The organism is Streptomyces sp. NPDC005483, assembly GCF_040606035.1.
GTDB lineage: Bacteria > Actinomycetota > Actinomycetes > Streptomycetales > Streptomycetaceae > Streptomyces.
Window position 1 is genome coordinate 1 of sequence record NZ_JBEXEA010000027.1, and the last position, 56,428, is coordinate 56,428.

Annotated in this window: 51 protein-coding genes and 1 riboswitch (1 of these 52 cut by a window edge); of the genes, 27 read left to right on the top strand and 24 right to left on the bottom strand. The window is 71.5% G+C overall.

The genetic code is table 11. The features are described 5' to 3' along the window. Positions 1–90: 90 nt before the first annotated feature. The 3 genes from ABZT06_RS37030 to ABZT06_RS37040 form a co-directional block, all read right to left on the bottom strand. Entirely contained in the window at positions 91–897 is an 807-nt protein-coding gene (locus ABZT06_RS37030; protein WP_355751651.1) for an enoyl-CoA hydratase/isomerase family protein, read from the bottom strand. A 130-nt stretch (positions 898–1,027) separates the two neighbouring features. Continuing rightward, complete coding sequence (locus ABZT06_RS37035) at positions 1,028–1,249, bottom strand: helix-turn-helix domain-containing protein (RefSeq protein ID WP_004002281.1); 222 nt, start codon at positions 1,247–1,249, stop codon at positions 1,028–1,030. Positions 1,250–1,601: 352 nt separating this feature from the next. Continuing rightward, positions 1,602–3,200 (bottom strand): ABC-F family ATP-binding cassette domain-containing protein, encoded by a 1,599-nt coding sequence (locus ABZT06_RS37040; protein ID WP_355751469.1) that lies wholly within the window; start codon positions 3,198–3,200, stop codon positions 1,602–1,604. Positions 3,201–3,396: 196 nt separating this feature from the next. Between ABZT06_RS37040 and ABZT06_RS37045 the strand changes: the two genes are divergently transcribed. Both ABZT06_RS37045 and ABZT06_RS37050 read left to right on the top strand, forming a co-directional pair. Further along, entirely contained in the window at positions 3,397–4,287 is an 891-nt protein-coding gene (locus ABZT06_RS37045) for a neutral zinc metallopeptidase (protein ID WP_355751471.1), read from the top strand. A gap of 96 nt (positions 4,288–4,383) precedes the next feature. Continuing rightward, a complete protein-coding gene (locus ABZT06_RS37050; protein WP_355751473.1) occupies positions 4,384–4,797 on the top strand; it encodes a VOC family protein in 414 nt (137 codons plus the stop codon). A 1-nt stretch (position 4,798) separates the two neighbouring features. Here the strand turns inward: ABZT06_RS37050 and ABZT06_RS37055 are convergent, their stop codons facing one another. The 3 genes from ABZT06_RS37055 to ABZT06_RS37065 form a co-directional block, all read right to left on the bottom strand. Beyond that, the gene (locus tag ABZT06_RS37055) at positions 4,799–6,196 is read right to left on the bottom strand and encodes a hypothetical protein (RefSeq protein WP_355751475.1); all 1,398 of its coding nucleotides are present in this window, start codon (positions 6,194–6,196) and stop codon (positions 4,799–4,801) included. Positions 6,197–6,353: 157 nt separating this feature from the next. Further along, positions 6,354–7,529: an alpha/beta fold hydrolase gene (locus tag ABZT06_RS37060; RefSeq protein WP_355751477.1), complete on the bottom strand. Its 1,176-nt coding sequence runs from the start codon at positions 7,527–7,529 to the stop codon at positions 6,354–6,356. Positions 7,530–7,798: 269 nt separating this feature from the next. Continuing rightward, positions 7,799–8,512: a class II aldolase/adducin family protein gene (locus ABZT06_RS37065; protein ID WP_355751479.1), complete on the bottom strand. Its 714-nt coding sequence runs from the start codon at positions 8,510–8,512 to the stop codon at positions 7,799–7,801. A 194-nt stretch (positions 8,513–8,706) separates the two neighbouring features. On the opposite strand from ABZT06_RS37065, the gene ABZT06_RS37070 reads away from it, so the two are divergent. The 10 genes from ABZT06_RS37070 to cobI all read left to right on the top strand — a co-directional run bounded on the left by ABZT06_RS37070 (position 8,707) and on the right by cobI (position 22,488). Then, positions 8,707–9,456: a lysozyme gene (locus tag ABZT06_RS37070; RefSeq protein WP_355751481.1), complete on the top strand. Its 750-nt coding sequence runs from the start codon at positions 8,707–8,709 to the stop codon at positions 9,454–9,456. A 153-nt stretch (positions 9,457–9,609) separates the two neighbouring features. Beyond that, positions 9,610–10,848: an inorganic phosphate transporter gene (locus ABZT06_RS37075; RefSeq protein ID WP_355751483.1), complete on the top strand. Its 1,239-nt coding sequence runs from the start codon at positions 9,610–9,612 to the stop codon at positions 10,846–10,848. Between the two features lie 26 nt (positions 10,849–10,874). Beyond that, positions 10,875–11,096, top strand: coding sequence for a hypothetical protein (locus tag ABZT06_RS37080; RefSeq protein ID WP_355751484.1), 222 nt, complete (start codon positions 10,875–10,877; stop codon positions 11,094–11,096). A gap of 129 nt (positions 11,097–11,225) precedes the next feature. Continuing rightward, a riboswitch (cobalamin riboswitch) is annotated at positions 11,226–11,369 on the top strand. 97 nt (positions 11,370–11,466) lie between these two features. After that, positions 11,467–12,408 (top strand): cobalamin biosynthesis protein, encoded by a 942-nt coding sequence (locus tag ABZT06_RS37085; RefSeq protein WP_355751486.1) that lies wholly within the window; start codon positions 11,467–11,469, stop codon positions 12,406–12,408. Beyond that, positions 12,405–13,898, top strand: a complete 1,494-nt coding sequence (locus ABZT06_RS37090; RefSeq protein ID WP_355751488.1) for a cobyric acid synthase — start codon at positions 12,405–12,407, stop codon at positions 13,896–13,898. Before ABZT06_RS37085 ends, ABZT06_RS37090 begins: the two co-directional genes overlap by 4 nt. Then, complete coding sequence (gene cobN / locus ABZT06_RS37095) at positions 13,895–17,551, top strand: cobaltochelatase subunit CobN (RefSeq protein ID WP_355751490.1); 3,657 nt, start codon at positions 13,895–13,897, stop codon at positions 17,549–17,551. Before ABZT06_RS37090 ends, cobN begins: the two co-directional genes overlap by 4 nt. Continuing rightward, complete coding sequence (locus ABZT06_RS37100) at positions 17,548–19,575, top strand: putative cobaltochelatase (RefSeq protein WP_355751492.1); 2,028 nt, start codon at positions 17,548–17,550, stop codon at positions 19,573–19,575. The genes cobN and ABZT06_RS37100 overlap by 4 nt, the downstream gene beginning before the upstream one ends. Then, a complete protein-coding gene (cobO, locus tag ABZT06_RS37105) occupies positions 19,575–20,174 on the top strand; it encodes a cob(I)yrinic acid a,c-diamide adenosyltransferase (RefSeq protein WP_031044008.1) in 600 nt (199 codons plus the stop codon). The genes ABZT06_RS37100 and cobO overlap by 1 nt, the downstream gene beginning before the upstream one ends. After that, complete coding sequence (locus ABZT06_RS37110; RefSeq protein ID WP_355751494.1) at positions 20,174–21,739, top strand: cobyrinate a,c-diamide synthase; 1,566 nt, start codon at positions 20,174–20,176, stop codon at positions 21,737–21,739. Before cobO ends, ABZT06_RS37110 begins: the two co-directional genes overlap by 1 nt. Then, complete coding sequence (gene cobI, locus ABZT06_RS37115) at positions 21,736–22,488, top strand: precorrin-2 C(20)-methyltransferase (RefSeq protein WP_355751496.1); 753 nt, start codon at positions 21,736–21,738, stop codon at positions 22,486–22,488. The genes ABZT06_RS37110 and cobI overlap by 4 nt, the downstream gene beginning before the upstream one ends. A gap of 20 nt (positions 22,489–22,508) precedes the next feature. Here the strand turns inward: cobI and ABZT06_RS37120 are convergent, their stop codons facing one another. Beyond that, positions 22,509–23,237, bottom strand: a complete 729-nt coding sequence (locus ABZT06_RS37120) for a ZIP family metal transporter (protein ID WP_355751498.1) — start codon at positions 23,235–23,237, stop codon at positions 22,509–22,511. Positions 23,238–23,332: 95 nt separating this feature from the next. Here ABZT06_RS37120 and cobM point away from each other — a divergent pair, with 95 nt between their 5' ends. From cobM to ABZT06_RS37155, 7 genes are read left to right on the top strand one after another with little or no spacing between them, the layout of a single operon-like run. Beyond that, on the top strand, positions 23,333–24,151 hold the full coding sequence (gene cobM / locus ABZT06_RS37125) for a precorrin-4 C(11)-methyltransferase (RefSeq protein WP_355751500.1): 819 nt from the start codon (positions 23,333–23,335) through the stop codon (positions 24,149–24,151). Further along, complete coding sequence (gene cbiE / locus ABZT06_RS37130) at positions 24,148–25,449, top strand: precorrin-6y C5,15-methyltransferase (decarboxylating) subunit CbiE (protein WP_355751502.1); 1,302 nt, start codon at positions 24,148–24,150, stop codon at positions 25,447–25,449. The genes cobM and cbiE overlap by 4 nt, the downstream gene beginning before the upstream one ends. Beyond that, the gene (gene cobJ / locus ABZT06_RS37135) at positions 25,446–27,137 is read left to right on the top strand and encodes a precorrin-3B C(17)-methyltransferase (RefSeq protein WP_355751504.1); all 1,692 of its coding nucleotides are present in this window, start codon (positions 25,446–25,448) and stop codon (positions 27,135–27,137) included. Before cbiE ends, cobJ begins: the two co-directional genes overlap by 4 nt. Further along, positions 27,134–27,727 carry a precorrin-8X methylmutase gene (locus tag ABZT06_RS37140; protein ID WP_355751506.1) on the top strand — a complete coding sequence of 198 codons (594 nt, stop codon included), beginning with the start codon at positions 27,134–27,136 and terminating at the stop codon, positions 27,725–27,727. Before cobJ ends, ABZT06_RS37140 begins: the two co-directional genes overlap by 4 nt. Further along, the gene (locus tag ABZT06_RS37145; RefSeq protein WP_355751508.1) at positions 27,724–28,653 is read left to right on the top strand and encodes a sirohydrochlorin chelatase; all 930 of its coding nucleotides are present in this window, start codon (positions 27,724–27,726) and stop codon (positions 28,651–28,653) included. Before ABZT06_RS37140 ends, ABZT06_RS37145 begins: the two co-directional genes overlap by 4 nt. After that, positions 28,643–29,722: an Rv2231c family pyridoxal phosphate-dependent protein CobC gene (gene cobC / locus ABZT06_RS37150; RefSeq protein WP_355751510.1), complete on the top strand. Its 1,080-nt coding sequence runs from the start codon at positions 28,643–28,645 to the stop codon at positions 29,720–29,722. Before ABZT06_RS37145 ends, cobC begins: the two co-directional genes overlap by 11 nt. 6 nt (positions 29,723–29,728) lie before the next feature. Continuing rightward, the gene (locus ABZT06_RS37155; RefSeq protein WP_355751512.1) at positions 29,729–30,073 is read left to right on the top strand and encodes a hypothetical protein; all 345 of its coding nucleotides are present in this window, start codon (positions 29,729–29,731) and stop codon (positions 30,071–30,073) included. Between the two features lie 3 nt (positions 30,074–30,076). On the opposite strand, the gene ABZT06_RS37160 is transcribed toward ABZT06_RS37155, so the two are convergent. From ABZT06_RS37160 to ABZT06_RS37205, 10 genes are all read right to left on the bottom strand, one after another. Next, positions 30,077–31,951, bottom strand: a complete 1,875-nt coding sequence (locus ABZT06_RS37160) for a DUF2264 domain-containing protein (protein ID WP_355751514.1) — start codon at positions 31,949–31,951, stop codon at positions 30,077–30,079. Between the two features lie 120 nt (positions 31,952–32,071). Further along, a complete protein-coding gene (locus ABZT06_RS37165) occupies positions 32,072–33,142 on the bottom strand; it encodes a LacI family DNA-binding transcriptional regulator (RefSeq protein WP_355751516.1) in 1,071 nt (356 codons plus the stop codon). Positions 33,143–33,185: 43 nt separating this feature from the next. After that, entirely contained in the window at positions 33,186–34,823 is a 1,638-nt protein-coding gene (locus tag ABZT06_RS37170) for a sugar ABC transporter substrate-binding protein (protein ID WP_355751518.1), read from the bottom strand. Between the two features lie 37 nt (positions 34,824–34,860). Further along, entirely contained in the window at positions 34,861–35,748 is an 888-nt protein-coding gene (locus ABZT06_RS37175; protein ID WP_355751520.1) for a carbohydrate ABC transporter permease, read from the bottom strand. Next, positions 35,745–36,599 (bottom strand): ABC transporter permease subunit, encoded by an 855-nt coding sequence (locus tag ABZT06_RS37180; RefSeq protein ID WP_355751653.1) that lies wholly within the window; start codon positions 36,597–36,599, stop codon positions 35,745–35,747. The genes ABZT06_RS37175 and ABZT06_RS37180 overlap by 4 nt, the downstream gene beginning before the upstream one ends. A gap of 327 nt (positions 36,600–36,926) precedes the next feature. Further along, positions 36,927–37,160, bottom strand: a complete 234-nt coding sequence (locus ABZT06_RS37185; RefSeq protein ID WP_355751521.1) for a hypothetical protein — start codon at positions 37,158–37,160, stop codon at positions 36,927–36,929. 113 nt (positions 37,161–37,273) lie between these two features. Next, entirely contained in the window at positions 37,274–38,365 is a 1,092-nt protein-coding gene (locus ABZT06_RS37190; RefSeq protein ID WP_355751523.1) for an amidohydrolase family protein, read from the bottom strand. A 376-nt stretch (positions 38,366–38,741) separates the two neighbouring features. Continuing rightward, the gene (locus tag ABZT06_RS37195; protein ID WP_355751525.1) at positions 38,742–39,560 is read right to left on the bottom strand and encodes an amino acid ABC transporter ATP-binding protein; all 819 of its coding nucleotides are present in this window, start codon (positions 39,558–39,560) and stop codon (positions 38,742–38,744) included. Beyond that, entirely contained in the window at positions 39,557–40,390 is an 834-nt protein-coding gene (locus ABZT06_RS37200; protein ID WP_355751527.1) for an amino acid ABC transporter permease, read from the bottom strand. The genes ABZT06_RS37195 and ABZT06_RS37200 overlap by 4 nt, the downstream gene beginning before the upstream one ends. Beyond that, positions 40,387–41,238 (bottom strand): transporter substrate-binding domain-containing protein, encoded by an 852-nt coding sequence (locus ABZT06_RS37205; RefSeq protein ID WP_355751529.1) that lies wholly within the window; start codon positions 41,236–41,238, stop codon positions 40,387–40,389. Before ABZT06_RS37205 ends, ABZT06_RS37200 begins: the two co-directional genes overlap by 4 nt. A gap of 175 nt (positions 41,239–41,413) precedes the next feature. On the opposite strand from ABZT06_RS37205, the gene ABZT06_RS37210 reads away from it, so the two are divergent. The 5 genes from ABZT06_RS37210 (at position 41,414) to thpD (ending at position 46,151) form a co-directional block, all read left to right on the top strand. Further along, positions 41,414–42,514, top strand: coding sequence for an aminotransferase class V-fold PLP-dependent enzyme (locus ABZT06_RS37210; RefSeq protein ID WP_355751531.1), 1,101 nt, complete (start codon positions 41,414–41,416; stop codon positions 42,512–42,514). Between the two features lie 448 nt (positions 42,515–42,962). After that, positions 42,963–43,490: a diaminobutyrate acetyltransferase gene (gene ectA, locus ABZT06_RS37215; RefSeq protein WP_355751533.1), complete on the top strand. Its 528-nt coding sequence runs from the start codon at positions 42,963–42,965 to the stop codon at positions 43,488–43,490. A gap of 30 nt (positions 43,491–43,520) precedes the next feature. Beyond that, positions 43,521–44,792: a diaminobutyrate--2-oxoglutarate transaminase gene (ectB, locus tag ABZT06_RS37220; protein WP_355751535.1), complete on the top strand. Its 1,272-nt coding sequence runs from the start codon at positions 43,521–43,523 to the stop codon at positions 44,790–44,792. Between the two features lie 49 nt (positions 44,793–44,841). After that, positions 44,842–45,252, top strand: a complete 411-nt coding sequence (locus ABZT06_RS37225; RefSeq protein WP_307032434.1) for an ectoine synthase — start codon at positions 44,842–44,844, stop codon at positions 45,250–45,252. A gap of 8 nt (positions 45,253–45,260) precedes the next feature. Continuing rightward, complete coding sequence (gene thpD, locus ABZT06_RS37230; RefSeq protein ID WP_355751538.1) at positions 45,261–46,151, top strand: ectoine hydroxylase; 891 nt, start codon at positions 45,261–45,263, stop codon at positions 46,149–46,151. Positions 46,152–46,262: 111 nt separating this feature from the next. On the opposite strand, the gene ABZT06_RS37235 is transcribed toward thpD, so the two are convergent. The 6 genes from ABZT06_RS37235 to ABZT06_RS37260 form a co-directional block, all read right to left on the bottom strand. After that, positions 46,263–47,261 carry a maleylpyruvate isomerase family mycothiol-dependent enzyme gene (locus ABZT06_RS37235; RefSeq protein WP_355751540.1) on the bottom strand — a complete coding sequence of 333 codons (999 nt, stop codon included), beginning with the start codon at positions 47,259–47,261 and terminating at the stop codon, positions 46,263–46,265. Between the two features lie 34 nt (positions 47,262–47,295). Further along, positions 47,296–47,877, bottom strand: a complete 582-nt coding sequence (locus ABZT06_RS37240; RefSeq protein ID WP_355751542.1) for a sigma-70 family RNA polymerase sigma factor — start codon at positions 47,875–47,877, stop codon at positions 47,296–47,298. An 84-nt stretch (positions 47,878–47,961) separates the two neighbouring features. Further along, positions 47,962–49,014, bottom strand: a complete 1,053-nt coding sequence (locus tag ABZT06_RS37245; protein WP_355751544.1) for an aminotransferase class V-fold PLP-dependent enzyme — start codon at positions 49,012–49,014, stop codon at positions 47,962–47,964. Positions 49,015–49,111: 97 nt separating this feature from the next. Beyond that, positions 49,112–49,837, bottom strand: coding sequence for a DsbA family oxidoreductase (locus ABZT06_RS37250; RefSeq protein WP_355751545.1), 726 nt, complete (start codon positions 49,835–49,837; stop codon positions 49,112–49,114). Positions 49,838–49,935: 98 nt separating this feature from the next. Further along, a complete protein-coding gene (locus tag ABZT06_RS37255) occupies positions 49,936–50,544 on the bottom strand; it encodes a DUF1349 domain-containing protein (RefSeq protein ID WP_355751547.1) in 609 nt (202 codons plus the stop codon). 45 nt (positions 50,545–50,589) lie between these two features. Then, positions 50,590–52,119, bottom strand: a complete 1,530-nt coding sequence (locus tag ABZT06_RS37260) for an aldehyde dehydrogenase (NADP(+)) (protein ID WP_355751548.1) — start codon at positions 52,117–52,119, stop codon at positions 50,590–50,592. Positions 52,120–52,248: 129 nt separating this feature from the next. Here ABZT06_RS37260 and ABZT06_RS37265 point away from each other — a divergent pair, with 129 nt between their 5' ends. From ABZT06_RS37265 to ABZT06_RS37275, 3 genes are all read left to right on the top strand, one after another. Beyond that, positions 52,249–53,022: an IclR family transcriptional regulator gene (locus ABZT06_RS37265; protein WP_007381154.1), complete on the top strand. Its 774-nt coding sequence runs from the start codon at positions 52,249–52,251 to the stop codon at positions 53,020–53,022. A 3-nt stretch (positions 53,023–53,025) separates the two neighbouring features. Next, entirely contained in the window at positions 53,026–53,496 is a 471-nt protein-coding gene (locus ABZT06_RS37270) for a GNAT family N-acetyltransferase (RefSeq protein WP_355751549.1), read from the top strand. Positions 53,497–53,588: 92 nt separating this feature from the next. Beyond that, on the top strand, positions 53,589–55,040 hold the full coding sequence (locus ABZT06_RS37275; protein ID WP_355751551.1) for a penicillin-binding transpeptidase domain-containing protein: 1,452 nt from the start codon (positions 53,589–53,591) through the stop codon (positions 55,038–55,040). Positions 55,041–55,053: 13 nt separating this feature from the next. Here ABZT06_RS37275 and ABZT06_RS37280 read toward each other — a convergent pair whose 3' ends face one another. After that, positions 55,054–56,428: the 3' portion of an NCS2 family permease gene (locus ABZT06_RS37280; protein WP_355751553.1), read on the bottom strand. Its footprint extends 29 nt past the window's final position; only the last 1,375 of its 1,404 coding nucleotides appear in the window; its start codon lies off the right edge, out of view; it ends in the stop codon at positions 55,054–55,056.

The window sequence follows — 56,428 nt, forward strand, 5'->3', positions numbered from 1 at the left end:
GGAGTCGACGCGGAGCGTCGGCGAGTGACGACAACGCGGCAGACGGGCGTGCCCAGCCCCGCGACGCCGGCATGATCCGCCGGACAGGCCCTAGTCGCCGACTCCGGCGAGGTCCCGCAGCCGTCGGGTCTGGGCCGCGCGCTCGGCGCCGCGCTGCTCGTCGTAGGTGCGGTCCTGGGCGCCGCGCAGCAGCGCCTTGGTCTCGATGACCGCGTCGCGGGGGGCGGACAGAAGGGCGGCCGTCAGGTCCCGCACGGCGCCGTCGAGCTGGTCCAGGGGTACGGCGACGTTGGCGAGGCCGGTGCTCACGGCCTCCTCGGCCGTGACAAAGCGCCCGGTGGCGCAGATCTCCAGCGCCCGGGCGTATCCGACGAGGCCCACCAGGGGGTGGGTGCCGGTGAGGTCGGGGACCAGGCCGAGGCTGGTCTCGCGCATGGCGAACTGCACGTCGTCGGCGACGACGCGCAGGTCACAGGCGAGGGCCAGCTGGAAGCCCGCCCCGATGGCGTGCCCCTGCACGGCGGCGATGGACACGACGTCACTGCGCCGCCACCAGGTGAAGCCCTCCTGGAACCCGGCGATGGCGGCGTCGACTTCGGCGTCACCACTGCGGGCGAGCTCGATGAACGACGGCTCGCCCTCGATCCCCTCGGGCGTGAACATCTGCCGGTCGAGCCCGGCGGAGAAGGACTTGCCCTCGCCGCGCAGCACGACCACACGAACGGAGCCCGGCAGCAGCCGGCCCGCCTCGGCGAGCGCCCGCCACAGAGCGGGGCTCTGGGCGTTGCGTTTGGCCGGGTTGGTCAGCGTCACCGTGGCGAGGGTGTCCTCGACGGTGAGCCGTACGCCGTCCCTGTCGAGCAGGGGAACTGATTCCTGGCCGTCCTGGCTGGACATAGCCATGGGGCGCCTCCGATGCGTGCGGTCAGCAGAGCGATGCTGCGATGCTAAGTGACTGCACAGTAACCACCCGGCCGGTCGTCCGACCGACCGGGTGGCCACCATCGAAGCCGATGGGCCGCCCGGCTCAGGACGACGCGGCCTTCTTGCCCCGCGTCGCCCCGCCACGCCCACGAAGCGTGACGCCCGATTCGCTGAGCATCCGGTGTACGAAGCCATACGAGCGGCCGGTTTCCTCGGCCAGTGCCCGAATGCTCGCACCGGAGTCGTACTTCTTCTTCAGGTCTGCCGCGAGCTTGTCGCGCGCGGCGCCGGTTACCCGGCTGCCCTTCTTCAGAGTCTCGGCCACCCGGTCCTCCTCATGGGAAGTGCGCTCTGGTTCTCTCATGATCACCCCTCCGGGCGTTCATGGCCACCCATTCGGCAAGGTCCGTAAGACATGGTTTTGACGACAGGAGCGGTCCCCCACATGCGGAATCTGTGATTCCACCCGGGCGCGTTCGTACCGCCGAACGGGTTCCTTTGTGAAAGGCCAGGTCAGAGACGCACGACGGCCGAGCCCTTGTCGATAAAGGACTCGGCCGTGAAATCGATGTAGGACACACCTCGGTACGAGGAGATCTCACACAGATGATGGATCACCGGTGGGCCGAATGATCCATACGCCGTTGATCACGCATTCGATCAAGCGGCACCGACGGTCAGGCGAGGGCCACGAGATCCGCGTAGTCCGCGCCCCACAGGTCCTCGACGCCGTCCGGCAGCAGGATGATCCGCTCCGGCTGGAGCGCCTCGACGGCGCCCTCGTCGTGGGTGACCAGGACGACCGCGCCCTTGTAGGTGCGCAGGGCGCCGAGGATCTCCTCGCGGCTGGCCGGGTCGAGGTTGTTGGTGGGCTCGTCGAGGAGCAGGACGTTCGCCGAGGAGACGACCAGGGTGGCGAGCGCGAGACGGGTCTTCTCACCGCCGGAGAGGACTCCGGCCGGCTTGTCGACGTCGTCGCCGGAGAAGAGGAACGAGCCGAGCGTCTTGCGCACCTCTACGAGGTCGAGGTCGGGCGCCGCCGAGCGCATGTTCTCCAGGACGGTGCGCTCGGGGTCGAGGGTCTCGTGCTCCTGGGCGTAGTAGCCGAGCTTGAGGCCGTGGCCGGGCACGACCGCGCCCGTGTCCGGCTGCTCGGTGCCGGCGAGCAGGCGCAGCAGGGTGGTCTTGCCCGCGCCGTTGAGGCCCAGGATGACCACGCGGGAGCCCTTGTCGATGGCCAGGTCGACGTCGGTGAAGATCTCCAGCGAGCCGTACGACTTCGACAGGCCCTCCGCCATCAGCGGGGTCTTGCCGCAGGGCGCGGGCTCGGGGAAGCGCAGCTTGGCGACCTTGTCCTGCTGACGCACGGCTTCGAGGCCGGAGAGGAGCTTGTCGGCGCGCTTGGCCATGTTCTGCGCGGCGACCGTCTTGGTGGCCTTGGCGCGCATCTTGTCGGCCTGCGAGTGCAGGGCGGCGGCCTTCTTCTCGGCGTTCTGCCGCTCGCGCTTCCTGCGCTTCTCGTCGGCCTCGCGCTGCTGCTGGTAGAGCTTCCAGCCCATGTTGTAGACGTCGATCTGGGCGCGGTTGGCGTCCAGGTAGAACACCTTGTTGACGACCGTCTCGACCAGGTCGACGTCGTGGGAGATCACGATGAAGCCGCCGCGGTAGGTCTTGAGGTAGTCCCGCAGCCAGATGATCGAGTCGGCGTCGAGGTGGTTGGTGGGCTCGTCGAGGAGCAGGGTGTCGGCGTCGGAGAACAGGATCCGGGCCAGTTCGATACGGCGGCGCTGACCACCGGAGAGGGTGTGCAGGGGCTGGCCCAGCACCCGGTCGGGGAGGTTCAGCGCGGCGGCGATGGTGGCGGCCTCGGCCTCGGCGGAGTACCCGCCCTTGGTCAGGAACTCCGTCTCCTGGCGCTCGTACTGCCGCAGGGCCTTCTCGCGGGTGGCGCCGGAGCCGTTGGCGATGCGCTGTTCGTTGTCACGCATCTTCTTCAGCAGGATGTCGAGGCCGCGCGCGGAGAGGATGCGGTCGCGGGCGAGCACGTCGAGGTCGCCGGTGCGCGGGTCCTGGGGGAGGTAGCCGACCTCGCCGGAGCGGGTGATCTGGCCCGCGGCGGGGATGCCCTCACCGGCCAGGCACTTGGTGAGGGTGGTCTTCCCCGCGCCGTTGCGGCCGACCAGGCCGATGCGGTCGCCCTTGGCGACTCGGAAGGTGGCGGACTCGATGAGGACTCGGGCGCCGGCGCGCAGCTCGATACCGGAGGCGGAGATCACGGACAGACTCCAGGGCGGATTCGGGATTGACGGGTGGGCGGCTGAGGCGTTCCCGCCGTCTAATGCGCGAGGAGAATGGCCATGGGCCAAGTCTAACGGGGGCATGCAAGCACTTTTTCTGGGTTCGGGTGTTCGGTTGGTCTCCCTCCGGGTAGCCGATCGGTCCCGTCGCCGTCCCCCGCCCGGAGGTGTCCGCATGCAGTTCGACGACGACGCCAGGCTGGACACCTCCGAGGTGCAGGACGTGCGCGGCAGCCGCATCCCGGGCGGGAAGGCGACCATCGGTGGTGGCATCGGCGGGCTGATCGTCCTGCTCCTCGGGCTCTTCCTCGGCGTCGGCCCGGACCAGCTCGGGCTCACCGACGGCGGCGGACAGCCCGCGGCCACGGCCTCCGGCCTCGCCGAGGTCGAGCGGAGCTGCAGGACCGGGCAGGACGCGAACACGCGCGACGACTGCCGGACGGTGGCGGTGGTCAACAGCGTGCAGGACTACTGGGACCAGGAGTTCCAGCGGCGCGGTGCCACCTACACCCGCTCCTCCACGATCCTGTTCGGTGAGCGGATCGGCACGGCGTGCGGGTCGGCGACCTCGGCGGTCGGGCCGTTCTACTGTCCGGGCGACCGGAAGGTCTATCTCGACCTCGGCTTCTTCGACGAGCTGCGGTCGAAGTTCGGGGCCAGTGGCGGGCCGTTCGCGCAGGCGTACGTGGTGGCGCACGAGTACGGGCATCACGTGCAGGACCTCATGGGCACGCTGAGCCGGTCGCAGGACGGGCGCACGGGCGCGGACAGCAACGCGGTGAAGGTGGAGCTCCAGGCCGACTGCTACGCCGGGGTGTGGGCACGCCACGCGACCACGACGAAGGACGAGTCGACGGGCCGCCCGCTGATCACGAGTCTCACGGACGCGGACATCACCGACGGCCTGGACGCGGCGGCGGCCGTGGGCGACGACCGGATCCAGGAGCGGTTCCAGGGGCGGGTGACGCCGGAGTCGTGGACGCACGGGTCGGCCGCGCAGCGCCAGCAGTGGTTCCGGGAGGGGTACCGGAGCGGCGAGATGGAGCGCTGCGACACGTTCCGGTGAGGGCCCGGACCTCGTGCGAGGGCCGTTGTCAGTGGTCGCTGCGAGACTGGTCCACGGATCGATGTCCGGCTTTTTGGTCACAAGGGAGTGATCGGCATGACGGGTACCGGTGGTGGACGTCCGAGCATCTACCCCGCACTGCTGTACGCGGACGCGAAGGCGGCGATCAGACAGCTGACGGAGGCCTTCGGCTTCACCGAACTCGCGGTGTACGAGGGCGAGGACGGCCTGGTGGCCCACGCCGAGCTGGTGCAGGGCAACGGCGCGGTGATGCTCGGTTCGAAGGGCACCGGCAGCGCCTACGACAAGCTGATGAAGGACGCGGGCCCGACCGGAGTGTACGTGGTCGTGGACGACGTCGACGCGCACCACCGCCACGCCGTGGAGCACGGCGCGGAGATCCTGATGCCCCCGACGGACCAGGACTACGGCTCCCGGGACTACATGGCCCGGGACGTCGAGGGCAATGTGTGGAGCTTCGGGACGTACGCGCCGGAGACCCGCCCCTGACTCACCCGCCGGTGTGCACCTGGAAGGCGGCGCGGCGGACGGCCTTGGCGAGGGCCGGGTCGGGGTGGGCGGCGGCGAGGGCGACCAGGACCTGCACGGTGCGCGGGTGGCCCACGGCCCGTACCTCGTCGAGCAGTTGGGGGACGGTCGGCTGGAGGGCGGACTCCAGGTGCCGCACCAGCATCGGGGCCTCACCGTGGTCGGCGACGGCGGCCGCGGTGTCGACCCACAGCCAGGTGGCCTCCTGACGGGTGAGCACCTCGTGGGCGTCCTCCGGGTCGATCCCGTCGTGCTCGGCCAGCCACAGCAGGGCGTACGGCCGCAGGGTGGGCTCGTCGGCCACGGAGCGCACGTCGGGCTCGGCCGGGGCGCCGACCACCCGCAGGGCCTCGAAGGCGAGACCGCGCAGCAGGGCGTCGTCGCCGCGGGCGGCGCCGAGCAGGTCGGTGACGGCACTGCCGACGGGACGGGCGGCGAGCCAGGCGCGGTACTCGGCGCGGGCCGCGTTGGGGCGCAGCTGGGCGCAGCCGCGCAGCATCTCCTCGGCGGCGACCTCGATGTTGCCGGCCGGGCTCTGTGCGGCGACGCAGATCTGCTCCAGCTTGACCCACACCGCCCAGTTGCCGAGCGGGGTGAGGGTGGCCTGGCCGTCGCCGTAGGTCAGGGCGCCGACGGAGGCGAGGGCGCGCAGGGCCCAGTCGAGGAGGGGGGCGAGGGGGGCGTCGGCCGTCTCCGGCTCCGCCACGGGTTCCGGCTGGGGGCCGTAGGGGATCTCGCAGCGTTCGGTGCGCAGTTCGGTGACGCGCTGCTCCAGGAGGTCCAGGAGCTGCTCGACGGGGACGGGGCCCGCGGACAGCTGCAGGAAGGAGAGCACCTGGGGCATGGCCGAGACGACCTCGGCGACGGCGGCGGGCTCGCGCTCGGTGGGTTCCGGGAACGCGAGCGACCAGGCGTCGAAGAGGGCGACCCAGCCGCGCAGTACGGCACTGTCGTCCCGGTCCCAGGCGCGCAGCCGCCAGCCGGGGCGGGCGCTGTCGCCGTGCACCTCGACGAGGCCGGCGAGGCGGGCGGTGTCCCAGTCGGCGCGGACCTGAGCCGGGGGCAGGCCGAGGTCCTGGGCCGCGCGGGCTGCTGTCTCGTCGGAGAGGGTGCCGTTGCCGTCGGAGCCGGTGCCGTCCCTGCCGGGGCCCAGGGCGCCGTCGGCCCAGTGCGCGACGCGGGCCGCGTCGGCAAGACCTCTGCGCGCCATTCTGGCCAGTTCCGCGGGGGCCGGTGTGCCCTCCGGGGGGCGGGGCGCGGGGCGGCGTGGGCGCCGTTGGTTCACAGCTGAGGGGGCGGCGGCCAGGGGTCGCGGGCGGACGAGTCGAAGCCTGGAGTCGCGCGGGATACGGGACGTCACGGGTGCAGTCTTCCGGTTGACGGTCCGAAAACCCAAACGGAATGTCACCGCGGGCGCCGGGCAGGGCCGGCGCCGGGGCCGCGCGGAGGGGCATACGCCGAGATCAGGCCAGTAGTACGGGCTTAAACGGAACCTGTGGGACCGGGGCGCGCGGAGGTCACATCAGGGGAGTGAGGAAACGGCGCAGTGCCTCCTCGTAGGCGCGCGGGTCGGCGTTCCACATCGCCGCGTGCGGGGCCTGACGGACCGTGTGCAGGGCGATCCGGTCCGGGTGGGCGTCGGCGAGACGGCGGGAGAGGTGCCAGGGGGCGATTGTGTCGTCCGGGCCGTGGAGCATCAGGGTCGGCGGCGGGGGCCGGTCGGGGCCCATGTCGTCGGTCCGGCCCCCGTGGTCGTCGTAGGGGACGCTGCGGTCGGCGTACAGGCCGGAGTGGTCGCTGGGCAGACCGGTGCGTCCCTGTGCGGCGCGCACCGCGAGCGGGAGCAGGACGCCGGGGGTGTGGCGGGCCGCGGCGAGGGCGCGCAGGGTCAGCTCCCAGCTGAGCACCGGGGAGTCCAGGACGAGTCCCTTGACGCGGTCGCGCAGGCCCGAGCGGGCGGCGGCACGCAGGGCCATGGTGGCGCCGGTGGACCAGCCGTGCAGCACGAGTTGGCGGGCGCCGTTGCTGACGGCGTAGCGCATCGCCGCGTCCAGGTCGCGCCACTCGGTCTGGCCGAAGTGGTTCAGGCCGTCCGGCGGGCGGGGGGCGCCGATGTCGCCGCGGTGGGTGGGGGCGAGGACCGGGAAGCGGTGGCGGTGCAGGAACTCCATGATGTTCAGGGCGTGTTCGCGGGTCGTGCCGAGACCGTGGACCGCGATGACCCAGGTGTCCCGCACGCCGGGGACGAACCACGCGGGCAGGGCACCGAGTTCGCCCGGGATGTCGACGTCGGTGTGGTCGAGGCCGAGAGCCGACTTCGGGTCGCCGACGTAGACGTTCGGGGTGAGCCAGACCTTGTCGCCGGGCGCGAGGGTGCCGTGGGTGACGCGTTCCAGGCGGCGGACGACGGTGTCGGCGGAATGCGGTTCCGCGGTGAGGACGTCACCGACGACGGCGTGGGAGGCGTCACCTGCGAGGCCGTAGGTGCCGGGCCGGAGGGCGGCGAGGTCACGGGTGAGGGCAATGCGGCCGGCGGCGGTGGAGTGGACGGTGAGCCGGGGTTCGCCGGGCAGCGGGCGGCCCGGGGGTGCCTTCAGTCCGGCGTCGCTGGCGATCCTCCCGGCGACGATTCCGGCCGCGCCGGCGGCGAGGGCTGCGGTGACGGCGGCGGCCGTCGTTTTAACAGTGCGCACGTCTTTCAGTGTGCTGGCGGACTCGGTCTGGGGCCAGTGGGCCGGGGCCGCCTCAGCTCGTCGGGCGACCGCGGGCCCGGTGGGGGCGGGCGTCTTATGCGCAGTTCCCCGCGCCCCTGATGCCTGCGGCGGCCTGTGCGGGTTCGGTGGGTGGGACGGGGTGGCACGGGGTGGCCGCACCCCCCAGGGGCGCGGGGAACTGCGCGACCGGCCCCCGCCGGCCCGCGGTCGCCGGACGGCCGAACCCGGCACCCCCACACGCGCCCCGCTCAAGCCCGGCGCGACTGCCCATACCCCCGCAACCGCTCCCCCGCCTCGGCCACCTGCTCCTCCGTCAGGAGATGGGGGGTCAGGCCCGGTACCGCGCGGGCCGTGAGCCAGAGGTGGCACATCCATTCCAGTTGGGCCGTCCGGTCGTAGGCCTGGGCGAGGGTGCCGCCGTAGGCGATCGTGCCGTGGTTCTGGAGGAGGCAGGCGGAGCGGCCGGTGAGGGCCTGGAGCATGTTCGCGGCCAACTCGTCGGTGCCGTAGGTGGCGTAGGGGGCGACCCGGACGGCACCGCCGAGGGCGCCGCTCATGTAGTGGATCGCCGGGAGTTCGGGCACGAGCGTGGAGACGGCCGTGGCGTGCACCGCGTGGGTGTGGACTATCGCACCCGCGCCCGTGTCGCGGTATACGGCGAGGTGCATGGGGAGTTCGCTCGTCGGTACGAGGGTGCCGAGGACCTGACGGCCCTCCAGGTCGACGCCCGTCACGTCGTCCGGGGTGAGCCGGTCGTAGGGCACACCCGACGGGGTGACCAGGACCGTGTCGCCCACACGCACCGAGACGTTCCCGGAGGTGCCGACGACCAGTCCCTCGGTGACCGTCCGGCGGGCGATGCCGACCAACTCGCCCCAGGCGTCCGCCTCCTCGGCACGCACCTCCCGCGTGCCGCCCCCGGTACCCCTTGCGTCCCTCGGATCCCGCCGTTCCTCAGCCATGCGGCGATCCTGCCAGCCGGGGTGCCGGGCCGTCGCGGAGGCGGGGCGTTTCGGGGCGCGACCCGGCGCTTCGAAAGGGCGCATTTATGTATATGCGCCCCTCTCGTGCGTCTTGGCCGGAGACCGACCGTAATCCGATGATCTTCCAGTAATCTCTGGGCTTTGTCGTGCACGACGCCATTCCGGGGGGACACATGGCCCGTGATCGCAAGGCTGCCCGTCACCGAACCCGCGCCCTGGCCATGACCGTGGCCGCGCTCGTCGTGGGGGGCACGGCACTCGCCGGGACACCCGCCTCGGCGGCGGGCCTGCCGAAGGGCCACGACGTCTCTTCGCACCAGAAGGACGTCGACTGGCCGAAGGCCAGGGCCAAGGGCGCCACGTTCGTCTACGTCAAGGCGACCGAGTCCACGAACTACCGCAATCCACACTTCGACCAGCAGTACGACGGCGCGCGCGACGCGGGCATCACCCGCGGGGCGTACCACTTCGCCCTGCCGGACAAGTCGTCGGGCAAGGCGCAGGCCGCGTACTTCGTGCGCAACGGCGGCGCCTGGTCCGCGGACGGCTGGACCCTGCCGCCCGCGCTCGACATCGAGTACAACCCGTACGACAAGAAGCACAGGTGTTACAGCAGGAGCAAAGCGCAGCTGGTCGACTGGATCAGGTCGTTCAGCGACGAGGTGAAGCGGCTCACCGGTCGGCGTCCGGTGATCTACACGACTGCCCACTGGTGGAACGCCTGCACGGGCGGCAGCGGCGCCTTCGCCTCCGACCACGCGCTGTGGGTGGCCCGCTACAACTCGGCGGACGCGGGAGCGCTGCCCGGCGGATGGTCGTACTGGACGCTCTGGCAGTACGACAACAGCGGCAGCCTGCCGGGTGACCAAAATCTCTTCAACGGGTCGGCGCGTCAGTTGAAGAGGTTCGCCGCCGGGTCATAGCCGTGGGACGCACGGGGCGCACGGGAGCCTTGAGGTCCGGCAGAGCAATAGCCGTAGTTTCCGGTCACCGTGCGGCCTGCCCCAGTTCACCTTCCGTTCATCCAGGTTACTTACGTTCAACGTGCCAATGACCTCGAACGATTGCCTGGGTAAATGGAAAACTTCTCGCTGATCCTCGCGATTGTGGTCGTCACCGCACTCGCGTTCGATTTCACGAACGGTTTTCACGACACCGCCAACGCGATGGCCACCACCATCTCGACCGGTGCGCTCAAGCCCAAGGTCGCGGTGGCCATGTCCGCCGTGCTGAACCTTGTGGGCGCCTTCCTCTCGGTGGAGGTCGCCAACACGATCTCCAAGGGTCTCGTCGACGAGACCGGCATCCGTCCCGAGGTCATCTTCGCCGCCCTGGTCGGCGCGATCCTCTGGAACCTGCTGACCTGGCTGGTGGGCCTGCCCTCCAGTTCCTCGCACGCCCTCATGGGCGGCCTGATCGGCGCCACCATCGCCTCGGCGGGCACGGGCGCGGTGCACGGCGACGCGCTCGTCACCAAGGTCCTCATCCCGGCGGTCGCGGCGCCCATCGTCGCGGGCGTCGCCGCCATGCTGGCCACCCGCCTCTCGTACACCCTGGGCAAGAAGGCCGACGGCAAGGCGGCCGCGAAGGGCTACCGCACCGGTCAGATCGCCTCGGCCGGCCTGGTCTCGCTGGCCCACGGCACCAACGACGCGCAGAAGACGATGGGCATCATCACCCTCGCCCTGGTCGCCGGCGGCGCCGTCGCCCCCGACTCCGACCCGCCCACCTGGGTCATCCTCTCCGCGGGTCTCGCCATCGCGCTCGGCACCTACCTCGGCGGCTGGCGCATCATCCGCACCATGGGCAAGGGCCTGACCGACCTCCAGCCGCAGCAGGGCTTCGCCGCCCAGACCAGCGCGGCCACGGTCATCCTGGCCTCGTCCCACCTCGGCTTCTCCCTGTCCACCACGCACGCCGTCTCCGGTTCGGTGATGGGCGCGGGTCTCGGCCGCAAGGGCGGGGTGGTCCGCTGGTCGACGGCGACCCGCATGCTCGTCGCCTGGGGTCTCACCCTGCCGGCAGCGGCCCTGGTGGGCGCACTGGCCGAGACCGTCACGGACCTCGGCGACTGGGGTACGGCGGTCGTGGCGGTCTTCCTCGTCGCCTCCAGCGCGGCGATCTGGAAGCTCTCGCGGCGCGAGGTCGTGGACGCGTCGAACGTCAACCACACCGACGAGCCGGCCGGCGTGGTGACCACGGCCATCGCCGCCGTGATCCCGCCGCCCGCGGGCCCCGTGGCCGAGGACCTCATCGCCACGATCCCGGCCCCGCCCGCCACGACGGAACCGGCCGCCCCGCCGGCCGCCGTCTGAACCCGCAGTACTAAGGAAGCCTCACCATGAAGATCGACTGGGAAGCACTCGGCTCCGTCTTCGGCGTCAGCCTCGTCGTCACCGTGGGCCTCGTGGCCCTGTTCACCCTCGGCATCATGGGCCTGTCCCGCCAGGAACGGGCCACCGCCCAGGGCGACTCGGCCGGCCTCGCCGTCACCGGCGCCTACGCCTGCTTCGCGGCGTGCGCGGCGGCGGTGGCGTACGGGATCTATCTGATCGTGGCCTGACGGCACCCCGTCACTCGACGGCCGGGCGGGCACGGAACTTCGGGTTCCGTGCCCGCCCGGCCGTCTTCCATGACCGGCGGTGTGGGGTTCTGCACACTCCCCCGCCGCAGGTCAACAGCAAGTTGACGGGTCTCGAAGGCCCGTGGTGGACTGCCGGAGCCATATACGGCGGCAGAAGAGGAAGCCGGTGCGAATCCGGCGCGGTCCCGCCACTGTCACCGGGGTAGGTAGCCCCGGGAGCCAGGAACTCTCGCCGCCGGACTCGTCGAACCAGGGCGTGGACACCCTGAGTGAGGACATGACGCGATGCTCGCCTGCCGATCGACCAGCAGTACCCGGCACTTGAACGACCCCGCGATCGGCTGACCCGATGCGTGCCGATCGCGTTTTCGCGTACGGCGCCGCCGCCGGCCTTCTCGGTGACCTGCTGCTCGGTGACCCACGTCGCGGGCACCCGGTCGCCGCGTTCGGGCGGGCCGCCGGGGCCGTGGAGCGGGTGCTGTGGCGGGACCACCGGGGGTGGGGCGCGCTGCACACCGCCGTGTGCGTGGGGAGTGCGGTGGCGCTGGGCGCCGTCGCCGAGAAGGTCGTACGTCCCTCCCGTGCCGCCTCCGTCGTGCTCGCCGGCGCCGCCACCTGGGCCGTCGTGGGCGGGACTTCACTCGTGCGGGAGGCCCGGGTCATCGGGCGGGCGCTGGAGACCGGGGACATCGAGGCGGCCCGCGCCCGGCTGCCTCATCTGTGCGGGCGGGATCCTCAGGCTCTCGATGCCGACGGGATCGCCCGGGCCGTCGTGGAGTCCGTCGCCGAGAACACCTCCGACGCCGTCGTGGGAGCGCTCGTGTGGGGGGCCGTCGGCGGGGTGCCGGGGCTGCTCGGGTTCCGGGCCGTGAACACCCTGGACGCCATGGTGGGGCACAAGTCGCCCCGCTATCGGCGTTTCGGGTGGGCCTCGGCGCGGCTCGACGACCTCGCCGGATGGCCGGGGGCGCGGCTGACCGCCCTGCTCGCCGCCGTCGCCGGTGACAGTCCCCGCGGTGCCGTGCGGGCCTGGGGGGAGGACGCGCGCAAGCATCCGAGTCCCAACGCCGGGCCTGTCGAGGCCGCGTTCGCGGGGGCGCTGGGCGTCCGGCTCGGGGGGACCCTCTCGTACGCGGGGCGGGTGGAGAACCGGCCGACGCTGAATCAACGGGGGCGTGCCGTCGCCACGTACGACATCGAGCGCGCCGCACGGCTCTCGCGGCGCGTCGGGCTGCTCGCGCTCGGCGCCGGTGTCGCCGCGCGGACCTTCGTGAAGGGGCGTCGGGCATGAGAGGCGGGGGTCTTCTCGTCGCCGGTACCACCTCCGACGCCGGCAAGAGTGTCGTCACCGCGGGGATCTGCCGGTGGCTGGTGCGGCAGGGGGTGAGGGTCGCGCCGTTCAAGGCGCAGAACATGTCCCTCAACTCGTTCGTCACGCGCGAGGGCGCCGAGATCGGGCGGGCCCAGGCCATGCAGGCGCAGGCCTGCCGCATCGAGCCGACCGCGCTGATGAATCCCGTGCTGCTCAAGCCCGGTGGCGAACAGAGCAGCCAGGTCGTGCTGCTCGGGAAGCCGGTCGGTGAGCTGAGCGCCCGGGGGTATCACGGGGGGCGGCAGCAGCAGCTTCTCGGGACCGTGCTCGACTGTCTCGCCGAGTTGCGGGGCACGTATGACGCGGTGATCTGTGAGGGGGCCGGGAGCCCGGCCGAGATCAACCTGCGGCGTACCGACATCGTCAACATGGGGATCGCCCGCAACGCCGAGCTGCCCGTGCTGGTCGTGGGCGACATCGATCGCGGGGGCGTCTTCGCCTCCTTCTTCGGGACCGTGGCGCTGCTCAGCCCCGAGGATCAGGCGCTCGTCGCCGGATTCCTCGTCAACAAGTTCCGGGGGGACGTCTCGCTGCTGGAGCCGGGGCTGGACATGCTCCACGGTCTCACCGGGCGGCACACCTACGGCGTTCTGCCCTTCCGGCACGGGCTCGGGATCGACGAGGAGGACGGGATGGGGGTCCGGAACTCCCGGGCCTCCGCCCCGGTGGGCGAGGACGTGCTGCGGGTGGCCGTGTGCGCGGTTCCGCTCATGTCGAACTTCACCGATGTCGACGCGCTCGCCGCCGAACCCGGTGTCGTGGTGCGGTTCGTGGACCGGCCGGAGGAACTGGCCGACGCCGACCTCGTCGTCGTTCCGGGGACCCGGGGGACCGTCCGCGCGCTGGACTGGTTGCACGAGCGCGGGCTCGCCCACGACCTCGTCCGAAGGGCCGCGGAAGGGCGTCCGGTGCTCGGCATCTGCGGCGGCTTCCAGATCCTCGGCGAGCACATCGAGGACGAGATCGAGAGTCGGCAGGGACACGTCGACGGCCTCGGCATCCTTCCCGTCCGCGTGCGGTTCGCGCGGGAGAAGACCCTCACCCGGCCGGTGGGTGAAGCCCTCGGCGAACGTGTCGAGGGGTACGAGATCCATCACGGGGTCGCCTCGGTGACCTCGGGAGAACCTTTCCTCGACGGCTGTCGCGTCGGCCAGACCTGGGGCACGCACTGGCACGGCTCGCTGGAGTCGGACGGCTTCCGGCGGGCCTTCCTGCGGGAGGTGGCGGCCGCCGCGGGCCGCCGGTTCGTACCGGCCCCCGACACCTCGTTCGCCGGGCTGCGCGAGGAGCAGCTCGACCGGCTCGGCGACCTGATCGAACAGCACGCGGACACGGACGCGCTGTGGCGGCTCATCGAGTCCGGCGCGCCGCAAGGACTGCCTTTCATTCCACCGGGAGCGCCCGCATGAGCACAGTGTTGTTGTTGTCGACCGCCGACACGGACCTGTTGGCGGCCCGGGCCGCTGCCGGCGCCTCGTACCGGATCGGTAACCCGACCCGGGTCGACGTCGGGCAGGAGCTGCCGGCGCTGATCGAGGGCGCGGACATCGCCGTCGTACGGCTGCTCGGCGGCAAGCGGGCCTGGGAGGACGGGCTCGCCGCGCTGAAGGCGTCCGGCATCCCGACCGTCCTGCTCGGCGGAGAGTCCGTGCCGGACGCCGAGTTGATGGCCGAGTCGTCCGTGCCGGCCGGTGTCGTGGCCGAGGCGCTCAGGTACCTCGTCGAGGGCGGGCCCGCGAACCTGGAGGAGCTCGCCCGGTTCCTGTCCGACACCGTGCTGCTGACCGGTGAGGGGTTCACCGAGCCGCGGAAGATGCCGGAGTACGGCGTCCACGGCTCGTACGCGCGGGAGAGCGGCCGTCCCACCGTCGGCGTGCTCTTCTACCGGGCCCATGAACTGAGCGGCAACACCGGCTTCGTGGACACCCTGTGCGAGGCGATCGAGGCGAAGGGCGCCAACGCCCTTCCCGTGTACTGCGGTTCACTGCGCGGAGCCGACGCCGGGCTCTACGAGATCCTTTCCGGGGCCGACTCCCTAGTCGCCACCGTCCTCGCCGCCGGCGGCACCCACGCCTCGCAGGCCTCGGCCGGCGGAGACGACGAGGCCTGGGACATCGGGGCGCTGGCCGACCTCGACGTGCCCGTGCTGCAAGGACTGTGCCTGACGACGTCCAGGGCGGCCTGGGACGAGTCCGACGCGGCCCTGTCCCCCATGGACGCGGCCATGCAGGTCGCGATCCCGGAGTTCGACGGGCGGCTGATCACCGTGCCGTTCTCCTTCAAGGAGCAGGGCCCCGACGACGTCCCGGTGTACGTGGCCGACCCGGAGCGGGCCGCGCGGGTCGCCGGGATCGCCGTACGGCACGCGACGTTGCGGCACAAGCCGAACGCGGAGAAGAAGCTGGCGCTGGTCTTCACCGCGTATCCGACCAAGCACTCGCGGGTCGGCAACGCGGTGGGCCTGGACACGCCCGCCTCGGCGATCCAGGTACTGGACGCGCTCAGGGACGCCGGGTACTCGCTCACCGAATACCCGTCCGGCGGCGACGAGTTGATCCACCGGCTGATCGAGGCCGGCGGGCACGACGTCGAGTGGCTCACCGAGGACCAGCTCGCCTCCGCCCCCGCGCGGGTACCGCTCGCCGACTACCGGGCGTGGTTCGACAGGCTGGACCCGGAGCTCCGGCAGTCCATGCTGGACGCGTGGGGTGAGCCGCCGGGCTCGCTGTACGTCGACGGGGACGACGTCGTGCTGGCCTCCCTCCAGTTCGGGAACGTCGTCGTGATGATCCAGCCGCCGCGCGGCTTCGGGGAGAACCCGATCGCGATCTACCACGACCCGGACATGCCGCCGTCGCACCACTACATGGCCGCGTACCGGTGGCTGGAGAACTCTTTCGGCGCCGACGCGATCGTCCACATGGGCAAGCACGGCACGATGGAGTGGCTGCCGGGCAAGGGCCTCGGTCTGAGCGGGGGGTGTGCTCCGGACGCGGTGCTCGGTGAGCTGCCGCTGATCTACCCCTTCATCGTCAACGACCCCGGCGAGGGCACCCAGGCCAAGCGACGCGGGCACGCGACCGTCGTCGACCACCTGGTACCGCCGATGGCGCGGGCCGACACCTACGGCGACCTCGCCAAGCTGGAGCAGCTGCTCGACGAGTACGCGCTCGTGTCCGACCTGGACCCGACCAAGGCCCCGGCCGTCCGCGCGCAGATCTGGACGCTGGTCAAGGCGGCCGAGCTCCACCACGACCTGCATGTCGACGAGCAGCCGGACGACGCGGCGTTCGACGAGTTCGTCATGCACATCGACGGTTATCTCTGCGAGATCAAGGACGTGCAGATCCGGGACGGGCTGCACATCCTCGGCGGCGGTCCGGTCGACGAGGCCCGCGTCAATCTGGTGCTGGCCGTGCTGCGCGCCTCGCAGGTGTGGGGCGGGCAGGCGAACGCCCTGCCGGGGCTGCGGGCCTCCTTCGCCACCCATTTCGGGCTGGTCGAGAAGGAGTTGCTGGCGGAGCCGGGGGCGCCGGTGAAGGTTCCGGTGGAGCTGTCCGACCTCGTCGAGGGCCCCTCCCGTTCGGCCGCCGACGCGATCGATCTGCTGGAGCAGCTGTGCCGGCGGGTCGCGGAGGGCATGGAGGCCGTGTCCTGGGACGCGGCGGCCGTCCCGGGTCTCGTCCGTGACGTGCTCGGCACCGAACTCCCCGAGGCCGTAGCGGTGTTGGAGTTCGCCTGCACCGAGGTGGTGCCCCGGCTGGCCCGCACCACCGACGAGATCGGGCACATCCTCAAGGCCCTGGACGGCGGGTACGTCCCGGCCGGGCCCTCCGGCTCCCCGACCCGTGGTCTCGTCAACGTCCTGCCGACCGGCCGGAACTTCTACTCGGTCGATCCCAAGGCCATCCCGTCCAGGCTCAGTTGGGAGGTCGGACAGTCGCTCGCCGACTCGCTGATCCAGCGCTACCTGGCCGACACCGGCGAGTATCCGAAGTCCGTGGGCCTCACGGTCTGGGGCACGTCCGCGATGCGCACGCAGGGTGACGACATCGCCGAGATCCTGGCGCTGCTGGGCTGCCGTCCGGTGTGGGACGAGGCCTCGCGCCGGGTCACCGGCTTCGAGGTGATCGGCCTGGAGGAGCTCGGGCGGCCGCGCATCGACGTGACCGTCCGCATCTCCGGGTTCTTCCGGGACGCGTTCCCGCACGTGGTCGGGCTGATCGACGACGCCGTGCGCACGGTGGCCGAGCTGGACGAACCCGCCTCCTCCAACTATGTGCGCGCCCACGCCGACGAGGACACCGTCGAGCACGGTGACCGGCGGCGCGCGACAGCCCGGATCTTCGGGTCCAAGCCGGGGGCGTACGGCGCCGGGCTGCTGCCCCTGATCGACGCCCGCAACTGGCGCTCGGACGCCGACCTCGCCGAGGTGTACGCGGTGTGGGGCGGCTACGCCTACGGGCGCGGACTCGACGGGCGGGCGGCGCGCGGGGACATGGAGACCGCGTTCAAGCGGATCAACGTCGCCGCGAAGAACGTCGACACCCGCGAGCACGACCTGGTCGACGCCGACGACTACTTCCAGTACCACGGCGGCATGGTCGCCATGGTGCGTCACCTCACGGGCGCCAACCCCGAGGCGTACGTGGGCGATTCGGCCACGCCGGACCAGGTGAGGACACGCACGCTCGGCGAGGAGACCCACCGGGTCTTCCGGGCCCGGGTGGTCAACCCGCGCTGGATGGCGGCCATGCGGCGGCACGGCTACAAGGGCGCCTTCGAGATGGCGGCGACCGTCGACTACCTCTTCGGCTACGACGCCACGGCGGGCGTGGTCGACGACTGGATGTACGAGAAGCTCAGCGCCGAGTACGTCTTCGACGCGGAGAACCGGGACTTCATGAAGAAGTCCAACCCCTGGGCGCTGCGGGGCATCACGGAACGGCTCCTGGAGGCCGCCGACCGTGGACTGTGGGCCGAGCCGGACGCGGACACGCTGGAGCGGCTGCGGGCCACGTACCTGGAGCTCGAGGGCGACTTGGAGGGTGACGAGAAGTGAGTACCCCGTTTCCGTTCACGGCCGTCGTCGGCCAGGACGACCTGCGGCTCGCGCTGCTGCTGAACGCCGTGTCGCCGGCGGTCGGCGGCGTGCTGGTGCGCGGCGAGAAGGGCACCGCCAAGTCGACGGCGGTGCGCGCGCTTTCGGCGCTGCTGCCCGAGGTCGCGGTCGTCCCCGGCTGCCGTTTCTCCTGTGACCCCGCCGCGCCGGACCCGTCCTGCCCGGACGGACCGCACGAGCCAGGCAACGGCGGTATGCGCCCCTCGCGCATGGTCGAACTCCCCGTCGGCGCCTCCGAGGACCGGCTCGTCGGCGCCCTGGACATCGAGCGGGCGCTCGCGGAGGGAGTGAAGGCCTTCGAGCCGGGCCTCCTCGCCGACGCGCACCGGGGCATCCTCTACGTCGACGAGGTCAACCTCCTCCACGACCACCTGGTCGACCTGCTCCTCGACGCGGCCGCGATGGGGGCGTCGTACGTGGAGCGCGAGGGCGTCTCCGTACGGCACGCGTCGAAGTTCCTGCTGGTCGGCACCATGAATCCCGAAGAGGGCGAGCTGCGGCCGCAGTTGCTCGACCGGTTCGGGCTGACCGTCGAGGTCGCTGCCTCGCGGGAGCCGGACCAGCGGGTGGAGGTCGTGCGGCGGCGGCTCGCCTACGACGACGATCCCACCGGGTTCGCGGCGCGCTGGTCGGACGAGGAGGCTGCCGTACGGCAACGGATCGTCGCCGCACGGGAGTTGCTGCCGTCGGTGCGGCTGGGCGACGGGGCGCTCCGGCAGATCGCGGCGACCTGTGCCGCGTTCGAGGTGGACGGCATGCGGGCCGACATCGTGATGGCGCGTACGGCGACCGCGCTGGCCGCGTGGGCCGGGCGGACCGATGTGCTCGCGGAGGACGTGCGGCAGGCCGCGCTGCTGGCGCTGCCGCACCGCAGGCGCCGTAATCCCTTTGACGCGCCGGGGCTCGACGAGGACAAGCTCGACGAGACGCTGGAGGAGTTCAGCGGGTCCGGTGACTCCGGTGACGCGGGTGACTCCGGTGATGACGACGAGCCGGACCCGGACGGGCCCGGTGGGGGTGGCGGGCAGCCGCCGTCCTCCGACGGGCCGCAGACCGACGGGGGTTCCGGTGCGCAGCCGGAGGCCGGGGACGGTGGTGAGCCGCAGGCGTCCGGTGCCGGTGCCGGTGCCGGGGAACAGTCCGCCGCACGGGCTGCCGAGCCCTTCCGCACCAAGATGCTCAGCGTGCCCGGGCTCGGGGACGGCGCTGCCGGGCGACGGTCGCGGGCGCGGACCGAGCACGGGCGGACGACCGGGGCCCGGCGGCCCCAAGGGGCCCTGACCAAGCTGCACTTGGCGGCCACCGTGCAGGCGGCCGCCCCGCATCAGCGGGCGCGAGGGCGGTCCGGGCGCGGTCTCGTGGTCCGGCGGGACGATCTGCGGCAGGCGACGCGGGAGGGGCGCGAGGGCAACCTCGTGCTGTTCGTCGTCGACGCCTCGGGGTCGATGGCGGCGCGGCAGCGGATGAGCGCGGTGAAGGGGGCCGTGCTGTCGCTGCTCCTCGACGCGTATCAGCGGCGGGACAAGGTGGGACTGGTGACGTTCCGGGGGTCGGCGGCGGAGGTCGCGTTGCCGCCGACGTCGTCCGTGGATGCCGCGGCGGCCCGGCTGGAGACGCTGCCGACCGGTGGGCGTACCCCGCTCGCGGCCGGATTGCTGCGGGCCCACGAGGTGCTGCGGGTGGAGCGGCTGCGCGATCCCGCGCGGCGGGCGCTGGTCGTCGTGGTGACGGATGGGCGGGCCACCGGTGGTCCCGAGCCGGTCGCGCTCGCGGGGCGGGCGGCTCGGCTGTTCGCCGCGGAGGGGGTCGCCTCCGTCGTCGTGGACTGTGAGTCCGGGCCCGTGCGGCTGGGGCTGGCCGGGCAGCTCGCCGGTGAACTGGGCGGTACCGCGGTGACGCTGGACGAGTTGCGGGCCGACTCGATCGCAGGGCTCGTGAAGGACGTACAGAGGAGGGCCGCGTAATGCCTCAGGGACAGCCGAGTGTGGTGCCGGAAGACGGGCTGACGACGCGACAGCGACGGAACCGGCCGTTGGTCGTCGTGCACACCGGGATCGGGAAGGGGAAGTCCACCGCGGCGTTCGGGCTCGCGCTGCGGGCCTGGAACCAGGGGTGGCCCATCGGGGTGTTCCAGTTCGTCAAGTCGGCGAAGTGGAAGGTCGGCGAGGAGAACGCGCTGCGGGTGCTGGGGGCGTCCGGGGAGGGCGGGTCCGTCGACTGGCACAAGATGGGTGAGGGCTGGTCCTGGGTGCAGCGGGACGCCCAGATGGACAACGAGGAGAAGGCCCGGGAGGGCTGGGAGCAGGTCAAGCGGGATCTGGCCGCAGAGACGTACAAGCTGTATGTGCTCGACGAGTTCGCCTATCCGATGCACTGGGGGTGGGTCGACACGGACGAGGTCCTTGATGTGCTGCGGGAGCGGCCCGGGACCCAGCATGTGGTGATCACCGGGCGGAACGCGCCCGAGAAGCTCGTCGACTTCGCCGATCTCGTGACCGACATGTCCAAGGTGAAGCACCCCATGGACGCCGGGCAGAAGGGGCAGCGGGGTATCGAGTGGTGATGTCCTCATCCGTTTCCGTCCCCCGGCTGGTCATCGCCGCGCCGTCCTCCGGCAGCGGGAAGACCACCGTCGCCACGGGGTTGATGGCCGCGTTCGCCGCCCGGGGGCTTGCCGTGTCCCCGCACAAGGTGGGCCCCGACTACATCGATCCCGGGTATCACGCGCTCGCGAGCGGGCGGGTGGGGCGGAACCTCGACGCGTACCTGTGCGGGCCGGAGCTGGTGGCTCCGCTGTTCCTGCACGGGGCACGGGGGTGTGACATCGCCGTCGTCGAGGGGGTGATGGGGATGTTCGACGGGGCCGCGGGGGAAGGGGAGCTGGCCTCCACGGCTCATGTGGCGAAGTTGCTGCGGGCGCCGGTGGTGCTGGTCGTCGACGCCTCGTCGCAGTCACGGTCGGTGGCCGCTCTGGTGCACGGGTTCGCGTCGTGGGATCCCGAGGTGCGGGTGGGGGGCGTGATCCTCAACAAGGTCGCGTCCGACCGGCATGAGGAGCTTCTGCGGGAGGCGTTGGAGTCGGCCGGGGTGCCGGTGTTCGGGGTGCTGCGGCGGGTGGCTCAGGTGGACACGCCTTCTCGGCATCTGGGGTTGGTGCCGGTCGCGGAGCGGCGGGCGGATGCGGTCGACTCCGTCGCGGCGATGGCGGAGCAGGTGCGTGCCGGGTGCGATCTTGAGGGGCTGATGGCACTCGCTCGGGGTGCCGGTGCGTTGTCCTGTGCGGTGTGGGACGCGGCTGAGGTCCTGGCTTCTTCGCCCCCGCCGCTCCTACCCGTCCCCTCCCCAGGGGCTCCGCCCCCGGACCCCCGCTCCTCAAACGCCGGAGGGGCTGAATCGGCGCGAACGCCGGAAGGGCTGGATTCGGCTCAGGTCACCCACCCAGGGGCGCGGGGCTGCGTTGAATCTGCGGCTACCGCCGCGTGGGCGCGACAAGCCCCCATTCAGCCGCACCCGACTTCCGACGGGCCGGTACGAGTCGCCGTCGCCGGTGGGCCCGCCTTCACGTTCTCCTATGCCGAGCACGCCGAGCTGCTCGCGGCCGCCGGTGCCGAGGTCATCGTCTTCGACCCCTTGCGCGACGAGCAACTGCCGGACGGGACAAACGGGTTGGTCATCGGCGGCGGGTTTCCCGAGGTGTACGCCGCTGAGCTGTCCGCCAACGAACCGTTGCGGAAGGCCGTCGCCGCTCTCGCGGAGACCGGTGCTCCCGTCGCCGCCGAGTGTGCCGGGCTGCTGTACCTGTGCCGGGAGCTCGACGGACAGCCCATGTGCGGGGTGCTCGACGCCTCGGCGCGGATGGAGGAGAAGCTCGTCCTCGGGTACCGGGACGCCGTCGCCGTCAGTGACAGTTCGCTGGCCGTCGCCGGGACGCGGATGCGGGGGCACGAGTTCCACCGGACCGTGGTGGAGCCGGGGGCCGGGGACGCCGCGGCCTGGGGTGTGCGGGTGCCCCGGCGGCGGCTCGAAGGTTTCGTACAGCGTGGTGTGCACGCGAGTTATCTGCACACGCACTGGGCCTCGGAGCCCGGTGTCGCCCGTCGGTTCGTGGAGAGGTGCCGGACGTCATGAGCAGCAGCAGGTTGATCGGGGTCGGGGTCGGGCCTGGGGATCCGGAGCTGGTGACCGTCAAGGGTGTCAACGCCCTGCGCGCCGCCGACGTGGTCGTCGTGCCCGTCATGGCTGCGCCTGACGGAAAGGACGGCGGGGAGCGGGGACGGGCCGAAGCGACCGTTCTGCATTACGTACCGCAGGAGAAGGTCGTCCGGGTCGTCTTCGCCCTCAACGAGCGCAGTGACCACGCCCGGCGCGAGGCCGCCTGGGACGCAGCCGGGGAGCGGGTCGCCGAGCTGCTTCGCTCGAGCGGCTCCGTCGCCTTCGCGACCATCGGCGACCCCAACGTCTACTCCACCTTCACCTATCTCGCCCACACCATCGGCGAACTCGTGCCGGACGTGGTCGTCGAGACCGTGCCCGGGATCACCGCCATGCAGGACCTCGCGGCGAGGTCGGGGGCGGTGCTGACCGAGGGCACCGAGCCGCTGACCCTGGTGCCCGTCACCGCCGGTTCCGCCGTGCTCAAGGACGCGCTCAACGGGCCCGGCACCGTCGTCGCCTACAAGTTCGGGCGGCAGGCCGGGGAGGTGGCCGAGGCGCTCCGGGAGACCGGGCGGATCGAGGACGCCGTATGGGGATCGGCGCTGGGACTGGACGGCGAGTCCATCCGGTCGGCGGCCGAGCTCGACGGGGCTCCCCTGCCGTATCTCTCCACCCTCATCGCGCCCGCCCGGCGGGACGGCACCCGGGGTGGCAAGTTGTGACCTGCTCCAGAACCGCCGGATCAACCGGCCAGGCCCACCACCAGCCAGATGAAACCCACGCCCGCGACCGTGCACAGCAGGGTCGAGCGGGCGGGGTGTTCGTGGTGGGCCTCGGGGAGGATCTCGGCGGCCGCGAGGTAGAGGAGCGCGCCGCCGAAGAGGCCGAGATAGCCGCCGAGCAGACCCTCCGGGATGGTCACGAACGACGTCGAGGCGGCGCCCAGCACCGGAGCCACCGCGTCCGCGAACAGCATGGTCAGCGCTTTGCGGCGGGCGTTCCCGTACAGGCTCGTGATCGTGTACGTGTTGAAGCCGTCCGCGAAGTCGTGGGCCACGACGGCGAGTGCGACCGCCGTGCCCATGCCGCCGCCCACCTGGAAGGCGGCGCCGATCGCGACGCCGTCCATGGCACTGTGGCCGACCATCGCGCCGGCGGCCGTCAGGCCCACCTCGGGCACCCGGCCGTCGTGCTCCTCGCCGCCGTGCGCGGCCTGGCGGGCGGCCAGCAGGCGTTCCACCAGATGGGCCAGCAGGAAGCCGGCCACGAAGAGGAGCAGGGCCGCGGGAACGCCGAAGACCTCGTCGCCGGCCGCGCGCAGCGCCTCCGGCAGCAGGTCCAGCCCGACCACGCCGAGCATCAGTCCGCCGGCCAGGCCGAGGACCAGATGGCGGCGGTCGGTCACCCGCTGAGCCGTCCAGCCGCCGGCCAGCGTCATCAGGAACGCGCCGAGCGCGACGAAGACCGCCATAGGGCCTTCGTATCCGATCAACCCCCGTTCACGCACATCCGGCCCCCGCGCCGACCGCACCCCTAAGACCTTTTGTGACGAGAGGACCGATTTCCATGGCCGATGCCCCCACCGGCAAGGTGACCTTCGTCGGTGCCGGCCCCGGCGCCGCCGATCTGCTGACGTTCCGGGCCGCGCGCGCCATCGCCGAGGCCGACGTCGTGATCTGGGCCGCGAGCCTGGTGCAGGCGGAGGTCCTTCAGCACGCGCGCGAGGACGCGGAGATCCTCGACTCGGCGACCATGTCGCTAGAGGACGTCGTCGCCGTGTACGAGCGGGCCCACCAGGAGGGCTTCAGGGTCGCCCGGATCCACTCCGGCGACCCCGCCCTGTGGGGCGGCACGCAGGAGCAGCTCGACCGGTGCGCGCGGATCGGCATCGCCACCGAGGTGGTGCCCGGCGTCTCCGCCTTCTCTGCGGTCGCCGCGCTCGCGCAGCGCGAGCTGACCATCCCCGAGGTCGCGCAGTCCGTCGTGCTGACCCGGCTCGGCGGCGGCAAGACGCCGATGCCGCCCGGCGAGGAGGTACGGGAGTTCGCCAAGCACGGCACCACCATGGCGATCTTCCTGTCCGCGGCCCGCAGTGGGCAGTTGGTGCGGGAGCTGCTGGAGGGCGGCTATCCGACGTCCACCCCGGTCGTGGTCGCCTACCAGGCGACCTGGCCCGAGGAGCTGGTCGTGCGGTGCACGATCGAGACGCTGGAGGAGACCGTCAAGGAACACAAGCTGTGGAAGCACACGCTGTTCCTGGTCGGGCCGGCCCTCGGCTCCGAGGGGACACGGTCGCACCTCTACCACCCCGGGCACTTCCACGGGTACCGCAAGGCGGACCCGGAGGCGCGGCGGGCGTTGCGCTCGCGGGGTGCGAGCACGTGATCACGGTGGTGGGTACGGGGACGGGGGCGGCGCCCCCGGAGTCCCTGGCCGGTGCCGAGCTGGTCGTGGGCGGGCGGCGGCACCTTGACGCGGCGGCGGTCCCCGCAGGCGCCGAGCGGGTCGTCCTCGGACCGCTCGCACCGGCGCTGGACATCATCGAACGGCATCACGACAAGGGGAGCCGGGTCGTCGTGCTGGCGTCCGGAGACCCCGGGTTCTTCGGGATCGTGCGGGTGCTGGCGGAACGGTTCGGGGCGGCTGCGTTGGACGTCCGTCCTGGTGTGTCCTCCGTGGCCGCCGCGTTCGCCCGCGTGGGGTTGCCGTGGGACGACGCGGTGGTCGTGAGCGCGCATGGGCGGGATCTGCGGACGGCGGTGAACGTGTGCCGGGCTCGTCCGAAGGTGGCGGTGCTCACGGGGCCGGGGGCTGGGCCTGCGGAGCTCGGTGCCGCGTTGGGTGGTCGGGCGGCTGCGGCGCCGTCGGGACCGGTCGCGCCCCGCGGCGGGGCCGCAAACAGACACAGCCCCGCGCCCCTAGGGCGCGTTCTCGTGGTCGCCTCCGAATTGGGTACCGGGGATGAGCGTGTCGAGTGGGTCACCCCTGCCGAGGCCGCGAGCCGCGAATGGGGCACGGCCGTCAGTGTCGTCCTGTGTCTCGACGAGCGGCGGACCATCGGTGCTGTGCGGACGGTCGCCGGGGCCGCAGCCGTTCCTCCTGGTTGGGCCCTCGCCGAGGACGCGTTCGCCCACCGAGACTCGATGATCACCAAGTTCGAAGTACGGGCGCTGGCGCTGGCCCGGCTCGGGCCGCGGCTCGGGGATCTGGTGTGGGACGTCGGCGCGGGCTCCGGTTCCGTGGCCGTGGAGTGCGCGCGGCTCGGTGCCGCCGTCGTCGCGGTCGAGAAGGCCCCCGACGGGATCGAGCGGATCCGCGCCAACGCGGCCGCGCACGAAGTCGACGTCCAGGTCGTCCACGGGTCGGCGCCGGACGCGCTCGCCGGACTGGACGACCCGGACGCCGTGTTCGTCGGCGGTGGTGGACGCGAGCTGCCCGGCATTGTCGCCGAGTGCGCGCGGCGGGCCCGGCGGAGCGTGGTCGTCGCCATGGCCGCGCTGGACCGGGTGCCGGCGGTACGCGCGGCCCTCACCGGCGCCGGCTTCGACTGCGACGGCGTACTGCTCCAGTCGTCGCGTCTCGCACCGCTGCCCGGGGACGTGACCCGGCTCGCGGCGACCAATCCGGTCTTTCTGCTGTGGGGTGCCAGAAACCCCGTCTCTCGTGAAGGAGTTGCTCAGTGATCGGCCTCATTTCCGCCACCGCGGCGGGGGCGGCGGCGCGCGACCGGCTGGCCGCGGCCTGGCCGGACCGTACGCGCGTGTACGACGGGCCCGTGGGGGACGCCGTGCGGCGGGCGTTCGCGGAGTGCGAGCAGCTCGTGTGTTTCCTGGCCACGGGGGCGGTCGTACGCCTGATCGCGCCGCTGCTCGGTGACAAGGCGTCCGACCCGGGTGTGGTGTGTGTCGACGAGGGCGGCCGGTTCGCCGTGTCCCTGGTCGGCGGGCACGGCGGCGGTGCCAATGAACTCGCCCGGGAGGTCGGGCAGTTGCTGGGTGCCGAGCCGGTGGTGACGACGGCGACCGACGCGGTGGGCGTGCCGGGGCTCGACACGCTCGGGCTGCCGGTGGAGGGTGCGGTGGCGGCGGTGTCACGGGCGCTCCTGGACGGGGAACCCGTCGCCCTGCACAACGAGTCGGGCTGGCCGCTGCCTCCGCTGCCGGTCGCCCCGGAGGGGGCGTACGGCATCCGTGTCACGGACCGGCTCGCCGAGCTCTCCGAGCGGGAGGTCGTGCTGCGGCCGCCGACGCTCGTGGTCGGCGTCGGCGCCTCCAAGGGCGCGCCCGCCGAGGAAGTACTGGAGTTGATCGAGAGGTCGTTGCGGGAGGCCGGACTGTCTCCTCGTAGCGTCGCGGAACTCGCCACCGTGGACGCCAAGGCCGAGGAGCCGGGGATCGTGGCGGCGGCGGAGCGGCTCGGCGTGCCCCTGGTCACCCACTCGGCCGAGGAGTTGGCCGCCGTCGAGGTGCCCAACCCGTCGGACGCGCCGCTGGCGGCCGTCGGCACCCCGTCGGTCGCGGAGGCCGCCGCTCTGATCGGCGGCGGCGAACTCCTCGTCCCCAAGCGGAAATCGGCGGCTCTGCCGGCGATGGCCACCTGCGCGGTCGTACGGCGTCCCGCGCGTGGCCGGCTCGCGGTCGTCGGGCTCGGTCCCGGCGCCCGGGACCTGCTCACGCCCCGCGCGAAGGCGGAGTTGCGGCGCGCTTCCGTGCTCGTGGGGCTCGACCAGTACGTCGACCAGATCCGTGATCTGCTGCGGCCCGGGACCCGGGTCCTGGAGTCGGGCCTGGGGGCGGAGGAGGAGCGGGCGCGCATGGCCGTCGAAGAGGCCCGCAAGGGCCAGGCGGTCGCGCTGATCGGCAGCGGGGACGCCGGCGTGTACGCCATGGCCTCGCCCGCGCTCGCCGAGGCCTCCGACGACATCGACGTGGTCGGCGTCCCGGGCGTGACGGCGGCGCTCGCGGCGGCCGCGATCCTGGGGGCCCCGCTGGGCCACGACCACGTGTCCATCAGCCTGTCCGACCTGCACACCCCGTGGGAGGTCATCGAGCGGCGGGTGCGCGCGGCGGCCGAGGCGGACATCGTGGTCACCTTCTACAACCCCCGTTCCCGGGGCCGGGACTGGCAGCTTCCCAAGGCGCTCGCGATCCTCGCCGAGCACCGGGAGCCGGCCACACCGGTCGGTGTCGTGCGCAACGCCTCGCGGCCGGACGAGTCCGGTCGGTTGACGACCCTGGCCGCTCTCGACCCGGCGACGGTCGACATGATGACGGTCGTGACCGTCGGCAACACGGCCACCCGTGACATCGCGGGGCGCATGGTGACGCCGCGCGGCTACCGCTGGCAGACGTCGGAGGAGGGCTCGAAGTGAACCGTGTCGTCCACCCGATCGAGGTGGAGTCCTACCGGCGGCTGCGCGCCCGCCTGGACACCTCGCACTTCCCGCCGCTGACCCGGGCGGTCGTGGAGCGGGTCATCCACTCCGCCGCCGACCTGGAGTACGCCACCGATCTCGTCATGGACGAGGGCGAGTTGGAGAAGGCGCACGCCGCGCTGCACTCCGGTGCGCCCGTCGTGACGGACGTGGAGATGGTCGCGGCCGGCATCACCCGGCGGGAGACCGTCTGCCGGTTGAGGGACGCGAAGTCCGGGCCGGGGCTGACCCGTTCGGCCCACGCGATCCGGCTCGCCCACGAGCAGGTCGGCCCGGGGGCGATCTGGGTGATCGGCAACGCGCCCACCGCGCTGGAGGAGTTGCTGACCCTGGACGCGGCCCCGGCGCTCGTCATCGGGCTGCCCGTCGGCTTCGTCGGCGCGGTCGAGTCCAAGGCCGCGTTGCGCGAGAGCGGGCTGCCCGCCGTGAGCAACGTGTCCGAGAAGGGCGGTTCGGCAGTGGCCTCCGCCGCGCTCAACGCCCTGCTGTACCACCCCCTTGTCCAGAAGACCGAGGAGACATCGTGACCACCCCGCCGCCCGCCCTGCTCATCGCCGGTCATGGCACCCGGGACGATGCCGGAGCCGAGGCGTTCCGCGACTTCGTCCGGGAGCTGGGGGCCCGCCATCCCGAACTGCCCGTCGCGGGCGGCTTCATCGAGCTGTCCCCGCCGCCGCTGGGCGACGCGGTGACCGAACTGGTGGAGCGCGGTGTCCGCCGATTCGCCGCCGTGCCGCTGATGCTGGTGTCCGCCGGACACGCCAAGGGCGACATCCCGGCGGCGCTGTCCCGCGAGAAGGAGCGCCACCCCGGGATCTCGTACACCTACGGACGCCCGCTGGGCCCGCACCCGGCGCTGCTGAACGTCCTGGAGCGGCGCCTGGACCAGGCGCTGGGCGCCACCGGCGGCCGCACCCCGACGGACCGGGCGGACGTGACCGTGCTGCTCGTCGGTCGCGGCTCCACGGACCCCGACGCCAACGCCGAGGTGTACAAGGCGGCGCGGCTGCTGTGGGAGGGGCGCGGTTACGCGGGCGTGGAGACGGCGTTCGTGTCGCTGGCGGCGCCCGACGTGCCGAGCGGTCTCGACCGGTGTGTGGCGCTGGGGGCGCGCAGGATCGTCGTGCTGCCCTACTTCCTGTTCACCGGCATCCTGCCGGACCGGGTGAAGCAGCAGACCGAGGGCTGGGCGGCCGCGCATCCGGAGGTCGAGGTGCGCTCGGCGGAGGTCATCGGTCCGGAGCCGGAGCTGCTGGACCTGGTGATGGAGCGGTACGAGGAGGCCGTCAGGGGCGATCTGCGGATGAACTGCGACTCGTGCGTGTACCGCATCGCGCTGCCGGGCTTCGAGGACAAGGTGGGCCTGCCGCAGCAGCCGCACTTCCACCCGGACGACGACGGCCACCACCACCACGACGGCCACCACCACGGCACCCACACCCATGCGCACTGACAGGACCGACAGCGCCGGGGGGCACGATCTGCGCCACCACGGTGACGCCGAGGTGCGGGACGACGGCGCGCGGCTCACGGATCTCGCCGTCAACGTCCGCGCGGACACTCCCCCGGCCTGGCTGCGGGAGCGGATCGCCGACTCGCTGACGGGGCTCGCCGCCTACCCCGACGGGCGGCGGGCGCGGGCGACGGTGGCGGCCCGGCACGAGGTGCCCGTGGAACGGGTGCTGCTGACGGCGGGGGCCGCCGAGGCGTTCGTCCTGCTCGCGCGAGCTCTGACGGTTCGTCACGCGGTGGTGGTGCACCCGCAGTTCACTGAGCCGGAGGCGGCGCTGCGGGATGCCGGGCACGAGGTCCACCGGGTGCTGCTGCGGGAGGAGGACGGCTTCCGGCTCGATCCGGCGGCGGTCCCCGAGGAGGCCGACCTGGTGGTCGTGGGCAACCCGACCAACCCCACCTCGGTCCTGCACCCGGCCGCCACGGTCGCCGAACTGGCGCGCCCCGGGCGCACGTTGGTGGTGGACGAGGCGTTCCTGGACGCGGTGCCGGGCGAGCGCGAGGCCCTGGCCGGGCGCACGGACGTGCCCGGACTCGTCGTTCTGCGCAGCCTGACGAAGACGTGGGGCCTGGCGGGGCTCCGGATCGGTTACGTCCTCGCCGCCCCGGAGACGATCGCCGCCCTGGAGCGCGCCCAGCCCCTGTGGCCGGTCTCCAGCCCGGCCCTCGCCGCGGCCGTGGCGTGCATGGAGCCGCGGGCCCTCGCGGAGGCCGCCCACGCGGCCCACCGCGTCTCCACCGACCGGGCCCATCTCGTCGCCGGGCTACGGGAGTTCGCTCCGGACGGCCTCCGGGTGGTCGAACCGGCCGAGGGCCCTTTCGTCCTCGTACGCCTGCCGAAGGCCACCGTCGTACGACGGCATCTGCGCGACCTGGGTTTCGCGGTGCGGCGCGGGGACACGTTCCCGGGGCTCGGTGAGGAGTGGCTGCGGATCGCGGTGCGGGACCGGGCTACGGTGAACCGGTTCCTCCAGGTGCTGGATCAGGCGGTGACGTTGTCGAAGGGGTGAGCTCGCATGTGGGACGGTCCCTTTTACCGGGTCAGGCGTGACGGGTACGAGATCTGCTTCGTCCCCAGTGAGGGCGAGGACCTGGACGAGGTCTGCAACGTGGACATGTGGGTCACCCGTGACGACGGCGATCGCTGGTGCGGCACCATGTTCACGCTCGACGAGGTGCACCGGCTCATGGACCATCACCAGCGGTCGGGCGCCCTGGAGGGCGACTACTGGTGGTGCTGGGACGGCCTCATCGTGCGTGACGCAGGTCTGCCGTCCATGGTGAAGGTCATCGACGGGCTCGTCACCGCCGGCGATCTCGAGTCGGTCCTTCGCCATATCGGCCCCGAGGAGGACGTCTGATCCTCACTCCCGTTCCTGCGGGCCCACCCGTTCCCTGACACCGTCCGGGAACCGCACCTCCACCACCCCCTCCGCATCGACCAGCGCACGCGCCCCGGTGTGCGGGCCGGTGCCGAGCGTCACGAGGGTGACCAGGAGCGGCCCGGCGCCTTCGAGGACGGGGGTGGCCGAGTGCCGCCCGTACGCGTTGGTGTCCTCGGCCGCCACGACGGTTCCGGCGCCCTCGCCCCAGCCGTACAGGCCGACGATCGTGCTCGTCAGTCCGTCCGCCGCCCGGCGGACCCGCGCCCAGCCGGGCCCGGACACGGCGACGGGCGGCCCGGTGTCGTCGGCCAGGGCCCAACCTCCTTCTCTCACCCGGCCGTTGTGCGCCTCGTCGATGCGGTGCACGCGGATCTCCCAGGGGCCGTGGACCACGCTCACGGTCTCGACGCGGTGGCCGAGCGCGCGGTGCCAGGAGGCGGCCCTGTTGCCTTCGCAGTGCAGCGGGTGGATACGGCCGCGGGGGGACGGCGTGCCGTCGGGGGCGAGCAGGGCGAGGTGGTTGTCGGGGCCGAGGGGGGTCTCGGGGGCGGTGGCGGTGGAGTAGGCGAGCTTGGAGTAGTGGGGGCTGTCGGCGTCGGTCGCGGGTGGGGGCGGGAGGCGGTCGGTGCCGTGGTTGACCAGGCGGACGATGCCGTCGGAGGCGGTCGAGTGGATCAGCCAGCCGGGGGCGGGAAGGGCGAGGACGGTGTCGGTGGTGTCGACGGGGCCGGGTTCCTCGGGAGCCGTCCACACGGGGTGGTCCGCGGGCAGCAGCAGCCCTAGGAACGCCTTGCTCGCCCAGTACGGGGAGGCGGGGCCCGAGTAGCGCTGGAGCACTCCGGGGAACGGCCGGTACCAGCCGAGCGAGAGCAGGCCGCGTTCGTCGGGGACGCCCCGCTCGGTGAAGTGCTTCAGGGTGCCGGAGGCCAGGCGGCGGGTGACGCCGGGCGGCAGCGGGGTGGCGTCGGCGAGGGCGCCCGCCCAGAGCGGGGCGGCGGCCGCGAACCGGTAGGTGAGGGAGCGGCCCTGGTGGACGGGGGCGCCGTCGGAGCCGAAGAAGTACGGGTGGACGCCGAGGAACTCGCGCAGCCGGTCGCGGTGGCGGGCCACGGTCCGCGGGGCGGCGCGCGGTCCCGCGATCCGGGCCCACAGCACCGGGTACAGGTGCAGCGCCCAGGCGTTGTAGTAGTCGAACTTCTTCCCGTCGCCGTCGGTGTACCAGCCGTCGCCCCGGTACCAGTCGTCCAGCCGGGCGAGGCCCGCGTCGATCTCCGCCCGGCTGTGCGGAGCCCCGACGGACGCCAGGAACTCCTCCGTGATCACCTGGAACAGCCGCCAGTTGGAGTCGTTGGCGGTCGCCCCGACGAAGTGGCCGAGCCACTCGGCCACCCGTCCCCGCACGCCGTCGTCCAGCCGGTCCCACAGCCAGGGCCGGGTCTCGTGCAGCGCGAGGGCGATGGAAGCCGCCTCCACCATGGGCTGGGCGCGGTCGGCGATCGGCGGCCAGTGCTCGGGGTGCCGCGGATCGGTGCCGGCGGCGAGTCCGGCGGCGTACCGCTCGATGAGTGTGGGGCTGACGCGGCCCGCCGCCCCCGCGATCCGGAAGGCGGCCAGCAGGAAGGACCGCGCGAACCCCTCAAGGCCGTCGGACCAGACCCCGGAGTGACTGGGCGGTCCCGGCAGCCGGTACTGGGCGAAGCCGGGGGTGGCGTAGGGCAGGATCCCGTCGAGCAGCCGGTCGGCGAGAGCTTCCCAGTGGGCGCGGGTCCAGCCGGTGACGGGGGATGAGAGCCGGTCGAGGGGCGGGAGCAGATGCGTCGGCTCGTCGGACGGTGACACGGGCGGCGCGGTCATACGGTTTCCGGTCCTCCACGGATCGAGGGTGAGGGTGGCGCTCCTTCAGTGGCGCGGCGATTCAGGAGCGCGGGGCTGTATCGATATGCGGCTCCGCCGCGGGGCGCGACCAGCCACGAATCACCCGCGGTCGCCGGACCCCCTTCCGGGCGGAGCGACGCTTCGGCGCACGACGATGTGCGTACCGAGAAGATGGTGGGACCCCGCCGCACTGTCCGGGTCGCGCAGAGCGATCCGCACGGCGGCCCGTCCCAGCTCCTCCGCGGGAGTCCGCACCGTCGTCAGCGGGGGGTTGAAGTCCTCGGCGAGCGGGATGTCGTTGTAGCCGACGACGGAGATGTCCGCCGGCACACCGAGCCCGGCGTCGGCGATGGCACGCAGCGCCCCCGCGGCGACCATGTCGTCCCCGGCGACCACGGCCGTGAACTCCCTGGCCTCCTTGAGCAGTTCGGCCATGGCGCGCAGCCCCGCCGCCCGTCCGAGCCCGCAGTCGACGACCCGTGCGGCCGCCGGCGGCAGCCCGTGCTCGGCGAGCGCGGCCCGGTACCCGGCGACTCGCGCGTCGAGGGCGGTGTTCCCGAGCAGCCCGCCGAGGAAGACGATCCGCCGGTGCCCCGCGGAGAGCAGGTGCCCGGTGATCGCCCGGGCCCCCGCCTCGTTGTCGAACTCGACGACCAGCGCCGGGATGTCAGGATCGGGAGCGGGGCGGCCGCACAGCACCAGCCGGGCCCCGGAGGAGGCGAGGGCCTGCGCGTAGTGGGCCACGCGGGAGCGGTACGCCTCGTCCTCGACGACCCCGCCGACGAGGATCACCAGCCGGGCCCCCTCCTCCCGCATCAGCTGCACGAACTCCATCTCCCGCTGCGGATCCCCGCCGGTCGCCCCGACCACGCACAGCCACCCGCGGTCGGCGGCCTCGGCCTCCACGCCCTCGGCGACCTGGGCGTAGAACGGGCTGGTGACCTGCCGGACGACGACGGCGGCCATCTTGCGGCCGCCGCCGACCAGCGCCCGGGCGTGCGCGTTGGCGACGTAGTCGAGATCGCGTGCGGCACGCAGGACACGGGCCCGGGTCGCGGCCGGTACCGGGTGGTTGCCGCTGAGCGCGCGCGAGGCCGTCGCCATCGACACCCCCGCCCGCTCGGCGACCTCACGGATCGTGACCCGCCTCCTGGACCCCGAGTCCGTCATGTCGTTCTCCATCCCCCGCGTCTCCTGTTCCACCGGCGGCGCCTCATGTGTTGGCCGCGTAGTCCTTCGCGAACTCCCCGGCCATTCTGTCGCCGCCCTGGGCCCGCCACTTCTTGACCACCGCGTCCCACTCGGACAGCGGCAGCCGTCCGGCGACGATGCCGGTGACGGCATCGTCGAGCATGGCCTTGAGTGTGGTGCCCTGGGCGTTCTTGGTCCGGGACTGGAGGCCGTTGGAGGCGTTGCGGATGGCGTGCGGCACGACCTTCTGCTGCCAGGAGTGCAGGGCCCGTACGGCGTCCGGCATGCCCGGCACGAACAGCACCTGGGGGCCCTCGGCGAGGTACTTCAGCGGCAGGTTGGTGTTGTTCTCGACCTCGCCGAGCTCGGTGGGCTCGGGTGAGCCGTCCTTGCCGCGGGTGAAGTGGGTGCCCTCGACGCCGTAGTGGACGAGCTCCCACTCCTTGCTGCCGAAGGGGGCGGCCAGGTAGTCGAGGATGCGCAGGAGGAGTTCGACGCGCTCCTTCTTGGCCTTCTTCAGGACGGTGTAGCCGAAGGAGCGGCGGGCGGCGACGATCCCGCCGGCCTCGCCGTCCACGCTGTACGGCAGGGCTGCGGCCGGGGTCAACTTGCCCTGGGAATCCCGGTACTTGGGCAGGTAGGCACCGAAGCCGTCCTGCATGGAGCCGACGGTGCCGTTGTAGTAGAGGGTGGTCAGGTCGATCTGCGAGACGGATGTGGAGTCCGGGTAGTAGGAGCCGTTCTTGCGGAGCCGGGCCTGGTAGGCGATGGCCGCCTTGTAGCGTTCGTCGGCGGCGCAGTGCCGGAAGGTGCCGTCCTTGGTGACAGCCCACTCGTTGGGCGCGTTGTGGGCGGCGGCGTGCACGGCGTTGCCGAACAGGGAGCCGTTCGCGGCCCCGAGCGCGTAGGTGCGGCCGCTGGTGGCCCGCTGTGCGACGGCCGCGAAGTCCTCGGAGGTCCAGCCCTCCTTCATGCCGGCGTCGGTGAACAGGCCCTGGTTGAGCCAGAGGGTGGAGCCGGGCAGCGGGCGTTCCAGCGGGATGCCGTAGATACGGCCGCCGACGCGGCCCATGTCCTGCCAGGCGTGGGTGGGGATGCCGGCCAGGTTCGGGTAGTCGGCGACCGCCTCGCCGGAGAGGTACGGGGTGAGGTCCTCGGCCCGGCGCTGCACGAACTCGGCCTCGCGGGGCAGGACGAACCCCGAGAACAGGTTGATGATGTCGGGCAGGGTGTCGGGGTCGCCCGCCATGACGGTGGCCATCTTCTTCTGGTAGTCGGCCTGGGAGACGATCGTGTACTCGATCTTCACGCCCAGCGCCTTCTCGACGGCGGCCCAGAACCGGTTCGCCGAGGACGGCTTGGGAGGAGTGCCGAAGGACACCGACATGACCTTGACGGTGGAGCCGTCGCCGGGGGTGCGGGAGACGGATGTGACGAGGTCGGCGGGGTAGGCGGTGTATCCGGCCTGGACGCCCGCCTCGGTGGGGGCGAGGTCCGGCTTGGGCCCGCTCGCCGCCTTGTACGCGGGCCAGGGGGCCAGCTTCTTGCCCGCGTTGGAGACGTCGCTGTCGCCGGAGCCGGTGGAGCAGGCGGTCAGCGCACCGGGGAGGGAGAGGGCTCCCGCGGACAGCAGCAGGGTGCGTCGGGACAGGCTGGGCATGGGTGAATCACCTCGTGTCGGCTTGTGTGAGCTCGGGTCAGCTCTTGATGGCGCCGGTGAGCACGCCCTTGGTGAAGTACTTCTGCAGGAAGGGGTAGACCAGCAGGATCGGCACGGTGGCGATCACGAGGACCGCCATCTGCACGGTCTGCGGGGCGGTGACGGTGCCCTCGCCGGTGGTGGCGTCGGTGAGCCCGGAACCGGCCACCACGTAGGTGCGCAGCACCTGTTGGAGGGGCCAGTGGTCGCTCTCCAGGTAGAGCGAGGCGTAGAACCAGGAGTTCCAGTAGGCCACCGCGTAGAAGAGGCCCACGACGGCCAACGCGGCCTTGGACAGCGGCAGTACGACGGAGACGAGCACCCGCCAGTCCCCCGCGCCGTCGAGGCGCGCGGCCTCGTACAGCTCGTCGGGGATGCCCTGGAAGAACCCGCGCAGGACGACCAGGTTGAAGACATTCACCAGTACGGGCAGCACCAGCGAGGCGTAACTGTCCAGCAGGCCCAGCTCCTTGACCAGCAGGAAGCTCGGGATCATGCCGGGCGGGAAGAGGAACGTGAACAGGACCAGGAGGAGCACCGGGCGGCCGCCGAAGACGCCGGGGCGGGCGAGGGCGTAGGCGAGGGTGACCGTGCACAGGAGGCTCAGCAGGGTTCCCACCACCGTGACACCGATGCTGACCCCGAGGGCGTGGGTGACGATGCCGCCGTCGAGGATGTCGCGGTAGGCCTTCAACGACGGGTTCGTCGGCCACAGGACCCAGCCGCCGTTGGCCACGACCTCCTCGGTGGAGGCGAGCGAGGTCGACACGATGACGAGGAACGGCACGCAGACCAGCAGGACGACCACGGCGAGGGCGAGCGCCTTGCCGGCCTGGGTCACCGGCCTCGGTTTCTCCATCCATCCCGGACGGGTCCGGTCACTCACTTGTAGACCCCCTGTTCGCCGAGGCGGTGGGCGACCTTGTTGGCGGCGTAGACGAGGAGGGCGCCGACGACGCCCTTGAACAGGCCCGCGGCGGCGGCGAATCCGTAGTCGCCGCCGACGATGCCCTGGTAGTAGACGAAGGTGTCGATGATCTCGGAGGCCTCGGGGCCGACCGCGTCGCGCTGGAGCAGCATCTGCTCGAAGCCGACGGAGAGGATGTCACCGAGCCGCATGATCAGCAGCAGCACGATCACCGGCCGGATGGCGGGCAGGGTGACGTGCCAGAAGCGCCGCCAGGGGCCCGCCCCGTCGATCGCGGCGGCCTCGTACTGCTGCTCGTCGACCTGGGCGAGGGCGGCGAGGAAGATGATCGTGCCCCAGCCGGCGTCCTTCCAGATGACCTGGGCGACGACGAGCGGCTTGAAGGCGTCGGGGTTGCCGATGATGTCGACGCTGTGCAACCCCATGCCGTCCAGGCCGGAGTTGAGCAGTCCGGTGTCGCCGAGCAGCTGCTGGAAGAGGGCGACGACGATCACCCACGAGATGAAGTGCGGGAGATAGGCGACCGACTGGACGAACCGCCGGACGCTGCTCCAGGTGAGGCTGTGCAGCAGCAGGGCGAGGCCGAGCGGGACCGGGAAGTAGAACACGAGCTGGAGGACGGCGATCCACACGGTGTTGACCACCGCGTCCCAGAACGCGGTGTCCTCGAACATCCGCCGGAAGTTGCCGAGTCCGGTCCAGGGGCTGCCCCACAGGCCGTCGAAGGGGACGTACTCCTTGAACGCGATGACGTTGCCGACCAGCGCGCCGTAGTGGAAGAGCAGGAAGTAGGCGAGGCCGGGCAGCATCAGCAGGAAAAGGGTTCTGCTCTGGAAGCGTTTTCGTCGGACGACTGCCAAGGCTCTCCCTCTTCCTGGTGGGTCAGATCGAAGAGGAAGTTAAAGCGCTTTCATTCGTGGGTCAACAGTTCTGACAAAGATGGGAAGTTGGGGCAGGTCAAAGCATTGCGACAGGGGGCGCCCGGGAGTGAAAACGCTCTCATGGCTTCAGGCCGGTGCGGAGGCGGCGGGCCAGGAGGACGCTCGCGATGATCACCCGCACGCCCGCGAGCATGAAGGCGAAGAAGCCGACCCAGGGGATGAAGACCAGGACGCCGAGGACGAGCGCGGCACAGCTCAGCCAGCGGGGCAGCGGCGAGTGTTGGCGCGGACGGTGGCCAGGCCGGCGGCCAGGAGCATCAGGCCCATACCGGCGACGAACGGGATGAAGAAGTCCTCGCCGATGGCGTGGAGCGCCTGGAGCGCCTGACGGCCCGGCTGAGGACCTGTCCGAGAGGTCCAGCAGGCCCAGGGGAGGGTCGCGCCCACCAGGAAGCGCGCGGCGAGCAGGACGCCGCTCGCGAGCACCACGCGGTGCAGCCACTCGCCGACGGGTGGGACCCCCAGCGACAGCGATCCGCCGGGAGTTCACACGATCACGGGGCGCATCCGTGCACGCTTTCGAACCCGCCCGCGCGCAGTGCCTACTCCACCACCCGGCCGTTGAGCACGACCTGGAGCGGGGCGGCCAGTGCGCGTACGTCCGTGCGGGGGTCCTGTTCGTACACCACCAGGTCCGCGGGCGCTCCCTCCTCCAACCCGGGCCGCCCCAGCCAGTTCCGGGCACCCCATGTGGTCGCCGACAGCGCGTCCAGCGGGGGGATTCCGGCCGTCACCAGTTCCTCGACCTCCGCCGCCACCAGGCCGTGCGGGAGGGTGCCGCCCGCGTCCGTGCCGACGTAGACCGGGATGCCGGCGTCGTAGGCGCCCCGGACGGTGTCGTAGCGGCGTTCGTGGAGCCGGCGCATGTGGGCCGACCAGCGGGGGAACTTGGACTCGCCGCCGTCCGCCAGCTTCGGGAAGGTCGCGATGTTGACCAGGGTGGGGACGATCGCGACGCCCCGCTCGGCGAAGAGGGGGATCAGGTCGTCCGTGAGGCCGGTGGCGTGTTCGACGCAGTCGATGCCCGCCTCGACCAGGTCCTGCAGGGAGTTCTCGGCGAAGCAGTGCGCGGTGACGCGGGCGCCGAGGCGGTGGGCCTCCGCGATGGCCGCCTCGACCGCCTCCCGCGGCCAGCTCGGGGCCAGGTCGCCCGCCTCGCGGTCGATCCAGTCACCGACCAGCTTGACCCAGCCGTCACCCCGGCGGGCCTCCTGGGCGACGTACGCGACGAGCTCCTCGGGCTCGATCTCCCAGGCGTAGTTCCTGATGTAGCGGCGGGTGCGGGCGATGTGCCGGCCGGCCCTGATGATCTTCGGGAGGTCCTCGCGGTCGTCCACCCAGCGGGTGTCGGAGGGCGATCCGGCGTCGCGGATCAGGAGGGTGCCGGCCTCCCGGTCGGCCAGCGCCTGCTTCTCGGCCACGTCCTGGTCGACCGGGCCGTGCGCGCCCAGGCCCACGTGGCAGTGCGCGTCCACCAGACCGGGCAGCGCCCAGCCCGACACCGTACGGATGTCACGGGCGGCGACGGGACGGTCGTAGGAGATCCGCCCGTCGACCACCCACAGCTCGTCCCGTACGTCCTCCGGGCCGACCAGGATCCGGCCCTTCACGTGCAGCACCGCGCGATCGCTCATGCACCGCACCCTAGCCAGCCGGGGGTCACGTCTCCCAGAGTGGTGGGCCCTCGAAGGCGGACTGGTGGACGTCGAGGAGGACCGCCGCCTCGACGCCGGGGGCGCTTGTGCGGCCAGTGACGCGATACCCCGCTCCAGGGGCTCGCCAAGACGTCCACGCCGCGGGTGGGGCGGTCGGTGCCGGCGGTGACCTCGAAGCGGACTGTGCCCCAGGTGTCCAGCAGACCCGGCGTCGCGTGCCGTGCATCGAGGGCGGCCAGGCACGGGCCCCGCGGCTACCCGCACCCGGCGCCGCGGTGTCCTACCACGGTCCCCGCTGCTCGGCCCCGGCACCATCCACAGGGCCGAGCCCCTCCGGTGGGAACGTACGTCCCTTTCAGGTGCCCTGTCCGGTGTCCCCTCCGGTGCCCTTCCCGCTGCCGTTCTCCTCCACGTCGGCCATCGCCGGGTCGAGGAGGCGGGAGAGGAAGTGGCGGGTGCGGTCATGGCTGGGGTTGGCGATGACCTGGGCCGGGGTGCCGTCCTCGACGATCACTCCGTCGTCCATGAAGACGACCCGGTCGGCGACCTCGCGGGCGAAGGTCATCTCGTGGGTGACGACCATCATCGTCATGCCCTCCTGGGCGAGCATCCGCATGACCGCGAGCACGTCTCCCACCAGCTCCGGGTCGAGGGCCGAGGTCGGCTCGTCGAAGAGCATCACCTCGGGGCCCATGGACAGGGACCGCGCGATCGCGACGCGCTGCTGCTGTCCGCCGGACAGGGAGGCGGGATAGGCGTCCGCCTTCTCGGCGAGGCCCACCCGCTCCAGGTTCTCGGCGGCCACCCGCGCGGCCTGCGCCTTGTCCCGCCTGAGGACCCTGCGCTGCGGCAGCGTGAGGTTCTCGGTCACCGTGAGGTGCGGGAACAGGTTGAACTGCTGGAAGACCATGCCGATACGGCGGCGTACGGCGTCGATGTCGACGTCGGGGTCGGTGAGTTCGGTGCCGCCGACGAAGACCTGGCCCTTGGTCGGCTCCTCCAGGAGGTTCACGCACCGCAGCAGGGTCGACTTGCCCGAGCCCGAGGGGCCGATCACGCAGACGACCTCGCCCTGGCCGATCTCCAGGTCGATGCCCTTGAGGACCTCGTTGGTGCCGAACGACTTGTGCAGGCCGCGTACTTCGATCTCCGGCCGGCTCGCCTCAACGGTCATTTCACGGCCTCCTGGGCCTTGGCCTCCATACGGCGGACCACGAACCCGAGCGGGATCGTCACCAGCAGGTAGCACAGGCCCGCGACGAGGATCGGCGTCGAGTTGGCGGTCGTGCTGGCCAGGTCGCGGCCGTACTTGGACAGTTCGCGCTCCTCCAGGGTGACGCCGAGGAACAGCACCAGGGAGGAGTCCTTGAAGAGCAGGACGAGTTCGTTGGTCAGCGGCGGGAGGATGATCCGGAACGCCTGCGGGATCACGATGGAGATCATCGCGCGGGCCGGTGAGAAGCCCAGTGAACGGGCCGCCTCCATCTGCCCCTTGGGCACCGCCTGGATGCCCGCGCGGATCGTCTCCGCCATGTAGGCCGCCGCCACCAGGCCGAGCGCGAGGGCGACCTTGCCGTAGGTGCCGCCGATGATCTCCGTGCCGGGGAACGCGAGCGGTACGGCCACGCCGATGAAGATGAAGATCAGCAGCGCGGGCAGGCCGCGGAAGATCTCGATGTAGACACCGGCGAACCAGCGGTACGGGCCCACCGAGGACAGCCGCATGAGCGCTATGACCATGCCGAGGACGAGTCCGACGACGAAGCCGGACAGCGTGTAGAGCACGGTGTTCTTCAGCGCCAGCGTGATGACGTCGGGGAACATCTGGCCGGCGATGTCCGCCTGCGCGAACTGGTTCTTCAGCCGCCCCCAGTCCGCCGAGACCGCGAAGGCGATCACGACGGCGAGGAAGACGGCGTACTGGACGCCGCGGGACAGGCTGCGCTTCTGACGCCTGGTCAGGCCCTTCTTGCGAGGCTGGAGTCGCGCGTCCGCCGCGGTCATGAGGCGGCGGGAGAGGCGACCGACGCCTCGTACGGGCCGATCCACTTCTCGTAGAGCTTCTTGTAGGTGCCGTCGGCCTTGGCGTCCGAGAGCGCCTTGTTGATGGCGGTCCGCAGCTTGGTGTTGCCCTTCTTCACCGTGAAGCCGTACTGCTCACCGGTGTTGATGTTGTCGGCGACCTGGAAGGCGTCCGCGTTGGCCTTGTCCTTGAGCCAGCCCTGGACGACCGGGTAGTCGATGACGACGGCCTTGACCTGGCCGGAGCGCAGACCGTTGAGCACGGCGTCGGAGGACTCGAAGGAGACCGGGTCGAAGCCCTGGGCCTTGACGTAGTCCTCACCGGTGGTCTGCGCCTGGGCACCGAGCTTGACCTTCTTCGCCTTGGCGTCGGCGAGCGAGGAGATCCCGCTGTCCTTGGCGACCAGGAGGGCCTGGGTGGCGTCGAAGTAGGGGTCCGAGAAGTCGACGTTCTTCTTGCGCTCATCGGTGATGGTCATGCCGGCCGCGGCCAGGTCGCACTCGCCGGAGTTGAGGAACGCGCCGGTCTTGAAGTTCTCGAAGGGGGTGTCGAGGATCTCCTGCTTCACGCCCAGGTCCTTGGCGACCAGGTCGATGAGCGAGACGTCGAAGCCCTGGACCTTGCCGTCGATCTCCGACTGGAACGGCGGATACGGCAGGTGGGTGCAGGTGGTGAGCTGACCGCCCTTGACCAGTTCGACCCCGCCCGCGGCGGTCTTCGAACCGCTGCCGCCGTCGTCGCTGGAGGTACAGGCAGCGACGAGCAGGAGTCCGGCCGTCGCGGTGGTGGCGGCTAGGACGCGGGTCCGGCGCCCGGAGAGGGTGTTCACGGAAGGCCTCCTGTGGGGGAACTGTGGGTTCCGATTATAAGGAAAGGTTTGAGTCTCTCAAACCTTTCCGATGGTTGCGAGGCCGTTCAGCCTAAGAAGTCGCCGGTCGTCGGACGTTGATCGGGAACGGTTACGCTCGTTCACGTCTACCCCGGAGAACGAAGAGAGCACCGTCGTGACGCACCCCTTCCTGGACCTGGCTCCGCTCGGCGCGGCGCAGTTCGCCTCGATCGAGGACCGCGTGGCGCGGCTGCTGCGCACCGAGCAGGACGTCGTGATCATGCAGGGCGAGGCGCTGCTGCCCCTGGAGGGGGCGATCCGGGGGACCGCGGGTCCGGGCACGACCGCGCTGAACGTCATCACCGGGCCGTACGGGCAGACCTTCGGCAACTGGCTGCGGGACTGCGGTGCGACGGTGATCGACCTCGCGGTGCCGTTCCACACGGCGGTGACGGCCGAGCAGATCTCCGCGGCGCTCGAGGAGCACCCGGCGATCGACTTCGTGTCGCTGGTGCACGCGGAGGCGGCGACCGGCAACACCAACCCGGTCGCGGAGATCGGAGAGGTCGTACGGCGGCACGGGGCGCTGTTCTACCTGGACGCGGTCGCCTCCGTGGGGGCCGAGCCGGTGCTGCCGGACGCGTGGGGTGTGGACCTGTGCGTGATCGGGGCGCAGAAGGCGATGGGCGGGCCCGCGGGTGTGTCGGCGGTGTCGGTGAGCGAGCGGGCGTGGGCGCGGATGGCGGCGAACCCGAGGGCGCCGCGCCGGTCGTACCTGTCCCTCCTCGACTGGAAGGAGCGCTGGATCGACGGCGGCCGCAAGGTCCTGCTGCACGCTCCGGCGCAGCTGGAGATGCTGGCGCTGGAGGCGTGCGTCGAGCGGATCGAGGCAGACGGTCTCGAGACGGTGATGGGCCGGCACCGGGTCGCCGCCGCGGCGACCCGGGCGGGGGCGCGGGCCCTGGGCGGGGGCCTGGAGCCGTATGTGCACGCCGACCACGAGGCCGCGCCGGTCGCCACGACACTGCGTTCGCCGTCCGGCGTGGTGGCGTCGGAGCTCGTCGCCCGGGCCCTGTCCTCCGACCCCGCGCTGCCGCTGGCCGCGGGTGGGGGTGCGCTGGCCGGCGAGATGATCCGGGTCAACCACTACGGAGTGGACGCGACGCGCGGGGCCGTGCGGGCCTGCCTGGCGGCGCTGGGCGCGGCGCTCGGCGAGAAGGGGCTCGCGGTGGACGTGGAGGGTGCGTTGCGCGCCGCGGACGAGGCCTGGCACTGAGTGCTCCCGGACAGCGACACGACGGTCCGCTCCCGACTGTGGCACCGTCGTGGCTTGTCGCGCAGTTCCCCGCGCCCCTGAAGGGCGCACACCGTGAGCGGAGTTCTTGCGTAAACGCATCGGCAGGGTTACCGGTGCATAATTCACGGGGTAATTCCAGAGTTTATCGGAGCTTAGCTTCCCGTATTCTCCTGCCCGCTTTCCCACATCCTAAACGCGAAGATTCTGCGAACGCGAAGCGGCTGAATTCGGGGGGATCTCGTGGGGGTTACATGCTTGTGACGCGTTACACATCGTGATCCATTTGCCCGTTATTTGCTGGGCGTAATCGTACATAATGGTCACTTCTTGCGCGTCGGCGCGCGCCCGCGTGATAACACACCGAGCGCCTGTACGTAACCCCATCCGGCGATGCAATTTTCAATTTCCCTCGGTAAATTCAATTCGCATGACTGCCGCACAAGCAGACCTGCAAATCGACCGGCCGACGGTCGCGGACGGAGCCGCACTGTGGCGGATCGCCCGCGACTCCGAGGTCCTCGACCTGAACTCGTCGTACAGCTATCTGCTGTGGTGCCGCGACTTCGCCGCCACGTCGGCGGTGGCACGGAACGAGCAAGGGGAGCCGATCGGCTTCGTCACCGGGTACGTCCGCCCGGACCGACCCGGCACCCTTCTCGTCTGGCAGGTGGCGGTGGACTCGGCGTACCGCGGCCGCGGCCTCGCCGCCGCCCTGCTCGACGGACTGACCGCGCGGCTCGCCGCCGAGCGCGGGCTGACCACCGTCGAGACCACCATCACGCCGGGCAACACCGCCTCCGAGCGGCTGTTCACGGCGTTCGCCGAACGCCGTGGCGCCCGTCTGGAGCGCGAGGTGCTGTTCGACGCGAGCCTGTTCCCCGACGGGCCGCACGACCCCGAAGTGCTCTACCGGATCGGGCCCCTCTCCCCCGCTTCCGCCACTTCCTCCGCCTGACCCCCCACGCACCCCGAGGAGCGATTCGTCGTGACCATCACCCAGCCCGACCTCAGCGTCTTCGAGACCGTCGAGTCCGAGGTGCGCAGCTACTGCCGCAGCTGGCCCACCGTCTTCGACCGCGCGCAGGGCAGCCGCATGTACGACGAGGACGGCCACGCGTACCTCGACTTCTTCGCCGGCGCCGGTTCACTGAACTACGGCCACAACAACCCCGTGCTGAAACGGGCGTTGATCGACTATCTGGAGCGCGACGGCGTCACGCACGGGCTCGACATGTCGACCACCGCCAAGCGCACCTTCCTGCAGACCTTCCAGGACCTGGTGCTGCGCCCGCGTGACCTGCCGTACAAGGTCATGTTCCCCGGCCCGACGGGGACCAACGCCGTGGAGTCGGCGCTCAAGCTGGCCCGTAAGGTCAAGGGGCGCGAGGCCATCGTGTCCTTCACCAACGCCTTCCACGGGATGTCGCTGGGCTCCCTCGCCGTCACCGGCAACGCCTTCAAGCGGGCCGGCGCCGGTGTACCGCTGGTGCACGGCACGCCGATGCCGTTCGACAACTACTTCGACGGCACCGTCGAGGACTTCCTGTGGTTCGAGCGGCTCCTGGAGGACCAGGGCTCGGGCCTCAACAAGCCCGCCGCCGTCATCGTGGAGACCGTGCAGGGCGAGGGCGGCATCAACGTGGCCCGCAAGGAGTGGCTGCAGGCGCTCGCCGCGCTGTGCGAGCGGCAGGACATGCTGCTCATCGTCGACGACATCCAGATGGGCTGCGGGCGGACGGGGGCCTTCTTCTCGTTCGAGGAGGCGGGCATCACGCCCGACATCGTCACCGTCTCGAAGTCGATCAGCGGCTACGGACTGCCCATGTCGCTCTGCCTGTTCAAGCCCGAGCTGGACATCTGGGAGCCCGGCGAGCACAACGGCACCTTCCGCGGCAACAACCCGGCCTTCGTCACGGCCACCGCCACCCTGGAGCAGTACTGGGCGGACGGTTCCGCGATGGAGAAGCAGACCCGGCAGCGCGGCGAGCAGGTCGAGCAGGGGCTCATCTCCATCACCGAGGAGAACCTGGCTGACATCAAGGAGTACCGCGGGCGCGGGCTGGTGTGGGGCCTGGAGTTCCACGACAAGGCCCGCGCGGGCAAGGTGGCGCACCGGGCCTTCGAACTCGGGCTGCTCATCGAGACGTCGGGCCCCGAGAGCGAGGTCGTGAAGCTGCTTCCGGCGCTCACGATCACCCCCGAGGAACTGGACGAGGGGCTGAGCATCCTCGCCCGCGCCGTCCGGGAAACCGTCTGAACCACCTTCCGCAGCACATCACCGTCTACATAGGAGGCATCGCGACACCGTGATCGTCCGCTCGTTCAAGGACATCGAAGGCACCGACCGGCATGTGAAGGCCGCGTCCGGCACCTGGGAGAGCAAACGCATCGTGCTCGCCAAGGAGCGGGTCGGCTTCTCGCTGCACGAGACGATCCTGTACGCGGGTACGGAGACGTCGATGTGGTACGCGAACCACATCGAGGCCGTCGTCTGCGTCGAGGGCGAGGCCGAGCTGACCGACCACGAGAGCGGGCTGACGCACTCGATCACGCCGGGGACCATGTACCTCCTGGACGGTCACGAGCGGCACACGCTGCGGGTCAAGGAGGACTTCCGCTGCATCTGCGTGTTCAACCCGCCCGTGACCGGCCGGGAGGACCACGACGAGAACGGCGTCTACCCGCTGCTCACCGAACCCGAGTCCGAGGAGGTGTGACCGCACCCATGACCACCACCGTCACCGATCTCTACCCCAGCCGCGGCGCCACCGAGGTGTCCGTCCCCCGCAAGGACCCGGTCGTCTGGTCGGCGCCCGGCGATCCGGGACCGATCGCCACCGGCGAGCTGGAGGCGTTCGAGCGCGACGGCTTCCTCGCCGTCGACCAGCTCATCGGCCCCGACGAAGTCCCCGTCTACCAGCGCGAGTTGGAGCGGCTCGTCACCGACCCGGAGATCCGCGCGGACGAGCGCTCGATCATCGAGCCGAAGTCCAAGGAGATCCGCTCGGTCTTCGAGGTGCACAAGATCAGCGAGGTGTTCGCGAATCTGGTGCGCGACGAGCGGGTCGTCGGCCGGGCGCGGCAGATCCTCGGCTCGGACGTCTACGTCCACCAGTCGCGGATCAACGTCAAGCCCGGTTTCGGGGCCAGCGGCTTCTACTGGCACTCCGACTTCGAGACCTGGCACGCCGAGGACGGCCTGCCCAACATGCGCACGGTGTCCGTCTCGATCGCGCTGACCGAGAACTACGACACCAACGGCGGCCTCATGATCATGCCGGGGTCGCACCGCACCTTCCTCGGGTGCGCGGGTGCCACCCCGAAGGACAACTACAAGCAGTCGCTGCAGATGCAGGACGCGGGCACGCCCTCGGACGAGGCGCTGACGGAGATGGCGTCGGAGTACGGCATCAAGCTGTTCACCGGCAAGGCCGGCTCGGCGACCTGGTTCGACTGCAACTGCATGCACGGCTCCGGCGACAACATCACGCCGTTCCCGCGCAGCAACGTGTTCATCGTGTTCAACAGCGTGGAGAACCAGGCCGTGGAGCCGTTCGCGGCGCCCATCCGGCGGCCGACGTTCATCGGAGCAAGGGATTTCACTCCAGTCCGGTAGCTTGATCCCGGCCGGGGGTCCGGGGGTTGTCCCCCCGGAGAATGCAGCATCGGCGCGAGGGACTTCACGCCGGTGAAGTGACCCGCCGGGGTGACCCTTTGGGGGTGACCCTCACAGCCACGACAGCGACGCGGCCCGCTCCAGTACGTTCCGTACGGCGGCCGCGTCGCCCGTCGTTTCCCGGGGGACGATGTCCGGCGCGTACCGGCCGCCCACGAGCAGACAGAAGTCCACGGCGTCCAGGGTGAGTTCGGCGGCCACGGGGTCGCTCTGCGAGCCCAGGACCCACTCCTCGCCGCCCCTGACCGCGAACAGCACGGGCGGCGCCTCGGCCCCGAGGGCTCCGCCGAGGATGCGGACGGCCAGCCTGACGAGCCGCCCCAGGTGCTCCTCGGGCGGCGGCGGTACGGTCAGGCCCAGCGCGTGGCCGATGTCGTCGGTGTGGATCCACGCCTCGAAGGCGCGCACCAGGAAGTGTTCGGTGACGGGCAGCCGGATGCCCATCGACAGCGTGGTGCCGGCGGCGAGTTCGGGGTCACGGGCGTGCCGGGTGCCGAGCAGGTCGGTCGCCTGCGCGGACCAGTCGGCGACGGTCTCCCCGGGCGTACGGCCGTACTCGTGGGCGATCACCTCGGCGGTACGCCGCTCCCAGAGTTCCCCCCAGTCGGCGGCCTCGTCGATCCTCGCACCCGGCACCCGGGCGTCGATCCCGAGCCTCAGGGCCAGGTGCTCGTCCGCGGCGAGCAGATGGGCGACGGTGGCGTGCACGTCCCAGTCGTGCACGACGGGCGTCGTCCAGCGCCCCGCCATCTCGGGCAGCAGCGCCTGCAGCCCGGCGACGGCGGCCGCGTAGGGCGCGGCGTGCCGAGCCACGGGGGGAGGGGCGGGACGGGCGCGGAGGGCGCCGGTCAGAAGGTCGTCGAGGGGGGACCGCGGCTCGTCGAGCGGCGGTCCGTCCAGCAGTCGTACGGTCTCGCGCAGCCGTTCCGCCTCCGCGGCGCAGCTGTCGCACTCGGCCAGGTGGGGCGGGACCAGCCGCTCCTCGGCCGGTTCCAGGGCACCGAAGGCCCAGGCGGCCAGCAGGTCGCGTACGTCGTCGTGATCGGTCACCGCTCGCCCCCTTCCCCGTGTTCCCCTGCCGCCATCATGCGCGCTCTTCCCACGCCGGGTCGGGTGGGTCCGCCAAAGTCTCCGCCAGGCTGCGCAGCGCGGTGCGCAGCCGGGTCTTCGCGGTGCCCTCGGGGATGCCCAGCTCGACCGCGGCCTGCCGGTAGGTGCGGCCCGCGAAGTAGGCGAGGTGCACCACGTCCCGTTGCGGCTGCGGGAGTTCGGCGAGGGCGGTGTGCAGCTGGAGGGAGCGCTCCCGGTCGACGACCGACTCGGCGGGTCCGGGCGAGGCGTCCGGGATGCCGTGCAGCGCGAGGTCGTCGGCGCGGGCGTCCTTGCGGTGCCGGGCCTCGCCGCGCACCCAGTCCACAGCCCGCCGGTGGGCGAGCAGCGACAGCCAGGTGCGCAGGCTGCCCCGGCGCGCGTCGAAGGCGTACGGTCTGCTCCACAGCTGCGCGAAGACCTCCTGCGCGACGTCGTCGGCCGCGGCCCTGCTGCCGGTCACGCGCATCGCGACCGCCTGCACCAGCCCGCCGTACGCCCCGAACGCCTCGGCCAGCGCGGACTCCTCGCCGTACACCAGCCGCCGGTGCAGCTCCGCGTCTGCGAGTCGCTGCATGGACGTCGTCCCGTCCGTGGACTCCACGGCACCACCACCCCTTGGTGCCCTTCCTAGCGTCCCGGGGGGCCCGGCGCCAGCGGTTCAGACAGACAGGGCGTCCAGAATCCGGTCGACATCCGCGGCCGTGTTGTACAGATGGAAGGAGGCGCGCAGGTTGCCGGCGCGGTTGGACACCTCGATGCCCGCCGCGCTCAACTCGGGCTGGTGCCCGCCGAGTCCGGGCACAGACACGATCGGTGAGCCCGGGGCGGGCAGGGGCTCGTGGCCGAGGCCGGCGAGTCCGGCGCGAAAGCGGTCCGCGAGCGCGAGGTCGTGGGTGCGCACGGCGTCCACGCCCAACTCCTCCAGGAGTTCGAGGGAGTGACGTGTTCCCGTGTAGGTGAACAGGGCCGGGCTGACGTCGAACCGCCGGGCGGAATGGGCCAGTTCGGCGACGGGGCCGTAGCAGCTGTCCCAGGGGATCTCCCCCGCGACCCAGCCCGCGAGCACCGGCTTCAGGTCGCCGAAGTCCTCCGGCACGGCGAGGAAGGCCGCGCCGTGCGGGCCGAGCAGCCACTTGAAGGTGGTGGAGACGGTGTAGTCGTAGGACTCCGCGTCCACCGGGAGCCAGCCCGCGGCCTGCGAGAAGTCGACGTAGGTGCGGGCGCCGTGTGCCTTCGCCGCCTCGCGCAGGGCGGGCAGGTCGGCGATCCGGCCGTCGGCGGACTGGGCGGCGCTGACGGCGACCAGGGCGGTGCCGGGGCGGACGGAGTCGGCGAGCCGCTCCAGCGGCACGATGCGCACCTTGAGGTCGCCGCGGGTGTGGAACGGGTTCACGACGGAGGTGAAGTCGTCCTCGGCGGTGAGGACTTCGGCGCCCGGCGGCAGCGAGGCGGCCACCAGACCCGAGTGGGTGGACACGGACGCGCCCGCCGCCACCCGGGTGACCGGGACGCCGGCGAGCCTCGCGAACGCGGCGCGGGCCGCCTCCACGTCCTCGAACAGCGGGTCCAGCGGCCTGCCCTCGGCACGGATCAGCGCGGCCTGCTGGAGGGCGGTCACGGTGCGGGCGGGGAGCAGGCCGCTGCTCGCGGTGTTGAGGAAGGTGTTCTTCGGGGCGAACTCGGCGCGGACGAGGCTCTCGAAGGTCTCCATGACTCCACTGTGGGGCCGGGAGACCTGTCGGTCCATTGCGAATTTCTACGTGGTTCCGCCAAGGGACGCTTATACGTCCGCGCCGACCTGCGGGTTGTCAGCCGTGCTGGGGTACGGCACACCCGTCGGGCCCGCAGGCCTCGGCCCCGGCGTCGCCCTGGTCGATCAGCTTCAGCGGGGAGCGGTTGCCCCAGGCCTGGGTGAGGGCCTGGGTGAAGACCTCGGCGGGCTGGGCGCCGGAGACGCCGTACTTGCGGTCCAGGACGAAGAAGGGGACGCCGTTCGCCCCGAGCTCGGCGGCCTCGCGCTCGTCGGCGCGGACCTCGTCGGCGTAGGCGGTGGGGTCGGTGAGGACCTTGCGGACCTCGTCGGCGTCAAGACCGGCCTCCACGGCGAGCTCGACCAGGCGCTCGTCACCCTCGGTGAACAGGGACCTCTCCTCGGCGAAGTTGGCCCGGTAGAAGATCTGGACGAGTTCGTCCTGCCGGCCGTGCTCCTTGGCGAGGTGGAGGAGGCGGTGCAGGTCGAAGGTGTTGCCGTGGTCGCGGTCGCGGGTGCGGTAGTCGAGTCCCTCGGCGGCGGCCTGGGCACCGAGGTTCTCCTCGCCGGCCTGTGCCTGGGCCTCGCTCATGCCGTACTTCTTGCTGAGCATGGCGAGGACGGGCTGCACGTCGCTCTTGTCGCGCCCCGGGTCCAGCTCGAACGACCGGTGGACCACCTCGACCCCGTCACGGTGCGGGAAGGCCTCCAGCGCCTTCTCGAAGCGGGCCTTGCCCACGTAGCACCAGGGGCAGGCGATGTCGCTCCAGATCTCGACGCGCATGTCTACGGCTCTCTCCAGGTCGGACGGTCGCGGAGACACCCTCCGCCACTTGAGTGAACGTTCAAGCAGCGGGTTCCATTCCCTTCGGGGACCTGACCTCAACGTCCGTCGCGCAGGTCGGCAGGCCATTCGGGCCTGAACTCGATGTGGTCGTACGTCACCACGCAGCCCTCCCCCATCGGCGACTGCGCCATGAAGCCGACCAGTGCCGCGTCGGTCTCCTTCTCGTCGCCCAGGGTGAAGAGGCGGACGAATATCCAGTGCTTGCCGTCGCGGGAGGCGTGGAAGGCGAAGGCGCGGCCGGTGCGGCTGACCCGCAGCCAGACCGAACTGCCGTCCACGGTGAAGGAGTTGCAGTCGTCGGAGTGACCCCGGGTGACGACCGTGCAGACGGTGGGCACGTCCGGGGAGTTCTCCAGGCAGAGTTTGGCCCAGGCCCGCTCGCCGACATGGACGTACAGGACGCCCGCGTCGAACGAGCCGTTGAAGCCCACCGTGACCCGGGCCATCAGCTGGAAGTCGCCCTCGGGGGAACCGAGGAGGCGCGGCGCGTCGGCGGCGGGGTCCAGGGACTCCCCGGTGGGCGGCACGAACCGGTCCTGCCGGGGGCCGGCCCAGCCGGAGAGGATGCCGTCCTCGTGGAGCCAGTGCCCGTCGGGGCCGTAGGTGCGGAGAGGGAAGGGGAGTTCGGGGAGTTCGACGTCCATCCTCAGAGTTTTCCAGTTCCCTCTCCGCGTGCGGGTGTGGGGTGCCTAGCGCTCGAGACGGTTGTTGAAGCGGCGGGGCAGACCCAGCGGGTTGTCGTCCCTCAGCTCCGGCGGCAGCAGGGCCTCAGGCGCGTTCTGGTACGCCACCGGCCGCAGCCAGCGCTCGATCGCCGTGCCGCCCACCGACGTCGACGTGGACGTCGTCGCCGGGTACGGGCCGCCGTGCTGCTGGGCCGGGGCCACGGCCACGCCCGTCGGCCAGCCGTTCACCAGGACACGGCCGGCGAGGGGGGTCAGCTCCGCCAGGATCTCGGCGCCGCGTCCCTGGCCGGCGGCCTCCCCCTCGGACAGGTGGACCGTCGCCGTGAGGTTGCCGGGCAGCCGGGAGAGCACCGTTCGTGCCTGCTCGTCGTCCTCGTACCGGGCGACCACGGTCACCGGGCCGAAGCACTCCTCGAGGAGCAGGTCGTACGCGCCCTCGGTGGTCAGCTTCTCCGCCGCCACCGTGAGGAAGCCCGCGCTCACCGTGTGCTCGCCGCCCGCGCCGGGGGTCACCGGCGTCTCGACCTCGGGAAGCTCGGCGCGCTCGGCGACGCCGGCCACGAAGTTGTCCCGCATGCGGTGGTCGAGGAGGACGCCCGCGTCGGTGTCGCTGACGGCGTCGGTCAGCGACTTCACCAGGCCGTCGCCCGCCGCGCCGGACGGCACGAGGACCAGGCCCGGCTTCACGCAGAACTGGCCGACGCCGAGGGTCATGGAGCCCGCGAGCCCGGCACCGATGGCCTCCGCGCGCTCGGCGGCGGCCTCCTCCGTGATCACGACGGGGTTCAGCGAGCCCAGCTCGCCGTGGAACGGGATCGGCACCGGCCGCGCGGCCGCCGCGTCGAACAGGGCGCGGCCGCCCTTCACGGAACCGGTGAAGCCCGCGGCGGCGACCAGCGGGTGCTTGATCAGCTCGATGCCGGCCTCGAAGCCGTGCACCAGGCCGAGCACGCCCGCGGGGATGCCGTGCTCGCCGGCGGCCCGGCGCAGCACGGACGCGACCAGCTCGGACAGGCCCGGGTGGTCGGGGTGGGACTTGACGACGACCGGGTTGCCGGCCGCCAGCGCGCTCGCGGTGTCGCCGCCGGCGACCGAGAAGGCGAAGGGGAAGTTGGAGGCCGAGTACACGGCGACGACACCGAGCGGCACCTTGTAGCGGCGCAGGTCCGGGATCGGCGGGGTCGCGGTGTCGTCGGGGTGGTTGATGACCACGCCGAGGAACTCGCCCTCGTCGACGATGTCCGCGAAGGCCCGCAGCTGGTAGCAGGTGCGGGCGAGTTCGCCGGTCAGCCGGACCGGGCCGAGGGCGGTCTCGGCGTCGGCCGCCTCGACCAGGTGGTCCTTGGACTCTTCGAGCTTGGTGGCCGCGGTGCGCAGGAAGGCCGCGCGGACGGCGCGGTCGGCGAGGGAGGCGCGCGCGTCGTACGCGGCGCGGACGGCGGCGTCCACCTCCTGGGCTGTGGCCTCCACCGCAACCTGTTCGCGCTGCTTCCCGGTTCGGGGGTCGACACTCCAGACTGGTGCTGCTGCCACCGCGGGTCCCTCCACGTGTATCTGGGTCATTCACCAGGAACGTTCGATATGCTGAACGCTGTCTCTGATGGTGAATATGCTGTTGGAGACTATAACTCTGGTTCTCGTCCAACAAAGGGGTCAAGGGCGATGTCGGCAGGCGAGACGGGCGGCGGGTCACAGGTCAAGTCCGCGGTACGGACGGTTGAACTGCTCGAATACTTCGCCGGGCGCCCCGGCATGCATTCCCTGGCGGCCGTGCAGGAGGCCGTCGGGTACCCCAAGTCCAGCCTCTACATGCTGCTGCGCACGCTGGTGGAGCTGGGCTGGGTGGAGACCGACGCGACGGGCACGCGGTACGGCATCGGGGTGCGGGCGCTGCTCGTCGGCACCTCGTACATCGACGGCGACGAGGTGGTCGCGGCGGCCCGGCCGACCCTGGACCGGCTCTCCGACGACACCACCGAGACCATCCACCTGGCCCGTCTGGACGGCACGAACGTCGTCTACCTGGCCACCCGGCAGTCGCAGCACTACCTGCGGCCCTTCACCCGGGTCGGCCGCCGGCTCCCGGCGCACTCCACCTCTCTCGGCAAGGCGCTGCTGAGCACGTACTCCGACGAGCAGGTCCGCAAGATGCTGCCGGAGACCCTGCCCGCGCTCACCGAGCACACGATCACCGACCGCGAGAAGCTCATCGAGGAGCTGCACCAGATCCGCGAGCAGGGTTTCTCCGTGGACCGCGAGGAGAACACGCTGGGGCTGCGCTGCTTCGGCGTCGCGATCCCGTACCGCACGCCCGCCCGGGACGCGATCAGCTGCTCGGTGCCGGTGGCGCGGCTGACGCCCGCCCACGAACAGATGGTGAAGGACGCGCTGTTCGACGCGCGGGACCGGCTGACACTGGCCACCCGTAGGCTCTGAGGCATGCAGATCGATCTCCGCGAGGTCCATGACAGCGATCTGCCGGTCTTCTTCCGGCAGATGAACGACCCCGAGGCCCTGCACATGGCGGCCTTCACCCCGAAGGACCCGGCCGACCGGGACGCCTTCGACGCCCACTGGAAACGGATCCGCGCCTCCGACGCCGTGCACCGCACGGTCCTGGCGGACGGTGACGTGGTGGGCAGCGCGGCGGTGTACGGCGAGCCGGGCGAGCGCGAGGTGACGTACTGGATCGACCGCGCCTACTGGGGGCGCGGCATCGCCACGGCGGCCCTGCGGGAGCTCGTCGCCCAGGTGCCCGAGCGCCCCCTGTACGCCCGCGCGGCCGCCGACAACGCGGGCTCGCTGCGGGTGCTCCAGAAGTGCGGGTTCCGGGTGACCGCCGAGGCCTCCGGGTACGCCCACGCGCGCGGTGCGGAGATCGACGAGTTCGTGCTGACGCTGGAGGCGTGAGACCGCCGTACGACTGGGCCCGGATGAACGTCCGATGAGAAAGACGGACGTTCGGGAACGATTCGTCCGCGGCTGATCGTCTTCTGAGTGGGATGAACAAGACGATCAGGCGCGCATCGGTCTTCGCGCTGCTCCTGGTGTTCGCTCTGCTGATCCGAGCGACCTGGGTGCAGTTCTACGAGGGCCAGGCACTCGCGGACGACAACGACAACCGGCGGAACGCGATCGAGACGTACTCCTCGCCGCTCGGGAACATCATCGTGGCCGGAAAAGCGGTCACGGGTTCCGAGAAGGTGACGGACAGCGACCTCGCGTACAAGCGGACGTACACCAACGGCAAGCTGTACGCGGCGGTGACGGGATACGCCTCGCAGGCCTACGCCCCGACCCAGTTGGAGGGCATCTACGCCGACCTCCTCAACGGCACGGACAGCCGGCTGAAGACCGTGATGGACACGATCACCAACGAGCGGGCCGAGCCCGGTGATGTGATCACGACGATCGACCCGGCCGTGCAGAAGGCGGCGTACGACGCGCTCGGCGACACGAAGGGCGCGGCCGTAGCGATCGACCCGGCGACCGGCAAGATCCTCGCCGTCGTGTCGACGCCGTCGTACGACCCGTCCGCGCTCACGGACGCCAACACCGCGGGCAGTGCCTGGAAGCGGCTCACCGGCGACTCCGACAAGCCGCTGACCAACCGCGCGCTGCGCCAGCCGCTGCCGCCCGGTTCGACGTTCAAGCTGGTGGTGGCCGCGGCCGCGCTGGAGGACGGCCTGTACTCCTCGGTGGACGAGAAGACGTCAAGCCCGGACCCGTACACCCTGCCCGGCACGGTGACCCCGCTGGGCAACGAGAACTCCTCGGCGCCCTGCGAGAACGCCTCGATCCGGGTCGCTCTGGAGTACTCCTGCAACACGGTGTTCGCGAAGATGGCCGTCGACCTCGGCCAGGACAAGGTCCGGGCGATGGCCGAGAAGTTCGGCTTCAACGACGACCAGCAGGACGTGCCGGTGCGGGCCTACACCAGCGTCTACCCCTCCGACATGAACAAGTCGTCCACGGCCCTGACCGGTATCGGCCAGTACGACGTCACGGCCACCCCGCTCCAGATGGCCATGGTCTCCGCGGCCATAGCCAATGGCGGCAAGCTGATCTCGCCGCACATGGTGTCGACGATCACCGACCACGGCGGCGACGTCCTGAAGAACTACGACGACGAGGCGACCACCACCCAGGTCGTCAGCTCCGGCACGGCGGAGCAACTCCAGTCCGCGATGCAGTCGGTGATCCAGGACGGCACCGGCACCAACGCCCGGATCGACGGCGTCACGGTGGGCGGCAAGACGGGCACCGCCCAGCACGGCGAGAACAACAGCAAGACGCCGTACGCCTGGTTCACGTCCTACGGAAAGGTCGGCGGGAAGGAGGTCGCGGTGGCGGTGGTCGTGGAGCAGTCGAACGCGGCCCGCTCCGAGGTGAGCGGCAACGGACTGGCCGCCCCCGTGGCCAAGGCCATGATGGAGGCGGCCCTCGAGAAGTGACGCGTCCCGCCGGCTACTTGGCGCCCAGGACCTGCTCGATCGGGTCGATCGCGAAGTACACGAGGAACAGCGCCGAGGCCGCCCACAGCAGCCAGTGGATCTCCTTGGCCTTCCCCAGCACCACCTTGATCACGACGTAGGCCAGGAACCCGGCCCCGATGCCGTTGGTGATCGAGTAGGTGAACGGCATCACGGCGATGGTCAGGAACGCCGGGATCGCGATGTCGTAGCGGTCCCAGTCGATGTGCTTGACCTGCGTCATCATCAGGAATCCCACGGCGACCAGGGCGGGGGCGGCCGCCTGGAGCGGGACGATGGTCAGCAGCGGGGTCAGGAACAGGGCCAGGCCGAACATCCCGCCGGTGATCAGGTTCGAGAACCCGGTGCGCGAGCCCTCACCGACGCCCGCCGCCGACTCGATGTACGACGTGGCGGAGGAGGCCGACGCGGCACCGCCGGCCACCGCCGCCGCCCCGTCGATCAGCAGTACCCGGCCGAGGTTGGGCACCTTGCCCTCCTCGTCGAGGAGCCCCGCCTCGGCGCTGATCCCGACGACCGTGCCCATCGTGTCGAAGAAGTCGGACAGGATCAGCGTGAAGATCAGCAGGACGACCGTGACGATCCCGACGCCGGGCGCGCTGAAGGAGCCGAACAGGCTGAAGTGGCCGATCAGCCCGAAGTCGGGGGTGTCGACGACCTTGTCGGGCCAGGCCGGTGTGGTGAGCCCCCAGGTCTTGATGTCGGCGACCGAGTTGATGATCATCGCGAGGACCGTCATGGTCACGATGCTGATCAGGATCGCGCCCTTGACCTTGCGCGCGAGCAGCCCGATCGTCAGCAGCACCCCGAGGCAGAAGACGAGGATCGGCCAGCCGGTGAGCGCGCCGGTGCCGCCCAGCTGAACCGGCACTGTGGTGTTCGCGGCGTCGGGGATACGGCTGACGAATCCGGCGTCCACGAAGCCGATGAACGCGATGAACAGCCCGATCCCGACGCTGATCGCCTGCTTGAGCGCTTGCGGGATGGCGTGCATGACGGCTTCTCGCAGACCCGTCACCACCAGCACGCAGATGAGCAGCCCTTCCAGGACGACCAGGCCCATCGCGTCGTCCCAGCTCATCAACGGGGCGATCTGGAAGGCGACGACGGCGTTCAGGCCGAGCCCGGCGGCGAGCGCGAGCGGCAGGTTCCCGCCGACGCCCATGATGATCGTCATCACCGCGGCCACCAGCGCGGTCGCGGTGGTCAGCTGGACCGCGTCCAACTGGTGTCCGAACTTGTCCTTCGCACTGCCGAGGATGATGGGATTCAGGACAAGGATGTAGGCCATCGTGAAGAACGTGGCGAAGCCGCCGCGTATCTCACGGGCGAAGGTGGATCCCCGTTCG

What these genes read in the sequence shown, in the direction of transcription:
- ABZT06_RS37190 (WP_355751523.1), bottom strand. Translation starts at nt 38,365, where the DNA reads ATGAGCGATCGCGCGGTGCTGCACGTGAAGGGCCGGATCCTGGTCGGC.
- ectA (WP_355751533.1), top strand. Translation starts at nt 42,963, where the DNA reads ATGACTGCCGCACAAGCAGACCTGCAAATCGACCGGCCGACGGTCGCG.
- ABZT06_RS37270 (WP_355751549.1), top strand. Translation starts at nt 53,026, where the DNA reads ATGCAGATCGATCTCCGCGAGGTCCATGACAGCGATCTGCCGGTCTTC.
- ABZT06_RS37070 (WP_355751481.1), top strand. Translation starts at nt 8,707, where the DNA reads ATGGCCCGTGATCGCAAGGCTGCCCGTCACCGAACCCGCGCCCTGGCC.
- ABZT06_RS37030 (WP_355751651.1), bottom strand. Translation starts at nt 897, where the DNA reads ATGTCCAGCCAGGACGGCCAGGAATCAGTTCCCCTGCTCGACAGGGAC.
- ABZT06_RS37170 (WP_355751518.1), bottom strand. Translation starts at nt 34,823, where the DNA reads ATGCCCAGCCTGTCCCGACGCACCCTGCTGCTGTCCGCGGGAGCCCTC.
- ABZT06_RS37245 (WP_355751544.1), bottom strand. Translation starts at nt 49,014, where the DNA reads ATGGAGACCTTCGAGAGCCTCGTCCGCGCCGAGTTCGCCCCGAAGAAC.
- ABZT06_RS37180 (WP_355751653.1), bottom strand. Translation starts at nt 36,599, where the DNA reads ATGCTGCCCGGCCTCGCCTACTTCCTGCTCTTCCACTACGGCGCGCTG.
- ABZT06_RS37075 (WP_355751483.1), top strand. Translation starts at nt 9,610, where the DNA reads ATGGAAAACTTCTCGCTGATCCTCGCGATTGTGGTCGTCACCGCACTC.
- ABZT06_RS37265 (WP_007381154.1), top strand. Translation starts at nt 52,249, where the DNA reads ATGTCGGCAGGCGAGACGGGCGGCGGGTCACAGGTCAAGTCCGCGGTA.
- ABZT06_RS37160 (WP_355751514.1), bottom strand. Translation starts at nt 31,951, where the DNA reads ATGACCGCGCCGCCCGTGTCACCGTCCGACGAGCCGACGCATCTGCTC.
- cobO (WP_031044008.1), top strand. Translation starts at nt 19,575, where the DNA reads ATGCCTCAGGGACAGCCGAGTGTGGTGCCGGAAGACGGGCTGACGACG.
- ABZT06_RS37085 (WP_355751486.1), top strand. Translation starts at nt 11,467, where the DNA reads ATGCGTGCCGATCGCGTTTTCGCGTACGGCGCCGCCGCCGGCCTTCTC.
- ABZT06_RS37200 (WP_355751527.1), bottom strand. Translation starts at nt 40,390, where the DNA reads ATGACCGCGGCGGACGCGCGACTCCAGCCTCGCAAGAAGGGCCTGACC.
- ABZT06_RS37275 (WP_355751551.1), top strand. Translation starts at nt 53,589, where the DNA reads ATGAACAAGACGATCAGGCGCGCATCGGTCTTCGCGCTGCTCCTGGTG.
- ABZT06_RS37120 (WP_355751498.1), bottom strand. Translation starts at nt 23,237, where the DNA reads ATGGCGGTCTTCGTCGCGCTCGGCGCGTTCCTGATGACGCTGGCCGGC.
- ABZT06_RS37165 (WP_355751516.1), bottom strand. Translation starts at nt 33,142, where the DNA reads ATGACGGACTCGGGGTCCAGGAGGCGGGTCACGATCCGTGAGGTCGCC.
- cobC (WP_355751510.1), top strand. Translation starts at nt 28,643, where the DNA reads ATGCGCACTGACAGGACCGACAGCGCCGGGGGGCACGATCTGCGCCAC.
- cobI (WP_355751496.1), top strand. Translation starts at nt 21,736, where the DNA reads ATGAGCAGCAGCAGGTTGATCGGGGTCGGGGTCGGGCCTGGGGATCCG.
- ABZT06_RS37155 (WP_355751512.1), top strand. Translation starts at nt 29,729, where the DNA reads ATGTGGGACGGTCCCTTTTACCGGGTCAGGCGTGACGGGTACGAGATC.
- ABZT06_RS37080 (WP_355751484.1), top strand. Translation starts at nt 10,875, where the DNA reads ATGAAGATCGACTGGGAAGCACTCGGCTCCGTCTTCGGCGTCAGCCTC.
- ABZT06_RS37110 (WP_355751494.1), top strand. Translation starts at nt 20,174, where the DNA reads ATGTCCTCATCCGTTTCCGTCCCCCGGCTGGTCATCGCCGCGCCGTCC.
- ABZT06_RS37045 (WP_355751471.1), top strand. Translation starts at nt 3,397, where the DNA reads ATGCAGTTCGACGACGACGCCAGGCTGGACACCTCCGAGGTGCAGGAC.
- ABZT06_RS37065 (WP_355751479.1), bottom strand. Translation starts at nt 8,512, where the DNA reads ATGGCTGAGGAACGGCGGGATCCGAGGGACGCAAGGGGTACCGGGGGC.
- ABZT06_RS37255 (WP_355751547.1), bottom strand. Translation starts at nt 50,544, where the DNA reads ATGGACGTCGAACTCCCCGAACTCCCCTTCCCTCTCCGCACCTACGGC.
- ABZT06_RS37240 (WP_355751542.1), bottom strand. Translation starts at nt 47,877, where the DNA reads ATGCAGCGACTCGCAGACGCGGAGCTGCACCGGCGGCTGGTGTACGGC.
- cobN (WP_355751490.1), top strand. Translation starts at nt 13,895, where the DNA reads ATGAGCACAGTGTTGTTGTTGTCGACCGCCGACACGGACCTGTTGGCG.
- ABZT06_RS37195 (WP_355751525.1), bottom strand. Translation starts at nt 39,560, where the DNA reads ATGACCGTTGAGGCGAGCCGGCCGGAGATCGAAGTACGCGGCCTGCAC.
- cobM (WP_355751500.1), top strand. Translation starts at nt 23,333, where the DNA reads ATGGCCGATGCCCCCACCGGCAAGGTGACCTTCGTCGGTGCCGGCCCC.
- ABZT06_RS37090 (WP_355751488.1), top strand. Translation starts at nt 12,405, where the DNA reads ATGAGAGGCGGGGGTCTTCTCGTCGCCGGTACCACCTCCGACGCCGGC.
- thpD (WP_355751538.1), top strand. Translation starts at nt 45,261, where the DNA reads ATGACCACCACCGTCACCGATCTCTACCCCAGCCGCGGCGCCACCGAG.
- ABZT06_RS37050 (WP_355751473.1), top strand. Translation starts at nt 4,384, where the DNA reads ATGACGGGTACCGGTGGTGGACGTCCGAGCATCTACCCCGCACTGCTG.
- ABZT06_RS37250 (WP_355751545.1), bottom strand. Translation starts at nt 49,837, where the DNA reads ATGCGCGTCGAGATCTGGAGCGACATCGCCTGCCCCTGGTGCTACGTG.